This is a genomic window from Geminisphaera colitermitum TAV2, assembly GCF_000171235.2.
Classification (GTDB): domain Bacteria; phylum Verrucomicrobiota; class Verrucomicrobiia; order Opitutales; family Opitutaceae; genus Geminisphaera; species Geminisphaera colitermitum.
Map to the genome: position 1 here is coordinate 1 of NZ_ABEA03000203.1, position 55,886 is coordinate 55,886.

A 55,886-nucleotide genomic window follows, 5' to 3' on the forward strand; every position below is an offset into this window, starting at 1 on the left:
AATGGGCCGGCTCCTGCTGGTATTACCTGCGCTTCCTCGACCCGCAAAACGACACCGCCTTTGCCAGCCGCAAAGCCCTCGCTTACTGGGGCGTGCCCGACCTCTACGTCGGCGGCGCGGAACACGCCGTCCTGCACCTCCTCTACGCCCGCTTCTGGCACAAAGTCCTCTTCGACATCGGAGCCGTGCCCCAAGCGGAACCCTTCACCAAACTCTTCCACCAAGGCATCATCCTCGGCGAAGACGGCGAAAAAATGTCCAAAAGCCGCGGCAACACCGTCAACCCCGACGACATCATTCGTAGCCACGGAACGGATACACTCCGCCTCTACCTCATGTTCCTCGGCCCCCTGGAGGCGATGAAACCTTGGAACCCCAACGGCATCGAAGGCGTGCACCGTTTCCTGCGCAAAATCTGGAGCCAGGTCATCGACAAAGAAGGCAACGTCAGCGCCGGCCTCACCATTGACATCGACGCCATTGAGAGTCCCGAACTCGACAGACTCCTGCACGAGACGATCAAGAAAGTCGGCGAAGACATCGAGAACATGCGGTTCAACACTGCGATCTCGCAAATGATGATCTTTGCCAACGCCCTCCAGAAAGTCCCCACGCAACGCCGCCGCACCGTCCTCGCCTTCCTGCAAATTCTTGCGCCCTTTGCTCCCCACATGTGCGAAGAACTCTGGGCCCGCCTCGGTCAAAAAGGCTCCATCCTAGCCGCGCCTTGGCCCGCCTACGACCCCGCCAAACTCGTAGCGACCGAGCAAAAAGTCATCGTGCAAGTGAACGGCAAAAAACGCGCCGAACTCCTGCTCCCCACCGGAGCCACGCAGGACGCCGCCCTTGCCGCCGCACAAGCCTCCCTCGAGGCCGCGCCGCACCTCGCAGGCAAAGAGATCAAAAAAGTGATCTACGTCCCCGGCCGCATCCTAAACCTCGTCGTCGCCTGACGCCCGCGACGGCGGTTAGAGCAGTTTCATTTAAGCTGAAGCCATTTGATACCTGGTAGGGAGGCCTCTCCGAGGCCTCCGCCGTGCGTAGTGCGAGAATGCGAAATTCATAGGTAGTTGGAGCGTGGTTTCGGAGGCCTCGGACGGAGCGCAGCAGCGCGGAGATGGCATCGCCGAAGGCGATGGCCCGAAGGGCTGCCCTCGGCAGAGGGCACAAAGGCCTCCCTACCGTTAAAACAACGGCTACAACTCAACTGAAAACGCGTCAAAAACCGCCGTTCCTTGTTCCTTGGAACGAACATCCCCCCCCTCCCCCCCCCCCCGCCGCTTATCAAAACAACGACCCCTGCCAGAGACTGTCCCGCTTGTCACCGTCCAGCGTGCTCATGCCGATCAACCACGGCAGCGACTGACCGGCCACGGACGGTTCACTCGCGAGCCGCGCCAGCAAAAGCGCGCCTGCCAGCGCATCGTAAAGCGCCGCGTGGTAGCGCCGCCGGTCCGGCGGGCAGTGCGTCGCCGCCAGCGCGTCAAGCTCCCCCTGCAAACCAAACGCCGCCACCAGATCGCCGAGCTTTGACGAGGTCAGTCCCGGATAGATTTGCGGATAAAGGCGGCCCGTATCGAGCCACGGCCCCCAGTCGGTTGTCATTTCGCCGGCGCGGATGAAATCGGGAGAACTGCGCGGATAGGGCCACACGGATTTGATCAGAGTGTTTTCCGCGTTGGCGAAATGCGCCGCCAGCGGCCCCGTTGCGCGCCAGTTGGCGAACAGGGTAAAGTCGTCATGAAACAGCGCGCAATCCGCCACGCTGTCGGGATCAATCCCATGCAGTTCACGATCCGCCAGCCGCACCCGTCCCGTGGGACGGCAAAGCCGCGTATGCGAACCGAGCACCTGCGTCCCGCGCAACGTGACCACGCCGTATTCAAGAATCCCCGACGCGAGGCTCCCTTCAAAATCGACAAAGTGAATCAGTTGCGCAGTCCAGGCCATGACGTTTTCGGTTCCAGTTCCGGTGAACAGAACCCGCATCGCCGCCTCCTGCGAGCGGTTTTTTTCAAGGAGAGCGACAAGGCGCAGAGGCGCGTAAGATACTTTGAGCGGGAAAGGGTATCAGAATTTATGTCCCCTCTCCGGTTCTATTCTTTGCGCCTCTGTGTCTCTGTGGTGAACTTCCGGATTAGTTACTGATAGTTACGCAGTCGAAGCAAGGAGCGGCGGTCTCCAGGCCGCCGGACGAGGCGCAACGCGCCTCGCCTCATGCAGTTCATCATTCAAACGGGCGACGCTTCGCGTCGTCCGGCGGCCTGGAGACCGCCGCTCCTTGGCAAACGTCCGCGTAACTTCAGTTAGTTATTTGAGCGTTTTCAAATACGCGTGGATGGCCTCGTTCTTGGCCTTGCCGCAGGCCGCGGAACTGCGGTGGCCGTTGGCGATGTCGTTGTAGATTTCCTTTTGGCCGGGGAGGTTGTTGTAGGCGGCATACACGGAGGTCGGCGCGCAGGTGACGTCGATGAAACCAACCGTGAAATACGCGCGCGCCTTCACCCGGGTGGCGAAGTTCATCGCGTCGTAGTAACGCACGGCCTCGATCACCTGGGGCAATTTCTCGGCCTCCTCCTTGGTGCCGGGCAGGAACTTGGGCCAGCCACGCTGACGGTTGACGAGCACGCCGGTGTTGTCGCAAAGCGCGGGAACGCCCGCCGAGATGTAGGTCACGCGCGGATCGAGTCCGCCGGCCACGATGGACTGCGCGCCTCCCTGACTGCCGCCGGAAACAATGACCGTGCGGCCATCCCATTCGGGCTGCGCGGTGAGAAAATCAATCGCACGCACAAGGCGCAGATACATGCCTTGGAAGTAAATCGTGTCGCGCGACTCGCGGCCGCGCGTGCGGTAGTCGCGCAGATCACCCTTGGCGAGATCCTCGTAGTAGGCGGCGGGTTTGCCGTTGGGCAGACCGTGAGCGTTGATGTCGAGCGCGATCAAGCCGCGCGCGGCCCAGCCAGCAGGTCCAGTGAGGCTGGAACTGCGCACGCCGGCGCCGTGGACGGTGAGGATCGCGGGGAGCGTGCCGGGCTGCGCACCGGCGGGACGGGCGTAGTAACCGGAAACAGGCGCGCCGAGGCTATCAACCTGAAGGTCGAAGGTCTCGACCTTGGCGCTGCCAGCGGCGGTTTTCGGAGCGGGAACGGGGGTGAGCCGGGCGTTCATGGGGATGGCGGCGAGTTCCTTTTTCTTCGCGGCCCAGAAGGCGTCAAAATCGTCGGGCACCGGCAGGCTGGGCTTGATATTGAGCGGATCAATGCCCGCGCCGCCGAGTGCTTTCACGGTCGCGGTCTTCGCCTTGGCGTCGCCGGAATCCGGATACGTGTAGGTTGCTTCGCAGAATATGAAGCCGGGCTCGTTGAGCGTGGCTTTCACGGTGGCCTCGCCGTTGACGAGTTTGGCGGTGCCGGTGTTGCGCGGGGGCATGCCGTCCTTGCTCGTGGTCCACTTGACCTCGGCGTCGTCGGGCGCGTTGGCGAGCCGGATCGTGAATGTGACGGTGTCGCCTTGGGCGTAAAGCGCGTCGGCTCGGTCGGCGGTCACCTTCAGCGACGGGGCATTGGCCTCGGCATCCGTTTTCACGGACGCCGGTGAAGGCGCGGCGTTGGTTTGGGCGCTGGCCGGGTGGCCGAGCGTGAAGGAGAGCGCGACTGCGAGGCCGGCTGCGATTGCGTGGAGACCGGCGCTGCTGTTGCGGCGGCGGCGTTGGTGGCAGGACAGGGGGTGGTGCATCAGGGTTGTTTACTGGCGGCTGGCGGCGCGAATCGCAAGCCTGCGGTGCGAGTTGCGCCGCAGGAGAACGGGGCTGCGAGCTGCGCTCTTTTGCAGAAACGATTGGACAATGACAGATGATGCGCCTCATTAGCCCGCCATGTCACGATCTGGAGAAAAACTTGCCACACCCGTCAGCCTGGTAATCGACGGCATTCTTGTCGTCGGCTTTTTCGCCTTCATGTTTTCGATCCTGCGGTCGCATGTGCCGTCCACGGACCCGGCGATGATCGCGCTGTGGGCGGGGCTCGCGGCGGGATGCATGAGCGGGGTGTTCTGGCTGGCGATCCAGATGTTTCGCGTCGTCCTGCGCGCGCAACGCGCCGCCAAGTCCTCCGTCCGCAAGCAGTAATGGGCGCGGCGGCAGTCGGTGGCCGGCTACTGCAGCCCGCCGCCACCACCACCACCGCCCATCGATACGCTGTGGTTGAGCCCGAGTTCGAGCACCTTCGCCAGCGCCCCGGCGACGTTGATCTGAAATGTGATTACCTTCACCGCCTTCCGGTCCGCCGGGTACGCCGTGATGCTGACCAGCGCCGTCCGTGCGCCGTCCTCGCCGTCGGGCATGAAACGCACGTCGAGCGACTCGACTTGCAGCGACAGCCGGCCCAGTTCCACGTTGCGCAACACGCTGTAGGCCGGGTTCTCCACGGTCACGAAGCCGAGCAGTTTGGTGCGCGCCCATACGCCTTGCGTGAAGAATCCGGGGCGGGGGGCGAGGCGGATTTGCGCCGGGGCACCGGGCTCCACGCGCAGGCCTCCTTTGCCCACATGCAGGCCCGCCGCGGTGCTCCATGAGAGCGTGAGTTGTCCGCTCAGTCGCCCCCGCGCTTCGCTCAACGCCTCGGGCACCAGTGGCGCGATTTCGGCCAGCGAGAGTCCTTCGACCTCCGCCGTGGCGGTCACGGCAAGAGAGGCGGGATCGGCCAGCGCAACGTCGAAGGGGGCGAGGCGCAGGCGTCCGTCGAACGCCGTCATTTCGGCGCGCCGCACGCGGACGCGGCGGTCGGCGGTGAGGCCGAATTCGATCTGCGCGTCGCGCGCCTCCAACCCTGCCGCGGCGATGCGCTCAATGGAGAGGCGTTGACCGTCGGCGAGCGAAAATCCGGAGAGGTCTTCACATGTCGCGGTCAGCGTGATGCCTTCGATCTCGATGTCGTCGGTGTAATTAAAAAACGCGCCGTCCTCGATTTGGAGCGTCACGCGGCCCTGGGGTTTGCCGTCGTCCGTGAAGATGCCTTCGCCGGTGAGCGTGGCGCGACCGCGGGCGGACCAGTTGCCAAGCGTCGCATCAAGCCCGGTCTGGGCGCGGAGCGTCGCCCACCAGGCGCCGAGGTCGATGTGTGCGCGTTCGATCCGCCATGTGCCGCTGCGCAGCGAAGCATCGAGCGCGGCGCGGATGAAAACATCCAGCGTGGCAGGGGGGGGAGGGGCGGGCTCACCGGGGGGGGGGGGGGGGGGAGGGAGAGGACGGATGGCGAATGTCACTTCGCATCCGGTGTTTCCGGTGTTGATAGTGGCGTCTGCGGCGGGATGGATCGAGAGCGTCCACGGCAGGACGGTGCCGTCCTTGAGGTTCACAACGCCTTTGACGTCTCCGGTTAACGGCAATCCCCGCACGCCGGGCGTGAGCACGCACAGGCAGGAGAGCGCCACGAAGAGGATCATGTAAAACCGCCGGAACACGTCGTCCACCTTCATGCCAAACCCTTGTCTTTACCAGCCGGAAGACGGAGGCCGGAGGGAATGAGAAGGAGAAGGATTAGGTCTGAGGTTGCCCTCTGTGCCTTTGTGTCTCTGTGGTTCACTCTGTCATTCACCATGATCTGGATATACCGTTTGCTCTTTCTGCCCGTCATGCTGGTCGCAGCACCTTGGTACCTGCTGCGCATGCGGCGGCGGGGCGGGTATCGTCAGGGATTTTTGCAGCGGTTTGGCGTGGTGCCGTCGCTGCCGCCGAAGTCGCCGGGGAAACGGCGCGTCTGGCTGCAAGCGGTCAGCGTGGGCGAGATGCTGGCGATCGGCCCCGTGCTGGAGGCGTGGCGCGGCGACCCGGCAGTGGAGGTTTACCTGACCACGACCACGAGCACCGGCTGCAAACTCGCCCGCGAACGCTACGGCGCGACGGGTCTGGTCATGGCGGTGGGATATTTTCCGCTGGACTGGTGGCTTTTCTCCCGGCGCGCGTGGCGGACGGTGCGCCCCGACCTCGCGGTGGTGACCGAGGGGGAACGCTGGCCGGAACACTTGCAACAGGCACGGACGCGGGGCGTGCCGGCGGTGGCGATCAATGCGCGCCTCTCCGACCGCAGTTTCGGACGCATGAGGCGGGCGGCGGCGCGTCCGTTTGCGGGGTTGATGCTGCGCGGGCTCACGCGCGTGCTGGCCGCGTCCGAGGGCGATGCGGAGCGGTTTCGCGCGCTGGGCGTGCCGGCGGATCGCGTGTCGGTGACGGGCAACATCAAGCTCGACCTCGCCGTGCCGCGCCTCGCGCCCGCCGAGGCTGCGGCGTTGCGGGTCCAACTGGGCTTCGCGGATGATCCCGGCGCTCCAGTGATCGTCGGTGCCTCGACGTGGCCGGGCGAGGAGGCGGTGTTGCTCCGTGTGTTTTCCACGCTGCGCTCGGAGGGCGTGCCGTGCCGTTTGCTGCTGGTGCCGCGTCATGCCGAGCGCCGCGCCGAGATCGAATCATTGCTGGCCGCGGCGTCCGTGGCGACGGGGGGGGGGGGGGGGATTCGTTACTCGGTGCGTTCGCGCGGCGCGGCGACGGAGCCGTGCGACGTGACGCTGGCCGACACGACGGGCGAATTGCGCCGGCTCGTGCAGATGGCGACCGTGGTGTTTGTCGGCAAAAGTCTGCCGCCGCATGGCGAGGGACAGACGCCGGTGGAGGCCGCCGCGCTGGGCAAACCCGTGTTGTTTGGACCGGGCATGGCCAACTTCCGGCAGATCACGCGTGAGTTGCTCGCTTGCGGCTCGGCCCGGCGTGTGTCCGACGCGGCGGAGTTGGAACAGGCCGTGCGCGAATTGCTGGCCGACCCCGGCGCACGAGCCCGGATGGGCGCGGCGGGCGAGGCCTGGCATCAAGCCAACCAGGGCGCGGTGACGCGAACGCTGCGGCTGATTTCTGCTGAATAGAAGGAGATGGGAAATTCACCACCGAGACACAAAGGCACAAAGATCGAACCCTGAAAAATGACCTTCTCTGTCTTTGCCAATTCTTTGTGTCTCCGTGTCTCGGTGGTGAATTCTTCGCCTCCTTCGTTATCTTCGTTTCCTTCTGTTCAAAAATAGATTTTCAGAATTGCTCCTATGCCCTCCGTTGAAATCGCCGTCACCCGGGATCCAGTGAAGCAGTTCTCTGTTTTTGCCGAGAATCGCGTGGGACGCCTCTACGACCTCACCAAGTTGCTAAAGGAAAATAACGTCCACGTCATCGCTGTCACCGTGCTCGACACCACGGACAGCTCCATCCTGCGGCTCATCGTCGATGACCCGGAGAAGGCCCGCGAGTTGATGATCAACAATGATTTTCCCTACACGGAGTGCACCGTGCTGGCGGTCGAGATCGGCGACGAGTCCGACTTGCAAGGCATCCTCGCCGCGCTGCTGGAGGCCGAGATCAACATCCACTACGTTTACAGCTTCATCAAGCGCCCCGAGGGCAAGGCCGCCCTCGTCCTCAACATCGAGGACATGGACGTGGCGGCGCAGGCCCTGTGCACACGGGGCTACAAGACGATTTCGCAGGGCGACATTTCGCGCTGAGACCATTTCCCGCCACGGCGCGACGGTCGCCACGCTGAGAGGCAACAGCAGGCTGATGGCGTTGCATCCGTTGCGCCGTGGCGGGAAACCCTGCCTTTCTCTCAGCGTTGCTCCGCGTGAGTTTCTATGGGCTTGGGGCGAGCGTGCGCTTGAGTGTGTCGAGCTTGGGCTTGATGACCGCGCGACAGTAGCCGGCCTGCGGATTGTTCTTGTAGTAATTCTGATGATACGCCTCGGCGGGATAAAAGACATCCAGCGCCGTGATCTCGGTGACGATTTTGCCGCCCCACTCCGGATTGGCCCGCGCGAGCGAGGCCTCGGCGGCGGTTTTCTGGGCAGGCGTTGCATAAAAGATGACCGAGCGATACTGCGTGCCGACGTCCGCTCCCTGCCGGTTCAGCGTAGTGGGATCGTGGATATGCCAGAACAGATCGAGCACGCGGTCGAGCGTGACGACGGCCGGATCGAACTCGACTTTGACGACCTCGGCATGCCCGGTGGTCCCGCTGCAAACTTGCTCATAGGTGGGGTTTTGCCACCTGGGGTGGCCGCCTGCATAACCGCTGGTCACGGACTTGACGCCGGGCACGAGTTGATAAGCCGCCTCGGTGCACCAGAAACAACCGCCGCCAAGCACGATGGTTTCCGTGGCGGACGCGGAGGCGGGCGAGGTCCCGTCTGCGGCGCCGGAGGGTGTGGCGGCGGAGTGAAGCACGGGAATGAAGGCGAGGGCGGTGGCGATTTTTTGTAGTTTCATGATGTGGAAAACGGAGGAAGGCGCGCCTGGCGGCAGATGCACACCAGACGCGGAATCGCGTCTTTCTCAAGGCACCGGGCAACGAAGACCGGAGAGGCCGGGCCGCTCGCGCCTACAGCGCGCGCATGTAACGTTCCGGGTTTTCCAGAAAACTGCGCGTGAGGGTGACGTGCGGCAGGTCGGCGTAAGCCGTCTCGGCAAGCCGTCCGTGTTCGTCATCAAAACTCCAGATGCTCGCGCCCGGATACGCCAGCAACAGCGGCGAATGCGTGGCGATGATGAACTGCGCGTTGCCCTCTTCGACGAGCGTTTTCATGAGGCTGAGAAACGCGAGCTGGCGTTGCGGAGAGAGGGCGGCTTCCGGTTCGTCGATCAGATAGAGGCCGCCGGGCACGCAGCGGCTCTGGAAGAATTTGAGGAAACTTTCGCCGTGCGACATCGCGTGGAGATCTTCGCCATAGCGCGAGGTGAGGGCCTGTTTCTGGGCGAACATGTAGCCGCGCACGCGAGGGTCGTCTTTGAAACGCTCGGCCATTTCGTCCATCGACTCGGCGCGTTTGCGTGTTTCTCGGGCGAAGTTGAAAAAATCCTCCGCGCGCAGGAAAAATCCGTAGCGTGTGCGCGGTCGCCAGCCGAGCCGGAGCGAGTGAGAGAGGGGTTTTATGGTTTCGAGGGTTTCGTCGTGTTCGAGCGGAGTGCCTGTGGCGGGCGGCAGCTTGGCGGAAAGCGCGAGGGCTTCGAGCAGGGTGGATTTCCCCGACCCGTTTTCCCCAACGAAGAACGTCACGGGGGTTCGAAATTCCAATACATCGAGTCCGCGCAACGCCGGCACGGTGAACGGCCACGCATCGAGATTCGTGTCGGGAGCGGGTTCAAATGCGATGCGGCTGAGGAAAATCATGGGCGTGTAAGAATTGAGGCTGCGTTCGACGATCCTCGTGGAATCAATGGAAAGGCAAGGCTCCGCTGTAATCAACGCAGGCGCGTAGTTGCCACCCGCAGAATCACAATCGCCCCCACGCCAGCAACTGCCAGCATTGTTGATACAGGTCTTTTTTGACGATGTGCCAGATGAGGGAGCGGGGAGTTTTCATGGCATGGGTACGGTTTCAGTGGATGGCGGGTCATGGCAGCCTTGGACGTGCACAGTCGTGCGTCCCAAAGGTTCCAGTTGGACGGCCAGCAAGCGCGCGTCCGCGAGCCATGCGGTCAGTTCGGCACCGGTGAGCGGGTGCCCGGCGCGTGTCAACTGGTAGCTCCGATACACAATAGAAACGGCCAGTGGTGAATTTATGAGAACGTCTCGCGATCTGTTTGTCTTCGGCATCACGGCTTCACGCAGGCGATCATTTACCAGAATGTAAATTGGCAGACTCCGCTCACCATCGCTAAAGTCAAAAGAACGAAGCATTCCAAAGTTCCGGCGGACGCTGGCAGGTCCCCGCTCGATGAGGGTGAATATCACGGTATCATTTTCTGTAGCCAATTCTTTGATACACAGACTCAGGTTGTCGCTTGTTAAACAGGACCGAGGATCGAAACCAGGCGGCCATTACGCACGCGAAGCCCGCGCATCGAGCGGGTGTGGTTCGCCTTGGCACCGTTTCGATTCCCGCCATAATTGCCGTCCATGCCTGGCTCACAACCCTCGCCCGCATCCAACCCCTTCCACCAAAACGCCGCCGGGACCGCCTCACCTTCGCCGGGCCCGGAGAGCGGTTTTCGCAAGTTTGTCCGCCGGCTCAAACCCTCGCGGCGCCAGCTCGTTGTCATGGGGTTGCTCGTGATTGCGACCTTTCTGCTTTGTCTGGATGTGCCACCTCCCGATCTGAGCGACCTGCCGCCTCCGTCCCGTCCTTACGTTGAAGAGGGCAACGTGTTCTCCGTCCTTCTGGATGCAGGGAATCTGGCCAAAAACATCCTTGAGGAGCATCGCAAGCGCGCCCGCGAAACACCAACCGGCACCGACACGGACGAGGGGGCGGGGGCGTCTGCGGGGGCTGTTGTTTCCAACGTCGTTCCCAACATTGATGACATGTTGACAGGCCACGCGCCGTGGGACGCATCACTCGCCCGTTCCCTTTCGCACGCCGCTGAAATCGCCGGCTTCTGGCCGCGCTGGGAGGCCGCTGCCGCTGCGGCCCTTGATGCGGGCGAATCGGGCGGGATTTGCCAGGCACCGCTGGTGACCTTTGGCGAGGATACGACTCCGCCTCTCAGTGTGTTGCGCGACCTTTTCAAGCTCGCGTGCCTGCGCGCCCGTCTGACCGCCGGGGAGGGTGATGCCAGCCTGGCCGTGCGTCAGTTGACGGAGTGCCTGCGCATTTCCCGCCGTCTTACCGAGGCTGAGGGCAGTGCGTTGCCCTATCTCACCGCCACTTCTCTTACTCGAATAACGCTGCGCCACCTTCATCGCGTGGTGATCGAGCACCCTGTGCCACCGAACGTTCTCCGGAGCGCGCTCGAAGTTGTGGCGAACAGCCGTCCTTCCAAGGACAGCCTGTTGATTGCCATGACGGATGAAGTTCGTCAGTGGCACGATAGATTTTCACGCTGGGTCGATGATCCTGCGACGATTTCAGTCTCCGACTCTTCCTCCACGCGCAAGCCTCTGCCCCGGATTCTTTGGTGGCCGTTCCGTATTTTTATGAAGCCCAACGCCACGCTTGCCCTTCAGGCGCGTTACATCCGGGCCGTGGCCCCGCTCATCGACCAGGATTTGGCGACCCTGCAAGCCGCCGATCCCAAGGCCATCGCCGGACGGATTACGCACAGCGACGACTGGCGGCGCTACAATCCTTGGAATTTTGCCGGGCGTCTCATGTCCTCCCTTGTTGCGCACGAAGGCTTTTTCACGGGTCGCCTCGAACTCCAATCGCACATTTCCGCGACCGAGGCGTTGCTTGCGTTGCGCTTGCATGAGCAGGAGGCCAGCGCCGCCAACACTGCCAACGTCAATGCCAGTGCCTCCGCCGCGCTACCGGAGACGCTTGATGCGCTGGTGCCCGATTATCTTGCGACCGTGCCGCGTGATTATTTTGACGGGCAACCGATAAAATATTCCCACAACCTCCGCGTGGTCTGGAGTGTGGGCAAGGACAACTATGATCCCGCCCTCGCCAAAGAAGACGCTGCGGAGAAAAAACGATCCCGTCATGTGTCGCTCACGTTGACCCCATGACATCCCGAGCCACCGCGTCCCCCTCGTTCATCGGAGCCGGTTTCCAGCGTGAACTGATCTGTTGTTTTTAAAACAACAGTGTCAGCCTCTTTCACTCAATGTGTTCGCGCTTCAGTTCTCATTCGCAACTTTTCCTCATGACACTCATCCCCCAACACTCACTCAGCAGCCAGATCGCCGACCGTCTCAAAACCCTCATCGTCCAAAACACCTGGTCCGAGTGGCTGCCCGGTGAACGCTCCCTCAGCCAGACACTGCAAGTCAGCCATACCACCCTTCGCATCGCGCTCAACCAACTCAAACACGAGGGCGTCATCGAAGCCCGCCACGGCATCGGCAACCGCATCGTCGCCCCGCCAGCTCACGTCGCCGTCGCCGCCGCTCCCGGCACCGGTGTAGTTGACGCCGCCGCCATCGGTTCCCTGGCCGCCGCGTCCAGAGCACGCCCCCTGCTCAGCGTCGGCCTCATCATGCCCAACGTCGTCAGCACGCTCCGGCCTTTTTCCCTCTGGATCGACACCTTCCGGGATGTCCTCTTCGAGTCCGGCTGGAGGCTGAAACTCTACGAAGGTGCACACTACTATCGTGCCAACCCCGCATCCACGCTCGAAAAACTCGTGCGCCAGAACACCCACACCTGCTGGGTGCTCGTGCTCTCCTCCGCCGCCATGCAACGCTGGTTTGAGACGCGCGGCATCCCCTGCGTCCTCGCCGGCACCTGTCACGAAGGCATCGACCTGCCCTCCGTCGATTTTGATCACCGCGCCATCAGCCGGCACGCCGCCGGAGTCCTCCTCCGCGCCGGTCACCGCCATCTCGTCCTCCTCAATCCCCAGTCGCGCCTCGCCGGCGATCAGCAGACCGAAATGGGATTCTTCGAAGGCATCCGCCAGTCGCCTCATGCCGAGACCGCTACCGCCAGCGTCGTCTATCACGACATCGACGCCGCCAGCATGGAAAAATGCCTCGTCCGAATTTTCCACGCCCAGCCCCCGCACCGTCCCACCGCACTCATCATCACCAACCCCTACGCCTACCTCGCCACCTTCACGTTTCTCACCGAACGCGGCCTTCGCGTCCCCGACGACGTCTCGCTCATTTCCCGTGAGGACGACCCCTTTTTTGCCTACCTCAAACCCGCCCCCTCCCGCTACCTCAACCAACCCGAAGTGTTCGCCCGCAAACTTGCCACGCAAGTCCTCGACATCCCCACCCGCCGTCGCGTCGGAAAACGTCACCTGTATTTGATTCCCAAATACTATGCAGGCCGTTCCGTCGCCGCGCCTCCCCAAACCCGCACTGTTTCATAAAAAACAACACCGCATTCCATTTGCCCGGGCCATCTCCGCGCGCCCTTTTGTGATTCCATTGACCGCCCTATCCCGATCCCAACACCACTCTCACCCAACGCCTCCGACATGAATATCAGACGCATCCTCCCAATCAGGCACGCTGCATTCACTCTTGTCGAACTACTCACCGTCATCGCGATCATCGGCATCCTCGCAGCCATCATCATCCCGACCGTTGGTGCCGTCCGCGAGAGCGCCCGCGCCGCCCGTTGCACCTCCAACCTTCGCCAGCTTCAACTCGCCAACATTGCCCACGCCAACAACGACCGCAACGGCACCTACGTCCCCTGCTCCATCATCCCGGAGGACGGCACCAGCAGCGACCGCATTGTCTGGTATTCGACCACTGACTACACGCGCCAGCTCGGCATCACCCGTGACTTCGACGCCAACCGCTCCAATACCGCGGTGAAGCAAGGCTGGCCCCGCGCCCTCCTGTGTCCCAATGCCACCATCGACGGCGGATGGATTGCCCGCTCCTACGCCTACAACATCAGCAGCCTGTCAGGGAGCACCATGTCATCGGGTTCCAAGGTCATAGTGACGATGTCCGAAATCCCTCGTCCCTCCCGCGTCATCGCCTTTGTCGATGCGCTTGGCTGGTCCATCAAATTCGAAAGTGGTCTGGGCGAATACACAGGGGAAATTGACAATACTTCCAACACAGTCGCCTTCCGACACCGCAACACCGCCAACGCCGCTTTTTTCGACGGTCACGTTGAGCGCCTCGACAAGACCCGCCTCACCACCGAAAGCACACTCTGGAAATTGAAAGAATAACATCCCCAACGCGTCCACACATTCACGCGTCTCGCCCTCCCTCCCCCCCCCCCCCCCCTCGCTCACAGCGGAATCGTCACCGCTTGATCCTGACAACCTGTATCCATTTTTCACCCACAACAAAAACGCCATGAAAACACACAAGCACATCGTCACCACTGCGACTCTCGCCATTGTCACGGGATTCGCTGCTCTCGCCACCACGCCAGCCAACGCCGCCGCCACCACCGTATTCAGCTTTGGACCTGCAACCGATTACGTGACCGCCGACCAGCCACTGGCGCACAATCCCAACACCACTGCCACCGGTTCCGGCACTGCGGGCAATCCCTACACCTACACGGTTGCCTTTAACAACACCTCCGCCCTCAGCCCGGCGTCGGCCACGGATTACGCCGGCCCTGTATTTTATGGCGGATACACCTTCACCAGTTCCAGCATTGCCAACAAAGCGCCCACCACCCGCCTCATCAACAACTGGGCGAACATGGGCGGCAACGACACCATTCGCATTTATGCCGACGCAGGCACGAGCAACGACTGGAACAACAGCACATTGAGTTTCGCGTCTGTTTACATTTTCAAACAGGCTAATTTCACCGCAGGCAATACCACCGGTGACATGGCCCTCGAAGGCCTCAGCCTGACCTACCGCGCCTATGGAGCCGAAGACGGCGTCACAAGCGCCTTTGCCCCCACCGGTCGCTGGCTCGTGCAAGTCGGCGACACTTACTACCTCTCCAAAACCACCATCACAACCAGCACGAAGGCGGCCGCCACCGTCTCATTGAGCGGCGCGGAACTCTCCGGCACCCAATGGGCCGTTTACGCGCCTGGCACCTCGCTCAACTTTAACCAGACGGCGGCCAGTTTCACCACGCTCGAACTTAACAAAGTGACGGCGGTCGGCATCTACTTCGAGCAAGACAACTACACCGGCACCACTGACAGAAATGCAGCCCTCCTTGCCATTTCCGCCTTCTCCGCCACCGGCACCACAAACACGATCCCCGAACCCACCACGTACGCCATGTGGATTGCGAGCGCACTGGCTCTTGCCGCCCTCGCGCTTCGCCGCCGCTCAAAATCATCCTAAATCGAATTATGACTCCCTAAATCGTTTCCCACCGATTTAAGCCGCAAATCCCTCCTGCCTGCCCTCCCTCCCCCCCCCCCCCCGGATGCCCGCCACCGCTCACCACACGACCGCCACCGAAGACCGCGTGCCATTGCGCGAAAAACTCGGACTCGGCATCGGCAACGCGGCGGCGGGCTGCCCGGCAACACTGCACACGCTGATCAGCCCGATCTTCAACATGACGCTCGGAATGAACCCCGCGCTCATCAGCATCGTGCTCTTTATCCAACGCCTCTGGGATGCCTTCACCGATCCCCTGATCGGACAATTCTCCGACAACTTCCGTTCCCCTCGCGGACGACGCCTGCCACTGATGGCGATCTCCGCCCTTCCCATGACGGTGCTCTTCTTCGCGCTCTGGTGGTTCCCGCGTGGGGCAAGCGAAACGTGGCTCTTCTTTCACCTTCTCATCGTCTCACTCGCCTTCTACTCCGCGCAGACATTTTATTCGATGTCGCTGATGGGCCTGCGCATCGAGGCCACCGACGACTATCACGAACGCACCCGCGTCGCCATGATCGCCATGATCTTCGGCTTCGTCTTTCAGATATCGAGCCAGTGGCTGTTTCCCCTCACGCGCATGGAAATCTTTGGCGACCCCGTCACCGGCCTGCGCACCGTCATGATAATCGTCGCCGCGATCTACCTCCTCATGGCCCTGCTCCCCGTCTGGCTCTGCCGCGAACGCAATTACGAACGCATCGCGGCCCGCCAGCCCCGGCTGAAACTCCGTGAAAGCTTCCGACACGTCTGGCACAATCCGCCACTCAAGCGCGTCGTCGCCTCCCGCCTCATCGAAAGTTTTGGATACAACATCGTCGGCATGTTCGCCGTTTACATGAACAACTACTACGTCTTCGGCGGCGACCTCCAACGCGCCGCCTGGGCCTACGGATTCATGGGCTCGGCCTTCATGATCTCAGCCGTCGCCTGCTCCGCCTTCGTTTACCCGGCCCTCTCAAAACGTATCGGGAAAAAAAATACGTTTCAAATCGCCGTCTTCATCCTCATGGCCGGCTGCCTCGCCAAACTCGTTGTTTACCAACCCGGACTCCCCTGGCTGCAACTCATCGTGCTCATTTCCAACGGTGCCGCCATCTCCGGCATCGCCCTCATGGGCGCCTCGATGCTGGGCGACATCGCCGATTACGAGGAATGGCGCACCGGCCAGCGCAACGAAGCCTTCCTCGCCTCCATGCTCTCTTGGTGCGACAAAGCCGGCAGTTCGCTCGGCGCTCTCATCTGCGGCTTCATTCTCGTCTGGATCGGCTTTGACGCCCAGACCGGAGCACAGGGCGCGCGCACGCTCGGCCTGATGAAGTTCTTCTATTTTCTGATGCCCTTTATCGGAGCCCTCGCCGCCTTCTTCATCATGCGCAATTACGAACTCGACGAAGACAAGGTTTACGAAATCAAAGCCGAACTCACCCGACGCCGCGCCAATGCAGAACCTTCCCAACCAAATCCCTAAGAAGGATTTATTTAACAGAAGACAACAAAGAGAACCAAGGACAAACCAACGAAGAGTTTTTTTTAACATCCTTCGTTTTAGGTCTTCGTTACCTTCGTTTTCTTCTGTTCAAAAATGTTTTTCCAGAACCATCCCAATGCTAACAAAGCCAATTCCCCACCTCTCCCATACACTCTCACTCTGCTTCCTGTTCGTGCTCGCATTTGCAATCGCGACCGTCACCGCGAACACCACGCCGACTGATGTATCCGAAAAAGAATGGCGGCAGTCCGCCGTCAACCGGACCCGTCGCATCATCGTCAACAACGACGGCAACGAACCCGTCTTCATGTTGAAAAGTCCCCCCCCCTCCCCTACTCCCGACGATCTGCTCTCCCGCCGCATCGCACCGCTCGCGGGCACGCAAGTGGACAGCCTTTTTTATTGCACATGGAGTTCCGGTTTCGGGCTTTTCACACACTTCACGAAAATTGGTCAGGTCTTCACCAGCCGGGAAAGCCGTCACGCCAACAACCAGATGCAAGCCCTGCTTGACGCTGGCATTGACCCGCTCCGCGTCGTGCAAAAATTCACACGCGAGCACAACATCGAGCTTTTCTGGTCCATGCGCATGAACGACAACCACGACGGTTACGCCGACAATTACGGCCCCGCGCTCTTCGACGCCACCCGCCTCAAAACCCAACACCCCGAATATCTCCTCGGCACCCGCGGCCAACGCCTGCCCTACGGTTCCTGGTCCGCCGTCAACTACGCCCGCCCCGAAATCCGCGAACTCGCCTTTCGCTATGTCGAAGAAGTGTGCCTCAATTACGATGTGGACGGCGTTGAACTGGATTTCTTCCGCCACCCGGTGTTTTTCCCCTCCACGACTCGCGGCCAGCCCTGCACCGACGACGAACTCAACATGATGACAGGGCTCTTGCGTCGCATCCGAGTCATGGCCGACGCGGAAGGCAGACGCCGCGGACGTCCCCTGCTCATTGCCGTGCGCGTGCCCGACTCTGCGGCTTACGCCAAGACCATCGGCCTTGATCTGGAAACGTGGCTCTCAGGCGACCTCCTTGATCTGCTCATCGTCGGAGGATATTTTCAGCTCAACGAGTGGACGGACAGCGTGGCGCTGGCGCGCAAGCACGGGGCTGGGTTTGGGATAAAAGTGTATCCATCACTTGATGACGCCCGCGTGCCCGACGGCCCGAAGTTCGATGCCACCGTCCCGCGTTCCACGCTGCGCATGACCGACGCCGCCTATCGCGGACGCGCCGCCGTGGCTTGGGCGGCGGGGATGGACGGCCTGTATTTCTTCAACCAGTTCAACCCACGCCGTCCCATCTGGCGCGAGGTTGGAGACCCGGCCACGCTTGCTCCGCTTGAGAAGGATTATTTCGCCTCCGTTCGCGGCGTCGGTGCCACGCCCATGCGGAGCAACCTTCCGCTCGCTCCATGGCAAACCATCGAGACCCTCAACCCCCTCGCTCCACGTGACCTCCTGCCCGGACAACCGGCGCTCGCCCGCATCCAACTCGTTGCCCCCGTCGAACGACCTGCGCGTGTTTTCCATACGCTAGGTATCCGAATAAAAGATACGAAGGCCAACACGCAAATCGAAGCCGATGCCGTGGAAGTCCGGCTCAACGAGATGCTGCTGGATCGAGCTAAGGCGAAGCGTGAGGGCGACTGGCTTTTTTATCCTGTCGAGACCGAGGCGATTCGGAATGGGCTCAACAAAGTAAGTGTGACGCTCAAATCAGAAACTTCCATTCGCGGATCATGGCTCGATTTGATGGTCAGGGAGCGACCTTGCCACTAGAAGTTCGGCCCATTGGCGGTGCCAGGCAATGACTTGGCAGGATGTACCGACTGGCCGGATATTGTCTAATTTTGTGATGTGCGGTGCTGCTCACGGTAGGCGCCGGGAGCGACGCCGCAGAGACGGCGAAACTGAGCGGAAAAATAATACTCGTCACAAAAACCGCAAAGATCGGCCACTTCCTTGAGTGGAAACATCGTGTGCGCAAGCAAGGTGCGGGCACGCGCAATGCGAATCTCATTGAGGTAACGCACCAGACTTCGTCCACGGACTTTGCGAAAAACATGGCGCAGGTGATCGTGACTCAGGCCCACATGCCGCGCCACCTCAGACAGCGATTCGATCTCGTCGTGATGCTGCTGAACATAGCGTTCGGCGGCCTCCACCTGACGCGCAGCCCGCATCGAAAATGACGTGCCGCGCCGCGCCACAGCGGAGTCGGCGGCGACGGCCAGCTCAAGCACGTGCAGCATAATCGCGCTCGTGCGAATATCCAGAAGGACGGAAATCGCGTTGGGCAGGCCGTCGGGTTTCCCCGCGTCCGGGGCACCGTGGCAGGCGTCCGGTCCCGTGGGCAAACTTCGCGCCAACGTTTCTATCTCGGCGCAAAGCGCGGTGTCCGCGATGGCGGGGATGCGAAGACATCCACTCAATCTCAGTCCAGAAGGCGCGACCGCCTGCACGCACCAGTCCTCGCCTCCGTTATCAACCAACTGTTCGTGCGGCAAATCGGGCGCATAAAGAATCGCATCGCCCGCAGAAAAATCCACCCGTTCGGGCTTCCTGTTTTTGGGGAACACCGTGGTGTGCCCGCAACCCGAGGGATGGAACACGATTTCAATGATGTTCGGGTGCGAATGACATCGCGCGCGGTGGCCGTCCGCGAGGCGGTGTCTCATGCCAACCATGTAGGAAAGCAGGTGTCCAGAGGCGAGGTGGCGGTGTAGTTTTTTCCAACCGTTGTCCATGCCTCCCCAAAAGCATAAACAGCCGGAAAACACAAACAAACACCGATAACTCAACTGGCCCCTCCCCCCCCTCCGGTCAACATGAGATGCGTATGACAAACACATCCACGATAACTGGACGAAAACTGATTTTCACAGGGAAAGGACAAGTTGAATGTATCCCCTGCGAAGTCCCTTCCCCTGCCGCCGGCGAGGTGCTGGTGCGAAAGGTGCGGACGTTGATGAGCACCGGAACGGAAAATATCGTCTTCAACCAGAATTTCGATCCGGGCACACACTGGGATCGTTGGGCGAAGTATCCGTTTCATCCCGGTTATTGCGTGGTGGGTGTGGTGCAGGAAATCGGCCCTGCCGCTGATTCATCGAATGGCGCAGGCGGCGGTCATGCGGGACGGCAGTTGAAAGTTGGCGACCGGATTGTTTGTCGCAATCCGCATTCGTCGCACGGGGTGTTGAAGGCGGAGGACTGTTATCCGGTGCCGGACAACGTGAGCGATGATGACGCACCGTGGTTCGCTCTCGCCAAAATCTCAGGACACGGCGTGCGCGCCGCCGACATTCGCCTCGGCGACCCTGTCGCAGTCATCGGTGCAGGCCCCATCGGACAGATGGCATGTCGCTGGGCTTTGATGGGAGGGGCCGGGCGTGTAGCCATGATCGATCTTTCCCCGGAACGCCTGAACATGGCCGCCGCCGCCGGCGCGATCCCCGTTGCGGTTCCCGCTGCGGAGGCAAAAGACGCCGTGCTAAACGCACTTGGAGGCGAAGCGCCCCGCGCGGTCATTGACTCAACGGGCAACGCTGCCGTGCTTCACGCCGCCTTCGCAATGGTGGAGACTTTGGGAACTGTGGTGTTGCTCGGCGACACGGGTTCGCCTGCAAGCCAGACGCTGACGCCCGACGTGATCCGGCGCGGCCTTACCTTGCGCGGTGCGCATGATGGCCGAAATTCACCCGAATGGAATAACCGCATCGCTGCGGACCGTTTTTTTGCCGCGGTCGGGAGCGGACATTTTTCGCTCGCTGGCTTGAATACGCATCGGTTCCGCCCGGAGCAATGCGTGGAAGCCTATCGTCTGGCGAACACGGACCGCGTGCGCACCATGGGCATACTCTTCGACTGGTCGGAGAGTTAGCCATTATGGGAACTCGGAAACACAAGCTTGGCATACTCGGCTGCGGGGGGATCATGCGGGGGACTTACACGCCGATTATCCGCCGCCTTTCCGACCGCGTGGAAGTCGCGGCGGTCTGCGATCCAAACCCGCAAAATCTCTCCATCGCCGCCCAACTTTTCCCCGCAGCCAGACCCTGCGCGGACGCTGTCCAGCTACTGGAAACGCCCGGCCTCAACGCCGTCATGGTCTTGACGGCCGAGCGCGCCAATGCCGCGATGGCCACCCTCGCCATGCAAGCCGGGTTGGCCGTTTACCTTGAAAAACCCCCCGCCATTTCGCTGATGGAATTCGACGCGCTGCTGGACTGCGAAACACGGACGGACGTCCGGCTTTTTGTCGCATTCAATCGCCGCCACACGCCGTTGCTCAATGGTATCGAGTTATCGAATACGACAACCCGCCATGTCCGCGGGCGCATGTCGCGCCTTCGTCGTCGCCTGGATCACTTCCCGACCACGGCCATTCACCTGATCGACTCCGCGCAATTTTTCTTCGGAGATTTTTTTTCCGAAGCCGAAGTCCGCTTTTTTTCTTACCCGACGGATAGTTGGCAGGTGCACGGCACATGGCCCGGTGGAGTCACCTGCGAACTTGAATTTTTTCCCGCGAGCGGCACCAACTGCGAATACCTCGTATTCGAGAGCGGCGACCACATGATCGACATCCAATTCCCCAATTCCGCCAGCGCCTTTCCCTGTGGACGACTCCTGCGCATCACCAGCGACGGACGCGAACAGTCACTCCCCCCTCCGCCCGGTACCGTCACCGCCGTGCCAAACGACGACACCGAACAAATGGGCTACGCACCCGCCTTCCGCGACTTCGTCGCCGCCTTGGACAGCGGAGATCCCCCCGCCCCCATCTGGCAGCTATCCACCTGCCACGCCACAATCGCCATCATGGAAACGATGACGCAACAGCCACACAGCCCTGTCCACCTGTTCCTCAATAAATCGTAGTTTCATGCTCGGACACGAAAACTTCATCGACGTCCAATCCGATGCTTAGCGTGCCGGGAGAATCGTGAGGTGAAGGGTGGCTTGGGTTACCGGTGCGGGCAGGTCGAGACCTAGGCGCGTGCCTTTGCTCCCTTGCGCAGGCGCGATTCCGATCACGGGGCTTTCGTTTTGCGTCAGACTAATGTCGTGACCGTCAGCTTGCGCCTGCCAAGAAACATCAAGCGACGTGCTGCCGGATGGAGCGCGAACGCGAAGACCTTCGCGCCCGGAAGGTTCGGCGGCGGTGAGCGCAGACCAGGTTTGTTTGGGACGAAATACCAGCGCCGTGCCAAAGGGCTGAGGTTGTCCGTCGCGGAATTTCACCCGGTCAATAATCTCAACACGCCCTTGTGGAGCGTCGCTCGTGGAACGGGTGTAAATAAACGTGCGCGTGAGTTTTTCGAGCGAGGGAACATCGGGCGCATAGGCGCTTGTTATGTCGATTTCCCAGAGGTCGCAGGCGTCGGTAAATCCGGTGCGCACGGTTTCGGCATGAGCGTCGGCACCGGTGCGCTGGAGCTTTCCGGCGACCAGGGGAACGGGATGGCCGAAGGAGTTCATCACGGAACTGGTGTAACGTTTGGAACTAAAAGTGTCCTTTACATAGGCATCGACCCCGAGGTCGGAGAGGACGGATTCGCCGTCGCAAACGATGACAAAGGAACCGAGGTCGTTGTGGTTGTGAGGCTGGTTGTTGTGACCGCCTTTGAAGGCGGCGGCCAGGCCGGTGACGGGAGTGGCGCGTCGCACGACCAAGGCGCCGCCATCGGGAAACCAGTCGCGCAAGCCGGGCGCGGGGGGGGGGGGACCGTCGGGACGGGACAGCGAGAGGTCAAAGGGCGTGATGCAGAGATTGGGGCCGATGCCGATGTGGTGAATCATGCCAAGTCCGACGCCGGGGCCGCGAATGCCATAGGGGAGTTTGTAACGGATGGTGGCGAAGTCGTGCATCCACGCGGGAGCGCGAGCGTCGACGGCGGCGTCGCCAAAGGGCGGATAAATGCCGGCGGCAATTTGCCAGCGCGTATCGAAGGTTGCGATACGCTGTTGCTTGGGAGCGTCGAGCAAATCGACGTGTCCGCTGGTGGCAAGGCGGGTCAGTTCGGAGGCGAGGATGTAATTTCCGTATCCGTAATACCAATATCCAATGCCTTCGTGGCAAAAACCGTCGTCGCCGAAACCGGCGATGAAGACAGGCGTGAAGGCTTCAAACGCGGCAGCGAAGGTGGCCCGATCGTCGCCAATGTCCGTGGGACCAAGAAGGAGGGCGGTCATGAGGATGCTGCCATGACACACGGCGTTCCAATTGTTGTTGGTTTTCATCCACCAATATTCCGGACCAAGAGTATTTGATGACCGGATACGTTCCAGATCAGGGGCAAAGACGCGGGCGTGGATTTCCTTGCGAATTTTGACGCGTGTTGAGGAGGAAATTTTTTGGCCGAGCAGGTAATGGGCGAGGGCGAGATTGGCGGCGCGGTTGACGGCGCCGAGTTCCACGAGGTCGTAAGCGGCGTGCCAGTCTGCGCGTCGGCTGGCGTGGGAGGGGATTGCCCAAGTGGGTTCGTCCAGCATGGCGGCGATTTCGCGTTCGATGGCGGGAAGCAGTTTGCCGTCGTTGCGGAGTCCTTCGGCAAAGAGGAACTGGCCGAGGCGTTTCGTGCGCGTCATGTAGGGGGCTTCGTAAGCTTTGCGGTCTCCGGTTTCCTTAAAAATGTTGAAGAGAGCTTCGTCGAGTTTGGGCGTGGGGAGCCGGGCTTGTTTGTCGGCTTCGGCGTAGAGGTCGGCGTCGGCGGCAGGGTTGGCGCGGGCGATGGCATCCCACCAGGCGCGGTCGGCGAAGGGCGGGGTGAAGCAGATGGGAGTGGCGGGGAGCCATTTGGCGATTTCGGCGGTGCGTGTGGCGTCGAGCACGGGTAGCGGGTTGCCGGCGGCGTGCGCGGCGATGCTGCTCGCGAGCAGGGCGGCGAACAGAATTGTTGGGTATCGCATGTGTATGATGTGTGTGTGGGGGGGGGGGGGGGGGAGGGGCGGAGTTTGGGGGAACTAAGAATTACAAATTACGAATGATGGGGGGTGTCGTTTATTCGCGTTCGAGGATTACGTCGTCGAGCAGGATCGAGCCGCTGGCTTGCCATGCGAAGAGATTGAAAATGAGGAAATTCACGCCTTCGGGGATTTCCACGATGGTTCCCAGTTTCGTCCATTCTTGCGGGAGTGCGACGGGGGTTCCGGTTTTAGGTGTCGGCGGCAGGGAGGCGTAAGCGGTGCTGCCGTCGGCAAGGAGATAAAAATAACCGACCGGTGTTGGGTCTTTTCCGTCCTGAAAGGCGAGGCGGGCGAGAAAACCGTGGGTGCCGGGTTTTACCTGCGTGTCGGGGGTGGCTTTTATCCAGAGGGAAAGGCGGTAACGTTCGCCGGGGGCGACGCGCATGCCGCGTGTGCCGATGCCGTAGCGGGCAAATTGGGTGGAGCTGATTTTCGCGGCGATCTGGCCGGTGTGCGCGCCGTTGTCGGCGAGTTCAAATGTGGCTCCGGCGGCTTTGGCGTCGCCGGGAGCGAAGAGGCTCCAGCTTTGTTTCCCTTGTTCAAAGTCGCCGTTGGCAATCAGGTTTTTCGTGATCTGCGCGGCAGCGGGAAATGCGCCTAGCAGGAGCGTGGAAATGAAATACAGGACGAATGTTTTTTTGAGTTTCATGTGATGTGCGTCGGGGGGGGGGGGGGGGAGGGTTCAGGAGGTGCGGCGATGGCGGACAATGGCAACCGCGAATGTTACGAGGGCGGCAAGCGTCACAAGCATTGCTGGTTCGGGTACGGCAGTGGTTGTTATGCTGAGTTCGCCAGTGAGTTGGGAGAACGTGAAGGTGTTGAGCGCGTCGGAGGAAAGTCCGCTCCAGATGTTGCCGTTTTCGGTCAGGGCGATGGTTCCGTAAATGCCGGTCAGGGTGACGGAATCAAAGCCGTCGCCGGTGAGCGTGAGGCCGTCAAAAAAGGTGACGGTGCCAGTGGCAAGTGCGGCGTCGAGTTTGAGCGTAAGGTCGCCGGTGGCAGTGAATGTTGTATCGGCAGTTAAAATACGTCCGGTGTTGCTGCCGTTGTAACCGAGGGTGAGCGCGGTGCTGTTGTAGGCGCGTTCGGTGAGGTCGAGGATGGCCCCGGCTTGCACGGCAACGCTGGTGGCGGCGATGTTGGAGGTGCCGATGAGTTTCAGGGTGCCGCTTTGAACGTCGAGGTTTCCGATGGCACGGTTGGATGTGAGCGTGGAGGCAGCTCCGGCAGTGGCATCGGCATAGATGAAGGTGGAGCTGGCGGAGATCGTGCCGGTGCCACCGAGGTTATTGGTTCCGCCGGCTTGGGTGGCGGTGAGGGTTGTGCTGCCGTTAACATTGACAGCTGTCGCGACAGAGAGATTGAAGGTTTTGGCTTTGAGGGTGCCGTTGCCAGTGATGTTCCAGCTGGCGGTGGCGAGGCTGAGGGTGGCGGTGGTGGCGTCGAGCGTGTGCGCGTTGGTGTCGAGCGTGATGGTGGTGCCGGTGCCGTTGGAGCGTTTGAGGTCGGAGGTGACGGTGAGGTCGTCGTCGAGCTTAAGGGTGAGAGACGAGTCGTTGTCGGCCCAGAAGTTGAGGGTTCCGATTGTGCCGGTGCCGGAGAGCGTCTTGATGGCGTTGTTCGATCCGCGAACGGTGAGCGAGTAAATCGTTTGGTCGTTTTCGAGACTTTGATTCGCCGCGCTTTGGAGGACGACGCCCAGGTTGCCCGTAACGGTGACGGCGGAGGCGATCTTGTTTTCGGAGCCGCCAAGAATGAATTCGTTGGCGTTGTAGTTGACCGTTTGGATGGTGCCGCCATTGGCGGTGAAGTTGCCCGTGATGCGAAGGCGGGTGTCGGCTATTGTTGTGGTATAGGTTGTGTCGATGTTGGTGCTGGCCGAGTTGAGAACGAGAGCGCCGGAGTTCATCGTGACGTCGCCGTCGATGGAATAAAGGAAGCTGGTGAGAGTGTTGTCCGCTGTTTTGGCAACGAGTTGCACGGCGAGTGTGCCACCGTCAATGGTGAGTGGGGCGCGCAGGTAGATAGCTGAACCGGCGGTGGTGGATGCTTTGCGTCCGAATTCGAGGATGCCGCCGTTGCCGAGCGTGACGCCTGCGGTGGCGGTGAACACGGGGATGGTGGCGCTTGTGATGGCAGCGAAGTTGTCCCCGGCAGCCGAGGCGGTGTTGATGAAGAGGCGGGCGTGAGCGTCGGTCGCTGCGGAGATGTCGAGCGCGTTGGTGAGCGTGAGGGTGCGGCGGACTTCGAGCGTGTTGGTGGCGGCGGAGGTCTGCGCATAGGTGAATGCGCCGAGCGTGCCGGCGGCAGCGGCGTTGTAGATGATGGTGCGATTGGCGGCGGCGTCGCCGAGCGCGGCGGTGTCGCTTGCTCCGGGTGCGGTAGTGGAGGGCGACCAGTTGGCGGAGTTGGACCAGAGAGAATCGGTCGGGTCAGCCAGCCCGGTCCATGTGTGCGTGGGCTGGGCAATGGTCGGGAGGGCGGTAAGCAGGGTCGCAACGAGGGTTGCGACGAGGATAGCGCAGAAGTGAGTTTTCACTTGAGCGTTGAGCGTTGGGCGTTGGCTGTTGAGCACGGATTGGGATGATTTATTCATTGGATGTTCGAGGTTGATGGTTGGAGGTTTGTGGTGGAAAATTGGATACTCACGGAATCACGGAGTCGGTGCCGACGTGCCAGTCGAAATAGAGGACGTTGCGATGGCTGCCGTGAACGGGTTTGAGGGGGAGGGCGTCGCGTTTGGTGTCGTTGACGCCGTTTTCGTAATCAACATCGAGGAGCACTTTGGTTTGGGAGGGAACGTTGTAACTGGTGACAAAACCGTAAGTGCGGACGGGTTGGGTGTCGTCCTTCGGATACCCCATGGGGTAGGTTCTGTCGTTTTCACCCGGGCCGGTTTTAACTTTGCCCGCCAACTTATAGACAGCGATGTTGGGTTCTTTGGGATTCACCGCCTGTTTTAAGAGGAGGGAACAGAGGTAATTGTCAGGAAGTTTTCCTATGGCGCTTCGCAGGCTGATGTAAGGGGCGATGTATCCAAAAAGGTGTTCCTGGGATTCGAGAAGCATGTCGCGTTTGACAAAACCGTAGCAGGGGCCGGGGAGCTTGTCCCTGTTGTCGTTGACATACATCTGGATCGCCACGCCGTAGTTGCGGAGGGCGGTTTTGCACTGGGCGTTGGCAGCAGAGGAACGGACTTTCCCGGTCACGGGAATGATGATCGCTGCAAGGATGCCGATGATGGCGATCACGGTCAGCAATTCGATCAGAGTGAAGGCGGTGTGTTTTGGGTTTTTCATCGGTGTGAGACAGCCAGGGCAGGCGGAGCAAAGCTGGGAGTGAGTGTGAACGTGACAAACGCGGAGATCAGGGTCTGGAGGATGAGTTGGGTTGGCTTACGCTTGGATGGGATGGGTTTGATTTGTGGATTCGTCTGTCTAGGTCGCCTAGGACGGAGTTGGTTCAACGGATAAACAGAATTCGTTTTGCGCGCCGTTGTATATGCAGTCCCGGATGTCTTCTTGGCCAGTGGAGCTATCGGTGTTTATTTGTGTTTTCCGGCTGTTTTTCTGGAGGCCGAGGTGGGCAATCCTCCGGAGCATCTGCCGTTTCATCTCGTGGGATGCGACGCGTTCAATGCCATGCACATTGCATGCAAGTGGCTGTGGGAGTTGGATGGGCCAACTCTGCGTAAACTAAGGGGGGGGGGAGATTGCCCGCAGGGGATTACAACTGGTTCGTTCTGCAAGTGGTTATGGGACAGAATGCCGTTGGCGTTCAAAACAGCGAACAATCCAAGAAAATCTTTCCACCGAAAACGTCGAAGAACCAAAATAAACATCTCACGCGGAGGCGTGGAGCTGTCCTACAAGGCGCGGAGTTTTGTTGTTTGGTGCTTCGATCGAAAAAGGGTATCACTCGGCGAGGCGCTTCTGCATGGCAGCGATGAGTGAATCGAGGCTGGGTTTGCCTGCCTCAAAATCGACCGCCATGCCTGATTCGCGCATCGTGGCGCTGGTGAGGGCACCAATGCTCCCGGCCAGCGGATGGCGGGCGGTGGGGGCAAGTTGCAGGGCGGCGGCGTGTTTTGCGAACGACTGCACAGCAGAGGAACTGGCGAAGAGAATCGCATCGGCTCCGCGCTGGCGGAAGTCGTCGGCCACAGGATCGTTGGTGAGATCGGTGCGCTCGGTTTTGTAGAGCAGGAGGCGGTCAACGATGGCGTTGGCGGCTTCGAGTTTTTTGACGAGAATGTCGCGGTTAAGGTTGCCCGTCACGACGATGACTTTGGCGCTGTCGAGGCTGTCGGTTTCAATGAGAGCGTCGGCCAGCGACTCGCCGGTGGCGGAGGCGGGCATGCACTCGACTTTGATATGGTGCTTTTCGATTTCGCGCGCCGTGGCTCGTCCAACGCAAGCGAAGCGGAGCAGGCCGAGAGCGCGCACGTCGTCAAAGCCTTTGAAAAATTCTTCGAAAAAGAAGCGCACGCCGTTGGCACTCGTGAACACGATCCAGTCGTAGCTGCCGAGTTCGGTGAGAATCTCGACGAGACCGTGTTTGTCCACGTCCTTGCTGATGGTGATGAGCGGGAGTTCGATCACTTCGGCTCCGAGGGATTCGAGTTTTTCGCGCAGTTCGCTGTTTTGGTCGCGCGTGCGGGTGATGGCAACGCGGCGGCCAAAGAGCGGGAGGCGTTCAAACCAGTCGATGGTCTCGTGCTGGCGAACGGTCTCGCCGACAAAGATGATCGCGGGTGAGGCGAGTCCGGCTTCGGTCACGCGGTCGGCGAGCGTTGCGGCGGTGGCGACAACGCTGCGCTGGCGTCCGAGCGAGGCCCATTGCACGACGGCGGCGGGCGTGTCGGGCGCGAGTCCGCCGGCCTGAAGTTCGTCCATGATCTGGCGCAGGCGGCCCATGCCCATGTAGATGGCGAGCGTGGTGTTTTTGAGTGAGCCATACGCGCGCCAGTCGAGCGCGAGTTGATGTTTTTCAACGTCCTCGTGTCCGGTGAGCAGGAGGACGGCGGAGTTGCTGTTGCGGTGCGTGAGCGGGATGCCGACGTAGGCTCCAGCAGCGAGCGCGGCGGTGACGCCGGGCACGACTTCAAAGGGGATGTCGTGTGCGGCAAGCGTGCGGGCTTCTTCGCCGCCGCGTCCGAAAACGAAGGGGTCGCCGCCTTTGAGCCGCACAACGCGGCGTCCGGCGCGAGCGTGTTCGACGAGGATTTTTTCGATCTCGGTTTGGGGGACGGAGTGGAAGCCTGCTTTTTTGCCGACGTAGATGATCTGGCATTCGGGGCGGCACCATTTCACGAGTTCGGGATGGACGAGGTAATCGTAAACGAGGACGTCGGCGGTGGAGATGAGTTCCTTGGCGCGAAAGGTGACTAGGCCGAGATCGCCGGGACCCGCGCCGACAAGATAAACAGTGCCGGTGGCAGAGATGGGTTTGGTGGATTTGGTCGTGGTCGCTTGGTCGGTCATGGAAAAAAAGTTAACCACTAATGCACACTAATGCACACTAATGGGCACTAATGATAAAAAAATGGGTGTGTTGGTTTTTGAAATGATGGGGTTGTGGCATGGGGTTGTCATTTGTTTCCTGATACAGTTCTGGGGATTGGTCATTAGTGCCAATTAGTGTGCATTAGTGGTTTTGTTTAAAAAATCCGAAATGCGTGAGGATGCGTCGGGCGGTGCCGTTGGGATCGGCGAAGTCGGCAGGCGAGAGCGGGAGGCTGCGCAGGCCGATTTCTTCGTGGTAAAACCAGAGGGTGTCGTCGCCTGCATGGACGCCGAGGGCGGTCTGGCAGCCGCCGCCGAGGGCGGTTTGAAAGGCGCGTTCCAAGGTCACGGCGCGGGCAGTGCGGGCGTCGAGGTGCGGAGCGAAGCGGGGGGCGTCGGCGCTGCGGCACTGGAGGGCGATGGCGGCTTGTCCAACGGCGGGCACCATGTGTTCGAAGCCGAGCGGATGAAAGGTGAGTCCCGGCCAGCCAGTGATGCCGAGTCGGCGGAGTCCGGCGGCAGCAAGAAGGGTGGCGTCGGCAACGGGGGGGGGGGGGGGGGGAGGGAGGGATGAGGGATTACTCGTATCGGGATTGGCATGACGTCCGGCGAGTTTGTTGAGGCGGGGGTCCACGTTGCCGCGGATTTCGGTGAATTGCGCGTCGGGGAATAGCATCGCGATTTGCTGGCGGCGGCGGGGGCTGCTGGTGGCAATGGTGCGCGGGATGGCATCAGAGGCGTTAGCGGGGGGGGGGGGGGGGGGGAGGTCTTCGCGCAGGATGAGCACGTCGCGCGGGTCTTCGCGCGGGAGGTAGCCAGCAATGGTGAGGCCATCGGGTTGGTCACCGGGAAGGTCTTTGCAACTGTGCACGGCGAGGTCGGCGTCGCCGTTGAGGAGGGCTTGTTCGAGTTCGCGGGTGAAGAGTCCTTTACCGCCTTGTTTTTCGAGCGACCATGTGGCGCGTTGGTCGCCGGTTGTAGTGATTTTCAGGAGACGGATTTCGATGTCCGTTCCGGGCGCGGCGAATGTGGCACGCAGGTGCGCGGCAACTTGCTCCGCCTGGGCCAGGGCGAGCGGGCTTTTGCGTGTGGCGAGGGTGAGCGTAAGTGCGGGTGCGGGCATGGATTCAGAAGTTAACCACAGAGACACAGAGAGAAAATCACGGAGAAGAAAACTGCGGATGGAAATTGAGCGGCGTAGTGGATCAGAGTGCTTTTGAGAATTTTGTAGTCATCGCCTAACTGGTCTTTGCTTACCTGGTAGGGAGGCCTCTCCGAGGCCTCCGCTGTGCGTGGTGTGAGGATGCGAAACGCGTTGGTGTTTGGAGCGTGGTGGCGTGGTGGCGTGGTGGCTGGGAGGCGGAGAGGCAGGGGGGGGTGGGCGAGAAGCGGAGGCCTCGGAGAGGCCTCCCTACCGGGTAAGACAGCGTGTCTTTGTGGTTAATTCACTCCGTAAAAAAAGCACCGGCAGGCCGGATGCCTGGCGGTGCCTTGAGTGGTTCGCAACAAGCGGCGGCAGCTTAGTTGGCGTAGGATGCCTGCACGCCCTTGATGTTCTTCTTGGCCATCCAGGGCATCATGCCGCGGAGGTAGGCACCAGTCTTCTCGATCTGGTGTTTTTCGCCGTCCTTGAGGAGCTTGTTGTAGTTCTTGAGGCCGCCTTTGTATTCGGCGACCCATTGCTTCACAAACTTGCCGGTCTGGATTTCCTTGAGGATCTTCTTCATCTCGGCCTTGGTCTTGGCGTTCACAACGCGGGGACCGCGGGTGATGTCGCCATACTTGGCGGTCTCGGAGATGGAGAAGCGCATGCCGGCGATGCCGGATTCATACATGAGATCGCAAATGAGCTTCAGCTCGTGGAGGCACTCGAAGTAGGCCATCTCGGGTTGGTAACCAGCCTCGACGAGGGTTTCGAATCCGGCCTGAACGAGGGCGCTGGCTCCGCCGCAAAGAACGGCTTGTTCGCCGAAGAGGTCGGTTTCGGTCTCTTCCTTGAAGGAGGTCTGGAGCACGCCGGCTTTGGTGGAGCCAATGCCTTTGGCCCAAGCGAGGGCGGTCTTCTTGGCTTGCTTGGATTTGTCCTGCGCGACGGCGATGAGGGCGGGCATGCCTTTGCCTTCGACGTAGAGGCGGCGGACCATGTGGCCGGGGCCCTTGGGGGCGACCATGATGCAGTCGATGTCCTTGGGGAGCTTGATGAGGCCGAAGTGGACGGCGAGGCCGTGCGAGAAGACGAGGGTCTTGCCCTTGGTGAGGTTGGGCTCGATGTCGTTTTTGTAAACGTCGGCCTGCTTCATGTCGGGGAGGCCCACCATGATGACGTCGGCGCGGCGGACGGCCTCGGCGGTGTCAACGACTTCGAAGCCGTGTGACTCGGCGACAGGCTTGGACTTGGATCCTTTGTAGAGGCCGATGATGACCTTGACGCCGGAATCCTTGAGGTTGAGGGCGTGTGCGTGGCCCTGGGAACCGTAGCCGAGAACGGCGATGGTCTTGTTTTTGAACACGCCGAGATCGGCGTCTTTTTCGGTGTATACTTTGGCAGGCATGGTGGGTGAAAAGGTGTGTTAACGTTTTTGAGCGAGGACGCCGGTGCGGGCGATTTCGAGAATGCCGAAGGGCTCCAGGATTTTGAGAAACGCGGAGACTTTGCCTTCGTCGCCGGTGATTTCGATGATGAGCGAATCTTGCGAGACGTTGACAATCTTGGTGCGGAAGATGTCGCAAATCTGCATGATTTCGGAGCGGTTTTGGCGGGTGGCAGCAACCTTGGCCAAAACGAGTTCGCGGACCACGGCCTCGCCTTCGGTGAAGTCCACGACATCGACGACGTTGACCAGCTTGCGGAGTTGCTTGGTGGCGAGGTCGAGCGCGGCGTCGTCGCCCTTGAGGACAGCGGTGATGCGCGAGAGCCCGGAGTCGTGCGTCGGGGCAACGTTGAGCGAGTCGATGTTGAAGCCGCGACCGGAGAACATGCCGGCCACGCGGGCCAGGACGCCGAACTTGTTTTCAACGAGGACGGAGATCGTGTGTCGCATCAGTGTAGGTGGTGGTTTGCTGGAAAAAAAGCGGACTGTAATCGGAAGCGAGATGGTGGACGCTGAGGGACTCGAACCCCCGACCCTCTCGGTGTAAACGAGATGCTCTAACCAACTGAGCTAAGCGTCCTGAGAAAAAGTGAAAACGTGGACTAAAACGCGCAGCGCACGGGCGTGACAAGCTTTTAGCTTTTCGCCCCAAGCAGGCCCTCGCGGATCATGAGTTCGGCGTTTTGCACGGCGTTGAGCGCGGCACCCTTCCAGAGATTGTCGCCGCTGACCCAGAAGCTGAGGCCGTTTTCAAACGCCGTGTCGATGCGCAGACGACCCACGCCGCACTTCACCTTTTCGGCAAAATCGAGCGGGGTCGGATACTTTTTGTTCGCAACATCGTCCACAAGCACCGCGCCCGGGAATGCCTCGATGGCGGCACGAGCATCGGCGATGTTAACAGGGCGCTCGAACTCGGCGCTGACCGAGATCGAGTGTGCACGCACCACGGGAACGCGTACCGTGGTGGCGGATACTTTGAGGTCGGGCAGGCCCATGATCTTGCGACTCTCCTGCGCCATCTTGGTCTCCTCGCCGGTGTAGCCGGTCGCGTCGAACGTATCGATTTGAGGAATACAGTTGAACGCGATCTGATACGGATAAACCTTCTTCACCATCTCGCCGCCCTTCACGTGCGCCTGCACTTGGGCTTCGAGTTCGCGCACGGCCTCGGCTCCGGTGCCGGACACGGACTGGTAGGTGGAGATAATGACACGCTTCACGCCAAACTTCTGGTGCAAGGGCCACAGGCCCATGAGCATGATGGCGGTGGAGCAGTTGGGATTGGCAATGATGCCGTCGTGCTTGCGCAGCTTCTCCGGGTTGATTTCCGGGATGACGAGCGGGATGTTGGGTTCCATGCGCAGGGCCGAACTCTTGTCGATGACAAGACAGCCCGCCGCAACGGCGTCCTTGGCAAGCGCGCGCGTCACCGAGCCGCCCGCAGCGAAAAACGCCAGATCAACGCCCGCGAACACGCCGGGCTTGGCTTCTTCCACCGTGTATTTTTTGCCGCCGCACTCGATGGTCTTGCCCGCCGAACGCGCCGAGGCGAAGAGCCGCAGCGACTTCATTGGGAAATTCCGCTCTTGCAAAAGGCGGACCAATTCTTGACCGACTGCGCCCGTGGCGCCGACGATGCCTACTACTTCAACAAAACGATTATTCACGATGGTTAATCCTTGGGAAAAGGTGATGCAAACAGCCGCCCGTCTCGGCATCAAGCCCGCAGAACGGCTCCTCTCCGTATGCATCGAAACCCAGACCATGCAGTTTTTTAACAACTGCTCCCCCCCCCCCCCTGCCCTGCCCACGCTTGTGCGCAGCTATGTGATATCCACGTCTTTGCGTCCGCCGAGCAACATCAAGGACAGCCTCGGCACGCCGCGCGGCCTCCATGAAATCTGCGAACGCATCGGGGCCGGCCAGCCGCCCGGCATGGTGTTCAAGGCGCGCGTCCCCACTGGCCGCCACTTCTCCGAACTGCCCGACGCCGACCAGCGCCCCAACCTCATCACCAGCCGCATCCTTCGCCTGCGCGGACTCGAACCGGGCGTCAATCGTGGTGGCAATGTGGATACGTTTGACCGTTACGTTTACATCCACGGCACCAACCACGAGACCATCCTCGGCACGCCGCAAAGCCACGGTTGCGTGCTCATGGGCAATCTGGATATCGTGATGCTTTACGAAGAAGTGCGCGCCCGCGACTGGGTGTGGATTTACTGAATTTTTTCTGACGAACTGCCGAACCAAACCGAACTGACAACAGACAGGCCCATCTCTCGTTCTCGCCATGCCAGACACACCCGCCACACTCGCCAGCCTCATCGACTCGCTCCAGCACGGCGCGGGCGCGTTGCGCGCGCTGGCCGACGCGGCGGAACGCCCGGTTTATGGCACCACCATCTACCTCGCCACCTGCGCGCTCGACACGCGCTATGGGGCGTTTCGCGCCTACGTCTTTCAGGACATCACGGACAAACACTACATCCTCGCCCTCACGCACGGCGACATCTGCGGAGCCACCACCCTGCACACCCGCCTGCACTCCTCCTGCGTAACCAGCGAGACCCTGCGCGGCTGCGATTGCGACTGCACCCAGCAACTCGAAGGTGCCTTCAAAGTCATCGCGCAAAAAGGTTCCGGCATCCTCTTTTATCTCATGCAGGAAGGCCGCGGCGTCGGCTACTTTGCCAAAGCCCGCGACCGCATGCTCGTGCAAGCCTCGCAAGACCAGCTCAGCACCTTCGACGCCTATGCCGCCATGGGTCTCGCGAAAGACCATCGCAACTACGAAAACATCTCCCACATCTGCCACCTGCTCGGCATCCGCGCCTCGTTTATTCTCCTCACCAACAACCCCGACAAAATCGAAGCCCTGCGCGCCCAAGGCCTGCCCATCGCAGGCAGCGAACCGCTGGAGTTTGAGCCCGGTCCCTTCAACCTCGCCTACCTCACCTCCAAAGCCGCCAACGGGCACCAGTTGCAACGCCCCACCGCCAGCCGCGTCCACCGCGCCTCACCGCCCCAACCCGTTGTCCCCTTCCGTCCCCACGCGCTCGGCGACGCGCGCCGCTTCGTTTACGCCGCCAGTTATTTCCTGCCCATGACGCCCGTGGGTGACGACATCCTGCTCAGTGGCGAACAATTTAAAGAACTCTTCAGCCACCACTCCATCGAGCGCTGGATGAACGATCCCCTCCCCCTCGTCCGCGAATACCGCCGCATCCGCGGCAATCGCTATTTCGTCCGCATTCACGCCGCCAACCTCGCCGCCTTTCAAAAACGCGAACCCGCCCACCCTCTCGCCGCGCTCCTGACAACGCCCTACTGGTTTCGCGTTCATGCGTATTACGACATTGTCACCAACCAGGACTGGGTCGTGCTCACGCACGGCACGCCCACCCCCGACGACGCCCCCGTGGTGCGCCTGCACAGCGATTCGATTTTCAACCGCTTTCCCCTCCGCACCACCGACAACCGCGCCAAACTCAAACAAGCCGTCAAACACATCGTGACCTACGGCTCCGGCGTCATGCTCCTCCTGCACAACGACGGACGCGGCGCGGGCTTTGGTGCGCATGCCACCGACCGCATGATGACTGAAGCCGGCGCCGTCAGCACATCTGACGACGCCTATCGCCTGCTCGCCGTCGGTTACGACAGCCGCGACTACGACGCCGCCATCATGCTCCTGCGCCACCACCTGCCCAGCGAGCGTATCCAAATGGTCATGAACTCCCCCGAAAGCCTCGTCAAAAAACCCGAATACGCCGAGGCGCTCAACCGCCACCACATCGACGTGGAAAAGTGGATATTCCTCGAAGACGCCCCGCCCGCGTGACGCCGGGGGGGGGGGGGGGGCGGGTCTCCTGACCTATACGCGCTAACATGTTTCGTTTTTTTCTTCATTTTTTGATTCAAACCAGCCTTTTAAATCTAAAAATCGCTGTTTTCTGCTGAAATAATCTCAAGAAATGCGTGGCGATTGAAAAGATGTTAGCGCGTATAGGTCTCCTGACCCGCCCTCCTTGGTGAACATCAGTTCCTTAAGTTTCTCACAGCGTCAGGACGACTTTGCCGATGTTTTCCTGATTCTGGAGGATGGCATGGGCTTGCTCCGCTTGTGTGATCGACAGCGTTTTGTAGATGACCGGCTTGATTTTGCCGGAAGCAAATTTCCCCCATAACAAAGCTTCCAACTCGGACAAAATCTGCGCCTTCATCTCCGAAGTGCGGCTGCGCAACGTGCTGCCGATCAAGCGAAGGCCGCGGCGAAAGAACGCGTTCATGTCGATCTCCGTTTTCGCCCCGGCCAGCGTGGCGATCACGATCCAGCGTCCGCCTGGCGCCATCCTGATGACATTCGCCCCCAGTCCGGGACCAGCCACGCAGTCCAAGGCGATGTTGACCGGATGCTTTTCCATGACCGCCGCCAAATCGTCGCTCCGGCGGTTGACGACAATGTCCGCGCCGAGCTTTTGGACAAAGCGGGCTTTTTCCTCCGACCCCACCGTGGTCATCACCGCCGCGCCGAGTTCCTTTGCCAACTGGATGGCCGCAATGCCCAGTCCGCTGGCACCGGCCTGAATGAAAACCGTGTCGCCCGCTGTCATGCCGCCTTCGATACAAAGGTTCAGGTAGGACGTGGCAAATGCCTCCGGCAACGCCGCCGCCTCCGCCATCGACAGGCCCGACGGAACGGGCAGCGCCATGTCCGCAGGCACGGCCACTTTTTCCGCATAACCGCCGCCGCCAAGCAACGCGCACACCTTGTCACCGCGTTTCCAGCGTCCCTGCGCGGGAGCTTCGAGCACGACGCCCGCCACCTCGAGTCCCATCCATTCTGGCCAGCCAGGGGGCGGCGGATAATTTCCCTCGCGTTGCATGAGGTCGGCTCGATTCAGCGCGGCGGCGCGAACTTCGATCACGACTTCATTTTCGCGACGAACAGGGTCGGGAACTTCCGTCCAGACGAGGCGTTTGTTTGAATCAACAAGGATGGCATGCATTGTGTAATAGTTTTTTAGAACATTTTATTCAAAACTGTAGCCGTTATCTTAACGGTAGGGAGGCCTCGGAGAGGCCTCCGAAACCACGCTCCATCTACCTATGAATTTCGCATTCCCACACTACGCACGGCGGAGGCCTCGGAGAGGCCTCCCTACCAGGTATCAAATGGCTACAATTTAAATGAAACTGCTCTAACTACAACCGTGCGCACAGGGGGGGGGGGGGGAGGGGAGGGAGGTTAATGAAGCGGCAGGATGCCGGAGGCGGCGAGGAGAACCTTTTGCGTGATGCAATCGTGTTCGACCGAATACGGATTTTCGGATTTCCGGAGAACGAGCGCGGCAAATTCACGCAGTTGCGTTTCGTAGCGGTCGCGGATCACTCCAAAATTCAACGTGATGTCGCCTGCGGGGAAATTGCCCGCCACATCTTTCAGCGTCATTTGCAGGAGCAGAGGTTTCCCGTCAAAACGCTCAATGGGGACAATTTCAATGGTGCCGTTGGTGCCGCAAATCTTGAGCCGGCGTTTGGGCAGTCCGCCGACTTCCTTGCTGCACGCGTGCAGCGTCACCAGCGCGCGCGGATACTCAAGAATTGCCACGGCGTTGTTGGCCGTTGCCGCGGCGACGTCCGCAGTGGCGTTCAGGAACGGAGTCACGGCAACGGGCTCGTCGAGCATCGCCACGACGAAGTCAATCAGGTGACAGCCCAGATTGAACATGATGCCGCCGCGCAGTTGCGCGAGGTAGCCATTATACGGCTCGCCGCCGTAGTTGTGACTCATGCCGGCCTGCACCTCAAAAACATCGCCAAGCCAGCCCTGCTTCACGGCGTTGATGGCGAAGCGAATCGCCGGGTTTCCGCGAAACATGTAGCCCATTTGCAGGGGCACGTTTTTTTCCGCGCACCGTCGCCGGAAACGGGCAAAACGCTCCAAATCGTCGCCCGGCGGCTTGTCCAGGTGCATGGGCAAACCGCGTTCCAGACAGCGTTCCGCGACCGGCAGCAATTCCATGTTGGGAACCTCGACCGTCACGGCTTGCAGCCCGCGCATGTTCAAAACCCCGGCTTCCGTCAGCCATGTGGAATTGTCAAAAACCGGGTCGAGCCGATGGACGAAGCGCGCGGTTTTTGCGGTTTCGAGATCGTTCACCACACCGGCGATTTCAAAAATTTCCGGCAACAGGCGCAGGGTTTTCATTTTGCCGTTGGCGTGTTCGTGCGTGACGCCGATCTGCGCGATTTTGACACGTTGCATGTGAATTCCCTCCGCGCTCAGCCGAGCCAGTGAAACTGCGGGTTTTGTTGTTTGACGATTTCGGTGACGCGGACGACTTCCAGCGCGTCGGAGTTTTTCACGGGAAACGGAACGCCCTCGCGAAGCGCGGCGAAAAGATGCCGGGCGATTTCGATTTCGACCTGTTCCCACATGTTGCCCTCGGGTTCGACTTTTCGGGTTTCCTCAATCCACGGCAACGGCGGGTCGTTTGTCCACACTCCGCCCTGTCCCGCGCTGGCGGCAGCAGGCGCGAATTGGAATTCCGGGTCGAGATAACGGAGACGGATTTCCTTGTGATCCTGCCCGAAAGTGAGCGCGCCGCGCTTGCCATAAACCGTGCAATACGGCGCGTCGAGCGCGACGGCATTGCTGATTTCGAGTTCGGCGAGCATCCCATTTTCGCCCGTCAGCATGATGCGCGCGTAATCGTCGGCGTCGCCACAGGTCAGGATGCGGCGCAAGCAACTCCACACGTCGCGCACGGGCGAGCCGAGCCATTGCAAGGCCTGATCAATGATGTGCGGCGCCCAAACCATCATTTGCCCTCCGCCGCAATCGAGCCGCATTTGCCAGTCGTTGCGCCGCTGAAACCCGTGCGATTTGAAAATTTTCACCGCATGGATTTCTCCCAAAATGCCCGACGCGACGATGGCGCGCGCGTTTTGAAACGCCGGTTCAAAACGGTGATTATGCCCGAAAAAAAGTTTTTCTGGGTAAGCCTTGTCGAGACGTTTGAGCATCTCGAAATCCGCCGCCGTCACGCCGATTGGTTTTTCCAACAAAACCGTTTTCCCTGCGGCGAGCGCCTGCTGCGCATCGCGGGCGTGGCCGAGCGACGGCGTGGCAATGATGACCAGTTCCATTTCGGGCCGCGCGAGAAATTTCGCGAAATCCGAAAATGGTTTTCCTCCGAATTCTTGCGCGGCGTCGTGAGCGCGTTGGGCGTCAATGTCGCAAAACGCGACGGGCTGATACCGCTTGTGGTCTTTGGAAAAGACGCGGCAGTGCTGCTTGCCGATACGTCCAAGGCCGCAGACGCCAAATGGAACAGGGAGCGTGCTTGTATTCATGATTTTGTGACAGGATGGGGGGAAGGATTATGTGGCGTTGATGTTCCAGTGGAGGTTGTCCAAGACCGCTTTTACCGCGGTGATGGTTGGCTGGGAACCGGCGCCGCTTTCGTAACGTTGCACGGCGAAGAAAATGGATACGCCGAGCGTCGGTCCGAAAAACCGGTGCGGACGGGCAAATTTTCCGTTGCACAGATGGATGAACGGCACCTTCAACTCGCGCCTCAAGGCGAGCGTGGTGCGGATTGCTTCTTCCAGCTCTTGTTCAGTATCGGCGGTTTGGACGAGTTTCACCACGTCGGCTCCGCGCGCTTCCACGGTTTTCAAGTGTTCGATCACCTGCCCGGTGGAACGAAAACAGGCCATGTGAGAGGAAATAACCACATCGGCACCCTTGGCGTGGATGGCGTCAATCAGACGCATCTGTTTTTCGACGGCGGCGGGAGTGCGCGTGAGTTCGAGCGGCGACGGATCATACAAATCGCCCATCACATCGATCATCGCTGCGCCGGCATCGGCGGCGGTGAGCAGGAGTTCCTGACGCGCGTCGTCGTCGCGATTTTCCCATGCGTCCTTGCGGTAAAAACAAAACATGAATGGCAGCTTGACCGCCTCGATGATGCTTTGCAGGGACTCGCGGTTGCGAAATTCCGGCCTGAGTGCGTGCAGTTCGATCGCGACGCCACCCGCGCCGTCAAATTCGGAATTGGCCGCCTTGGCGATCAGTTCCCGCGGTGTCTCGCCACTGAAAAGCGATGTGATGACAGGGCGGCTCTGGTTCAGAAATGTCTTTTTCATTACATGTGTGCGTGAGGGGGGGGGGGGGGGGGAGGGGGGAACTTACAATTTTCTCCAGTCGAACACGGCCCCGACAGGGAAGTCGGCAGGGGTCTTGGCCAGCCGTTCGTAAACCGCCGCCCCCTCGTGCGGCGAATAAACTGCAGACAGAAATTTCGACATGTCCAAGCGTCCGTCAGCCATGAAATCCATCAACGCACGGGCATCATCCTTCCATGTCCAGGCGTGCGGTCGTGACTCCTGTTTCGCACGCGCATCCGTGTGCGCACCGATAAGTTCAATGCCCGGACGATGAACGTCTTGATAAAAATCAATGTCATTTTCCGCGACGCGTGTGCAGCCGAGCAAGGCCACGCGCCCGAATTTTGCGGTGAATCCCAGAGCTTGTTTCAACGCGGCCGACAATCCCGTTACTTCGATGACCGCATTCACACCGCCGCGTGACGCGTCTTTTACATTCTTTATATAATCTTTGTCGGCGGGATTGAACGCATGATGAGCGCCAAGCGAGAGTGCCAATGCGCGACGCTGCTCGCTCAAATCCGCGGCAATCACCGGTGCGCCGCCTGCAATGCGACACAAGGCCAGCGCAAACGCGCCGAGAATGCCCATGCCTACAACCGCGGCACTCTCGCCAATTTCCAGACGTGTCTTGCGCAACCCATTAAGCGAAAAACCGGCTATCACCGCAAAAACCGCGTGTTCGGATGCCAGTCCCTTGTTATCAATCTTCAGCAGATTGGCTTCAGTGACATAATTATAATTTGAATGACAACTCCCCCAATGGGTCAAAACACGGTCGCCAACCTGAATGCTCCCGACCTTTTCGCCGACTTTTTCGACAATCCCGACTCCACTATAGCCCAGCAACCGTGGAAATTTCCCCGTGGGAGTTCTTTGGTCGCCAAGGTTTGGCAGGTCCATCAACCCGGCGCGTTCTGTGCCGGCGCTGATTGCGGAAACTTCATTTTTGACGAGCACCATGTCGTCGTTGAGTTCGCGGTGATCAATGTCGGTTAATTTCGCCGTCCCTATGGATGTGAATAAAACAGCTTTTCGCTTTGTGGGATGCATCGTCTGTACGGGATAAGTTTTTTTACGGCACGCATGATACCAGAAAATCTTTCAAAATGTCGCTGAAAGTGATCTTTCTTTTCCGAAAAAAGGGAAAGTTTTCCAAGAATCAGAAAGAATTTTCAAAAAGATGAAATCAACTCAATCACCTCGGAAGGGCAAAGGACAAGGGAGCCAAAAGAGCGGGCGACTGGAAGGAAAGGACGAGGACACGGGACCAGTGGCGCCCTCAATAAAAATAGAGGAGGTCGCGCGAATCGCCAAGGTCTCCATGTCAAGCGTTTCGCGCGTGTTCAACCATCACCCGAGCATTCGTCCCGAACTCAGGCGGCATGTGCTGGCCGTGGCGCGCGAGCACGGCTACTTCCCGCGACTTTCCCTCAAGCAAAAAAACGTCGTCATCATCACGCCTTACCATCCGGTGTGGCCGGTCCATAGTTGCGTGGACATGATTCTGATGGCGCTCACCCAAGAGATGCCGCGGCGGGGATTTCGTTTGGAAATACTGCCCTCCGACAACTGCGACCGGCTTGACGACATCCAATTCTGCGCAGCGGTGGCCATCGGCGCCGAACCGTCCGAGTTTGCCGGTTGGTCGGATCGTTTTCCGGTGCCGCTGGTGATTTTGGACCGCGAGGGCGATGCCAATCCGCCCCATGTGTTTTGCATCCGTTCGGACGAGAATCAGGGCATGGAGCTTGCGATCGAACATCTCCACGAACGCGGTTGCCGCAAGATCGGTTGCATCATCCACGGCGAACCCGGCACGGGCAACACCGACCAACGTCACGCAGCGGTTGTTCAGGCGTTAAAATCACGGAAACTTCCGTGTGACGACTCGCTGATTCTCTTCTCGGGGGCGGGTTCGGAGAAATACGTGGAGTTGATCGGAAAACTTCTGAAGCGGGGTGTGGATGCCTTGTTTTGTCCGGGAGGCAACGCCGGGATCATCGCGCTTTACGCGTTCTCGCTCTATGATCGCCGGGTGCCGGATGACATCTCGCTTATCGCATCAGAGCAGACTCTTTTTTCGCAATACACCGTGCCGCCGCTCACAACCCTCTCGCCGGATTATCAGGCGATGGCGGCGGCGACTGCGGATGTGATCGAGGCCCGGCTTGAAGGCCGGGACACGCCCGGTCGCACCGTCCTCCCTTATGGATTGATCAAACGCGAAAGCGTCGCCCCTCGCCGGTGAATCTGCCTCTCCCCTCCCCTCCCCCCCCCCCCTCTGTTTTGCAGACATGCTGGCAAGTTGTAAGCGTCCAATCTGGATCTCAGGTGTTCTTCCGGTGCGGTCGGCTGCGCGGGTCTTCGTCCACGCGGGGATCGCCGAAGCGCGGCAGCTTTTTGCGAAATGAAAGGTTGGCCGCAAGATGGCCCGCCACCGGCAGCGTGAGAAATTGGAAAAAAATCGCCGCGGGAATTTTCAGCCCCGCCGCCTCCGTGCCGAGATCCATCCACAGTCCGGTGAGGAGCAGGACCAGCCCGAGCGTCATGCCCTTGCCCAACGCATGCGCGCGGCAAAAAATGTCGGGCAACCGGACCAGTCCGATGATGGCCACGAGGATCACCAGCGCGCCGAGAAGCGTGATGATGGCCGAGAGCGTGTGCAGGATTTGCATCATCATCGCCGGTCCTCCTTTTTATTTTCGTCGCCGCCGGATTCGCCGGCCTCGTCCTCCGTTTCCGGCAGGGTGCGCTGGAGATACGAGACAAAGGCCACCGTCCCGAAGAAGCCGAGGGACGACACGATCAGGATCAGTTCGAGAAAGAGCGGGGTTTCCCAAGAGCGGGAAAGCAGCACGATCAAGCCCACGGCGCACAGCACGACGGCGTCGAAAGCCATGATCCGGTCCACGATGGCCGGGCCTTTGACCAGTCGGAAAAAGCCGATCAGCGTGGCCACGACGAGCACATAAAAAGCGATCTGGAGCAGGAGGGCGTTCATGGGTGTTGTAGCGGCGGGATGGATACGGATGGAGGTTCAGTCGCGGGACGGGTGATGGCGAGGATGCCCCGCCGCAGGGTGTTGTCGATCCGGGCGCGCACGGCGTCGGGATCGCTGGTGTCGAGGATGTGGAGCACGAGTGTTTTCATGTCGTCCGCGAAGGCCAGCACGCTAGAGCCAGGGGTGAGCGTGATGCAGTGGGTGAGGAACAGGGTTTCCAGCCGGGTAAGGCCCGATATGTCGTAGGTGATGACGCGCGGGCGGAGTTTGCGGGCGGGCGTGAACAGCACGATCCGCATGAGTTGGGCGCAGGCCAGAAGAAACTCCGTTTGGAATATCCAGAAAAATTTCGCCGCCGCCGACACCCGCCGCGTGTAGTCGCGGCTGTCGAGCACGCCCCGAAACAGGCGGATCAGCGCGAACCCGATGAGGAAGCCAACCGCAAATCCAGGAAACGACGGGCGCTCCTGCAACAGCAGCCAGACCGAGGCGATGAGAAGATTGAGAACGATGCAGTTCATGCGAGGCGGTTCATGGGATGAGGTTGGAGGTTTCCTCCGCGACGGGTTCGGGCGCGACAGGGGGCGTGGCCGGAGGAGGAGGCGGCGGCGCGTCGGCGGGCGACCTGTCGCCGAGCATGTAATCGACGTAGGCGGCGCGATCAACGATCTGGCGCGCGGCCTCTTTCGAGATTTTCAACACGCCTTCCGCGCCGAGGCCGACGCCGAGCGAGAAAACCGTCATGCCGGCGATCACCGCCGTCATCGGTTTCCAGCGCCGGTCATCCAGCGTCACCGTCGCCCCGCACTCCGAGGCGTCGCGCCAGAACGCGCCTATCCAGATTTTCAGCATGCTGAACAGCGTGAGGATGCCCGCGATCAGGGCCAAGGCGACCAGCACCCATTCGCGCATTCGCAAACCTTCGACGATCACCATGTATTTGCCCCAGAATCCGCTCAGTGGCGGGATGCCCGCGAGCGAGAGGGCCTGTATCAGAAAAACCACTCCAAGCAGCGGAGCCGTTTTCCAGAGTCCGCCGGTATGTTCGAGGTTGTCCGTGCCGTTGAGCACCGCCACCGCGCCGCCAACCATGAATAGCGACGACTTCACGACGATGTGATGGATGATGTAAAAAATCGCGGCGGTGAACGCGTATTCCGTGAAAAATCCGACCGCCAGCGCCATGTATCCGATCTGGCTGAGGATGTGGAAGGAGAGGATGCCGCGGATGAAGTTGCGCGACACCGCCCCAATTACGCCGAAGAGCATGGTGATGCCCGCCAGCCAGGAGAGCATCGTGTGCACCACCGTCAGATCGGTGGGCAGCACCTGCCCGAATATCCGCAGCAGCACGTAGATGCCGACCTTGGTCAACATGCCGGCATAAAGGGCAGCGACCGGCGTGGGCAGGATCGGATAGCTGTTGGGCAACCAGTAGTAGAGCGGGAACAGCCCGGCCTTGAGGCCGAACACCACAAGGAGCAGCAACCCGAGCACCGTCACGCGCGCCTCGCCGGCAAACTCCGGCCCGACCGCCATGATTTGCGCGAAGTTGAGCGAGCCGAAAATCGCGTAGGCCACGCCAGCCGCCACGAGGAACAGCGTGCTCCCGAAAAGGTTCAACGCGAGGTAGGGGAACGTCTGCCGGATGTCCCAGTCGTCCGCCTCAAGCGTGAGCAGTCCGTAGGAGGAGATCAGCATCACCTCGAACCCGACGAAGAGGTTGAACAGGTCGCCCGTGCAGAAGGTGAGGTTGATGCCGAGCATCAGGAACTGCACCAGCGGCAACCGCAACGGATGCGTGCGCCGGGCCGGCATCTCGGCGTATCCAAAAAGTATCGACGTCAGCGCCGTGATTGCCCCCAGCGTCAGCATGATCGCCGTGAGCATGTCGATCACGAGGACGATGCCGAAGGGCGCCATCCAGCCGCCCGCCGCCATCACGCGGGGCGGCATCCCGTAGGCGGTGGCGACCATCGCCAGCGCGACGCCGAGTTGTGCGGTGGCCGACGCCAGCACGAACCATCTCCGCCACACGCCGACGCGTCCCGCCAGAAGCAGGACGATCGCCGTCACCAGCGGCAGCAACAGCGGGACCATCACCAGCGGATCGTTGTGGTGCGACGGTAGTGCCACGGTCATGACACGGCCTCCTTTCCGTTGTCCGCATCCGGCTTCATCGGCACCGGCCCCTCGGGGTCGTCGCCACGCTCGCGGTCGGCCCGGTCGCCCTCGAAGAGGTCAAACAGGTTGGTCGTCTTCTGGTCCAGAAAGATGCGGTAGAGCAGGATCACGAGATACGAGATGACGCCGAATCCGATCACGATGGCCGTGAGGATGAGCGCCTGGGGAAGCGGATCAACGAGCGCCGCGCCGTGCTTCAGCACGACAGGAGGCTCGCGCCCGGTCGGGTTGGAGGACATCGCCAGCACCAGCAGGTTGGCGGCGTGCGAGAGCAGCATGAAACCGAACAGGATGCGCACGAAGCTCGCCCGCAGAATCTGGTAGCAGGCGATGCCGAACAGGAGCCCGACGAGCAGAGCGGTTTCCCAGATCATGAGTCGCCTCCTTTCCGTTCGTCCTCGTCCAACTCTTCCGGGAAGTCCTCGCCATCCCGGCCCTCCTCATCCGCCTCCGGTTCGACGGCGGGCGGGGGAACTGCGTCCACGCGCTCGCCCCGCTCCTCGATCGGCGATTCCAGAAACGCGGCGTAGCGCCGCTGTTCGATTTTTTCCAAGGCCGGCAGCCCGGAAAGCAAACGCATCAACACGAAAATGAGTTTGGTCGTCACACCCACGACGACGAGAAACACGCCGGCGTCGAACACCAGCGGCGTGCCCAGCGGCAATTCGCCGAGCAGCGGCACGTTGTGCAACGTCACGTTGTACTGGCTGAGAAACGGCTCGCCGAACGCCAGCGGCAGGCTCGCCGAGACGAGCGACACGATCAGCCCGGCCAAGGCGATCCGCACGGGGTCCACCCGGAGCACCCGTTGCGCCGCCTCCACCCCGACCGCCAAGCTCAGCAGGATCACCGACAGCGCCGAACCCAGCCCGCCGATGAAACCGCCGCCCGGAAGATTGTGCCCGCGCAGGAACAGGTAGAACGCGAACACGTTGATCAGGTAAAACAGGAACGAGACCACCGCGCGCAGGATCACGTTGTTCTCTCGATCGAACCGCGCGCTCATGGCTGTTCCTCCTTCCGGGTGCGGTGTTTTTCGAACCGCGCGCCGTAGCTGTAGCCGGGCAGCCCCAGCGAGCCGGCGGCATACTCGTCGCGCGTGCGCCGGTAGCGCATCAGCAGGCCGAGCGCACTCAGGCAGGCGATCACCAGCACGGTGATTTCGAACATCGTGTCCAGACCGCGAAAATCCACGAGGATCGTGTTCACCGCGTTGGTCCCGTGGGCGAGCGCCCTCGTGTTTTCGAGATAATAATTGCCGGCGAATTCCGGATGCTTCGGCTGTAGTGCCAGCAAGGTTACAAGCGTGGCGATCAGGCCCATGCCCGTCGCCAGCGCCCCGCGGAAGGCCATGCGCGGCCACCGCTGCCGGGATTTTCGCCATGCGCTCTCGCCCGCCTCCGCCGATTTCGGGAAGCGCGAGAGCAGCACCAGCACCAGCAGCAACGTGGCGGACTCCACCAGAATCTGCGTCATCGCCAGATCGGGTGCTTGGAAGAGCACGAAATAGAATGTGACGAGAAACCCCACGATCGACATCGCGATCAGTTGTCCCGACCAACTCCGCAACGCCAGCACCAGCAGCGCCGCCACCGCGATCAACCCCGCCACGTAAGTCCGCAGCGGATCGAAATCCGCCGTCGATGGGAGCGTCGGCAACAACACATCATGCCTCACTGCCACGAACGTGCCAATCAGCACGACCACGAACATCATGACGATCGGCAGGTAGTCGAACGGCCGGTCGGAGCGCAGCAGCACCGTGAAACGCTTGGCCGCCTGCGAAAGCCCCTCCACGCCCGCCTCGAACGCCAAGTCGAGACGCAGCCAGCGGGGGATTGACAACCGCGCCCAGCGCCCGCGCCCCAGCACCGCGAAGACGCCTCCGCCGATAACCAACGCAGCCAGGCTCAACCCGACTTCCGGCGCCCACTGAGACGGCAGCGCATGCAACGACAGCGTTTCCGCGGCCTGCAATCCCGTCACCCCCAGCCGGTCCAGACCCGCGCCGAGCCATGCCGGCCACACGCCGAACAGCACGCAGGCCACGGCCAGAATCGCCGGCGGCACAAGCATCAGCCGGGCGGGCGCGTGAAAATGCTCCGTCGCTCCCGGCGTCAACGGACCCCAGAAAACATGCGCCACGAGACGCGCTGAAAACGCCACCTTCAACGTCAGCGCCAGCCATGCCAGACCCACCGCATAAATCGCCCATCCCCCCCCCCCCCCCTGAGCGAGAAACGCCATCTGCGCCTTCAGGAAATACTCCTTGCTGACGAACCCCAACGTCCCCGGCACGCCCGCCATCGACGCCGCGCAGATCGTCACGACCACCGCCAGCCACGGCAACCTGCGCCGCAATCCGCCCAACTCCCGCACATCGCGCGTACCCGTCGCGTGGTCGATGATGCCCGCGCACATGAACAACGCGCCTTTGAAAAACACATGGCTGGCGACATGCAGCAAGTCGCCCTGCACGCCGTTCGCTCCGGTGCGCGACCCCATGCCGTAGAACCCGATCAACATGCCCAGCGTCGTCACGGTGGACCAGGCGAGGATCGCCTTCAGGTCGTGCGACAGCAGGGCGAACAGCGAGGCCAGCGCCATCGTGCCGAAGCCGACCGTCACCAGCAGCGGCATCCAGAGATCCGCGTCGCTGAAAATCGGAAAAACCCGCGCCACGAAAAAGACGCCCAGCTTCACCATCGTCGCCGAGTGCAGGTAGGCGCTCACCGGAGTCGGCGCGGCCATGGCGTTGGGCAGCCAGAAGTGAAACGGAAACTGCGCCGACTTGCCCATCGCGCCGACCGCCAGCAGCACGAACGCCACCGACAGCAACCCGCGCGAATCCGGCCCGAAGGCCTCGCCGCCCTTCGCCAGCAACGTAGCCAGATCCCACGTGCCGGCTGCGATCCCCGTGAGCGCCACTCCGGCCAGCATCACGAGCCCGGTCAGCCCTGTAACCAAAAGCGCCATCCGGGCTCCGCTGCGCGACTCCTCCTTGTCATGCAAAAAGCCGATCAGCAAAAACGAGGCGATGCCGGTAAGCTCCCAGAATACAAAAAGCAGCAGCAGATTGCCGGCCAGCACCGTGCCCAGCATCGCGCCCATGAACAGCAGCAAGTACGCATAAAACCGCCCGTGCCATTCGTAGTGATCGTCCAGATAGGCGGCGGCGTAGAGCGCCACGAGCACGCCCATGCCGCTGACCACGAGAGCGAAAAACAGCGAAAGCCCATCGACCAGAAACGTCAGGTTGAGACCGAGCGACGGAATCCAGGGAATCTCGACCACGGTTTGCGCGCCGGCGCGGGCGTCCAGAGCCAGCGCCGCCAGAATCACGGTCGAAACGACGGGCGCGACGAGGGCGAACCATGCCGTGCGCGAACCGAGCCACCGTCCCGCGAAGGCGGTGACCGGCAGCCAGACAAAAGGCGCGAAAATGGCGATGATCAGAAGCGGAAGCATGTACGATTGGCGGACCTACGGCTTTGGGGCAGAATTCACGCCAGGTTGAAGCGTGGTTCTCCGGGCAAAACCGAGGAGTTGCCGTCAGTTCGTTTGGATGTGGAGGCATGTCAACCGCTCAGGATTTATTTTTGGCATATTTTCTCGCCCGGTTTTTCCGAGAAAAACCAAAAATATCCACATGCCCCCCATGGCACATTAACTGCTCTCACGTCATGCAAACATGACTCTCTCACAGGCAGTTCATGGAACAGGCACGGAGAATGAGGCAATGCCGGCCATAACGAAAAACCGCACCTCCTGTTTCCTGAGCATTCCTGACGACGACCGACTCAATGGCATGACCGACATCAAGCAAGAGCTCCTTGACGCGAACGAGTGTCATGCAGGTGCCTGCCGGCACCACGATCCACGCGTGAAAGACTGCCATGCGGGCGTCTGCCGCGGCAAATTCGTGCCCCTGCTCTTCGAGATCAGCAGGGCCATCTCCACGCAGAACGGCCTCACCCACGCCCTCGACACCCTCCTTGAATACATGAGTCACAACATGGGCGTCGAACGCGCCATGATTAACCTGCATCACCGCGAAACCGGTCGCATTTTCATCCACCGCTCGCTCGGACTCAGCGAGGAGGAGCAGGCCCGCGGCGTGTATTTTCCCGGCGAAGGCATCACCGGCCAGGTCGTCGATCTCGCCCGTCCGTTGATCGTACCGCGCGTTGGCGACGAACCCGCGTTTCTCAACCGGACCGGTCTCCTCTCGCAGGAAAAAGACAAGGACAACGCCTTCATCTGCGTGCCCATCCTGCGCGGCAAAAAAGTCCTCGGCAGCATCAGCGCCATCCGCCGCTACGACCACCCCGGGCTCCTGCAAAAACACGTGGATGCCCTCGTCGTCGTGGCCGACATGCTCGCGCAGTCCGTGGAACTCTACCTGATCGAAAACGTGGACAAAGTCCGCTGGGAGCAGCGCCAGCGCGAACTCATCGGCGAACTGCAAGCCCGCTACAAACCCTCCAGCATCATCGGCTCCTCCCGACCCATGATGGAGGTGTTCGCCATGCTCCACAAAGTCGCGCAAACCCGCACCACCGTCCTCCTCCTCGGCGAAAGCGGAGTCGGCAAGGAACTCATCGCCAACGCCATTCACTACGACGGCGCGAATCCGGAGAGCCCGATGGTGAAATTCAACTGCGCCGCGCACCCCGAAAGCGTTCTCGAAAGCGAACTCTTCGGGCACGAAAAAGGTCTCCCCGACACCGCCCAACCCCACAAAGGCCGCTTCGAAGAGGCGAACGGCGGCACCCTCTTTCTCGACGAAGTCGGTGAACTCCCCCCTGGCGTGCAGGCCAGGCTGCTGCGCATTTTGCAGGAACGGTCCTTCGAACGCGTGGGCGGCAGCAAAACCGTGACGGTCAACATCCGCATCATCGCCGCCACCAACAAAAACCTCGCGGAGATGGTCGCCCAGGGAGCTTTCCGGCAGGACCTCTATTTCCGGCTCAACGTATTCCCATTGTCGATACCACCACTGCGTGACCGCGGCAGCGACATCATCACGCTGGCCGAGCATTTTGTGGCCCGGTTTGCCGAAAAAAACGGCAAGAAGATCAACCGCATCAGCACTCCCGTGCTCAACATGCTGATGAATTATCACTGGCCGGGGAACGTCCGTGAACTGGAAAATGTCATCGAGCGCGCCGTGATCCTCACCGAGGACGACGCCATCCACGGTTATCATTTGCCGCTGTCGTTGCAGACGCCGGTGTTTTCCAAGGCCGACATCCCCAACGGCCTCGAAGCCCGGCTTGCCGCCATCGAATATGAAATGCTCGTCGAAGCCCTGCGCCTTCATCACGGCAACAGCAGCAAGGCCGCCCAAGAACTCGGGCTCACGCGCCGCACCATGGGCCTGCGCATGAGCAAGTATAAACTCAGCTATCAGGAATTCCGGCGCGGCGAGACGCCCTCCCCCTCCCGCGCCGCCTGAAAACCGCCCCTCCCCCCCCCCCCCCCTGCCCTGTTCACCCGCCGCAGCATCCGCCGCCACACCGCGAACGATACCTGCGCGGCGCCCGCTCCACCAGCCTGCCCCCCGCCGCTTCCAATGCCGGCTCCGGCGCGGGCGTGATCGTGACTTTCACGCCACCCTCGTCCCACACCGATTCCTCGAAACGCAGGTTGAGCCGGTCGAGTTCATCGTCCATCCAGCGCGGGCAATGATCGCATAAAACCTCCAGCGACCGAAACACCGTCGTCTCCAAAAACGGAAGCAAGACCTGCCGTGAATTCAGGGCCGCGTTGCTCTTCAAAACCTGCCGCAGATTGATCCGCCAGACCCCGTCGTCCGCATCCCCCACCGCGACTGGTCCCGCATCGCCAGCCTCCATCGCACGCATGTCCTCCTGTAGTTTTTCGGCGACTACCTCCAGTTGTTCCCGCACCGGTCCATGTCCTTTCCACAGGCTGAAGCCCATGCTGTCCAAAATCGCGCACGGCACGCCCCGCAACTCGTCCACGATAAAAATCCGACAGCCGCCCAGTTGGCCGGCCATGCGCCTGATCTCGGCATGCAACCCCGCCAGCTCCATGTCCCGAGTCAGCCGAAACGGGATCTCCTTCGTGTCCTTCCACTGCCCGGAAATCCGCCTGTACACGCGGACGCCTCCCTCCTCATAAAAACTGGCGGGTTCGCCCCGCCCGTTCACATAGGCCGCGATTTCCATGTCATCCCCGGATGTTTCGGTTGTCATAAGGCATCAGGGCGGCGGGTTAGAATCCGTGCTTCTTCCCCTTGATCGATTCCAGGTCGATGCGAACCACCATCGTGCGGTCGAGGTTGGACTTGGGGTATTCAAATTTCCGCGACGTGAACTTTGCCACGATCATGTCGAGCGCCCTGATCTTCTCCGCTTCGTCGGTGACGAACGCCGCCTTGCCGAACCCGATCACCGTGCGATGACGCGCCTCGAAATCGCAGGGCATCTCGTCGGGGATGACGCCGTGGTCGATGGAGACCTCGATGCAGACGTTGTTGTTGCGCTTCAGAATCTCGATCTTCGTTCCCTTTTGCGACGAGTGGAAATAGAACGCCTTGCCATCGTAGGCGAAAAACACCGGAACCAAGAACGGTATGTTACCATCCGCCAGCGCGAGGTGCATCATTTTTGCCGCCCCGATGATTTCGTCGATTTCCGCGCGGTCGATGATCTCACGATCCTTCCTGCGCATTGCCCCGTGTGGATGCCCTTCCGGCATGTCGTGCATGGCGTGTTCGTTCATGGTTTTGTTTTTTTGGATTAAATTCTGATGTTACGCAAACGGAGCAGGAACAAGGAGCGGCGGCATCTTGCCGCCGGACGACGCGGAGCGTCGCCGGTTTGGAGACCAAACCCCATGAGGCGAGGCGCATTGCGCCTCGTCCGGCGGCAAGATGCCGCCGCTCCTTCGCAAGCGTCCGCGTAACATCCGTTAAATTGTGTGTGTGTCATAGGGCGCCACTGCATTCGGCGCAGCCGCCAGCCAAAAACGCCCGGCTGAATTTCCCCCGCCGTGGCACGGGAAACTCCGCCGCCTTTGACGCTTTCTGTCGCAATTCGTTCACGTAAGAGGCGGGCAGCCCGCGCTCAACCGCCCCTTGCACGACAAACTCAAGGTAATCCCGGCTCGGCGGCTGCGGGGCGCCGAGCACATCTTTTTTATACAGTAGCACCAGATGCCCCCGCCCATCCTTGTCGATGACCTCCGTCGGGTAATGGAAATACGCCCCGCCTCCATCCTGCCGGGCGTCCTGCCACACATCGAGCACCTCGCCGTCCTGAAAGCTCAACTGGTAAAGCACGCCCCACACATCCGCGCCCGGACTGGTGACAACCGTTTCCATGCCACCGTCCCATGTCCGCGAATAACCAAAAAACTCCACACGATGCCCCGGTAGCCGGGCAATGGATACAACCGCCGGTCTGACGCCCCGGAGGGCAAGCTGCTCTCCGTTCATGTCGGCACCATAGGCGAAATAGAGAAGTTCGCTCAGTTTTCCCGGAAAAACGAATCCGTTGACGATGCCGGAAGCATTCATCGAACCAGAATAGCCCGTCATAATGCGCCTTGGTTAACTTTCATAAAAACAAGAATCATGATAAGGAAAGGCCCCCGCGATAAACCCTCCGCGGAGGCCTTTCCCGGTCTGCACTGCACACAGGGGGACGGCTCCTTCTGTTCCTTGAAAACGCCCCCTGAAAGTGGCGGTGGTTCATTACCACATGTTGAGAATCCATTCCCTGTTCTTCTTGTATTCCATGTCCGTGAACAGGGTGTTGGCCATGGCCTCGGCGAGCCACATCGCCCCGGCGTAGCCAACAACTGGATACCGATACAAACCGGCGCGGTCATAGGTCGGGAATCCGACCCGCAGCATCGGGATGTTGTATTCGATGCTGATGAACCGGCCCTTGGAATGCCCCAGGATCATGTCCAGCTCGATCTTGCCCTCCTTGATCCGGCTCTCCAAGTCCCACAGGTCGGCGTTGGTGACGATCTCCATGTCGAAATCCACGTTTTCCTTCAGAGCCTTGATGCGCGGATCGTCTCCGTAGAACGCGTTGTCGTCACCGAGCAGGAGCAGCACGGGCTTCATCTCCAGATCGAGACAAAACTCGGCCAGCCCGATCACCAGGTCGGGATTCCCGTAAATGGCCACTTTCTTCTCGGCGAGGAACATGTGGGTCACGTCGGTGATCGCGTCCAGCGCCACGCCGCGCTCGCGGACGAGCGACTCGGGGATGGGCTTGCCCGTCAGTTTTTTCAGGTTTTGCAGAAATGTATCCGTATTTCGGATTCCAATCGGCGTCGGACCGATGATCGTGGGAATGCCAAACTCGGACTCCAGATACTGCGCGGCCTTGCTGCATTCGTAGCGGTTGAGGGCGATGGTCCCAAGGGCGTTGGCCGTGCCCTGCATGTCCGCGATGGTCGTGTTGCCGTGCGAGACGAAGTTGCCATACGGCATCAGGGGGGAGTCGAAGCCCTCAATTTCGAAAAGCACGGTCGCGTCGATTTGCATCTCCGCGACGAGGTGCTTGAGCGCCGTCACGTCGCCCGGATTCACCCAGCCGGTCAGCAGGTTGAGCTTGCCGCTGGGCTCCGTTTTCTTGGCGAAATGCGTGACAAAATCCCGCACCGCCACGTCGTAGCCGCTTACCATGCTGCCGACAAAGCTCGGCGTGTGAATGGGGATGAGATGCACTTCGCGCCCGGGGTATTTCTCCGCCAGCAGGCCGCGGTTGAGTTTCGTGACCACGCCGTCGATGTCGTCGCCGATGACCTCCGTGCAACAGGTCGAGATGATCGGCACCACCTTCACGTCCGGATAACGCATCAAGAGCACGTCAACCGCTTCCTCCACCCGGCGGGTCGCGCCGAAAACGGCGCCCTCCTCGTGGACGGACGACGACGCCAGTTCGAAGCTTTCCTTGAAGTGCTGGGAGAAGATGAGGCGCACAAACATCACGCACCCCTGCCCTCCGTGGACGATGCCGATGCAGTCCTTTATCCCGATGCTGGCAAACTGCGCGCCCGCGGGCTGGCAGGTGAAGATCGGATTGATGATGCCGACCCGGTCCTTTGGTTTTAATTCACAAAGCATAAAAAAAATATCCGTGCGTTAGTAGTGTTGATCGGTGAGCTCCAGGTTGAGGGAGCCGGTGATGGTCAGGAAGTCCATGCGTTCGTGGACGGCTTGCATGAGCGATTGGATCTCCTCGTTTTCCAGTGTGTTGATCCACGGGAAACGGACTTTGTAGGCATCCGCCAGACAAACGGCGTCCACCCAGTAGCAGCGGTCCGCCGGGGTGTCGTTCTTGGGAGATTCGCCGCAGAGTATCTGCGTAGTTTTTTCCAGGATACCCGCGTTCTGGTCCTTGCGATCCCAGGCGCGCGAGTGGAACTGCCAGAGGCAGTTTTTCATGATGTAGTCCACCAGTTGGTCCATTCTGGTTTTGGTCAGGTCGTCATCCATAAGATCCCTTTCGCGCGCTCAGGCGGCGCCGGCCTCCAGAAAATCGGGCTTCGGTTTGGGCAGGAAGGTGGGATACGTTTTTTTCCGCAGCGGCGTCACGCAGTCCATCTTGCCCGTGTATTGGCGGAGCGTGGTCGAGGTGCGCACCTCCTCGCTCAGCTTCACGTCGGAAATCATCCGGCGCGTCACGAAACCCTTGTCGGTGGGTATCTCGTCCTTGCTGATGTCGAGGTACGAGAGTTGGTGGATCGGCGAATAGATCGCGTTGTAAATGTCGCGCGCAAACCGCACCCAGCCCTCGAATCCCTTGTAGGGCCCGTTGTGGTAGGCGTGGGCGTTGAGATACGGAACGCGGAGTTTTTTGGCCACCTCGCCCGGACGTTTTCCGGTGAAAATCACGTCGGGCTTCAGCATGTCCATCGCCTCAAGTCCTTCGAGTTCGTTGGGATCGTCGATGGCGAGCGCGCCCTCTTCGCAACGCGAAATGCCTTTTTCCATGTCTCCCTGATGACCGAACTTGGTGTAAACGGAGACGACTTCGACGCCCATCTCCGCGTGGATGACGTGCGCCCAGTGCCAGAGCTTGGAACCACCCGGCCAGAGACAGACTTTTTTGCCCTGCAGGCGTTCTTTGTACCAATCGAGTTCCGGCTTCCACCGGGCCGTTTCCTCGTCGATGATCGCCTGCGCGCGCTCCTCGATGCCAAAAAACAACCCGATTTTTCTCAGCGAAGCGGAAAGCGGCCCGAAGCCGAACCCGTCGATGTCGAGACGCGGGATGCCGTAGCGCTTGCGGAGTTCGTTGCAGATGTATTCCGCCGAACGGGCGCACTCCAGCACGTTGAGGTGCGCACGGTGCATGGACCGCAATTCATCGTAGGAACCGTTGCCGGTAAAGGTGGAGAGCACCTGGATGCCCATGCGCTTGAAATAATCCAGCATCACCTCCTGGTCGCCCTGAATGTTGTATTCGCCGACGTAGTTGATGACGTAGTCGCTGGTGATCTTTGGCTCGATATTGCCGACCTTCTGGTTGATCCAGGCGATGTTGATCTTGTGGTGTCCGCCGGACTGGCTTGGTCCGCCGAAGCCCGGCGAGTTGCAGACGAAAATATCGACATCGGGCATCTCGTCCATGACCTCCTGCGCGACAGCCGCGAGGTCGTCGCCGATCAGCGCCGAGGCGCAGGTCTGGTAGATCGTCATGCGCTTGATGTCCGGGAAGGCCTTGAACGCCTCGATGATGTTCTGTTTGAGCATCTTCTCGGCGCCGAAGATGACGTGCTTCTCCTTCATGTCGGTCGCAAAGGTGTACTCGATCTGGAAGTTCTTGTTGTCGCTGATATAGCGCTTGGTCTGCCAGGTATCATAGGTACAGCCAACAGGACCGTGGCTGAGGTGGATGACGTCTTTCATCGGCGTGCCGATGACGTGTTTCGCTCCGCAGTAGGCGCAGCCGCGCTCCGAGATCGTTCCGGGGATCGTATTGAGATACCCGAGCGGCAGGGCCATCGAGAGGTCCTCGCCCGGCCCTTTTATAACAGCGTGCTTTTTCCGCTCGGGGATGCACTTGCTGCAGTTGAATTCATGATATGGCATGGTTCAAAATCCTTTTTGATTATTGAGTATTATATAAAGATGCGTTCCTCCCCCCTCCCCCCCCCCGCCTCCCGTTTATCCAGCCAAAGGGGGGGGGGGGGGGGGG

The 55,886-nt window shown here is 60.7% G+C and carries 49 protein-coding genes and 1 tRNA gene; 16 read left to right on the top strand and 34 right to left on the bottom strand.

The window, feature by feature from the left end; genetic code table 11:
- Window positions 1-953: class I tRNA ligase family protein (locus tag OBACDRAFT_RS23580; RefSeq protein WP_043589514.1), on the top strand; the 953-nt coding region annotated here is incomplete at its 5' end.
- A 331-nt stretch (window positions 954-1,284) separates the two neighbouring features.
- Here the strand turns inward: OBACDRAFT_RS23580 and OBACDRAFT_RS23585 are convergent.
- Together OBACDRAFT_RS23585 and OBACDRAFT_RS23590 are read right to left on the bottom strand one after the other, a co-directional pair.
- The gene (locus tag OBACDRAFT_RS23585) at window positions 1,285-1,950 is read right to left on the bottom strand and encodes a 3'-5' exonuclease (RefSeq protein WP_043589565.1); all 666 of its coding nucleotides are present in this window, start codon (window positions 1,948-1,950) and stop codon (window positions 1,285-1,287) included.
- Window positions 1,951-2,310: 360 nt separating this feature from the next.
- Complete coding sequence (locus OBACDRAFT_RS23590; RefSeq protein WP_081722313.1) at window positions 2,311-3,738, bottom strand: acetylxylan esterase; 1,428 nt, start codon at window positions 3,736-3,738, stop codon at window positions 2,311-2,313.
- A 139-nt stretch (window positions 3,739-3,877) separates the two neighbouring features.
- Between OBACDRAFT_RS23590 and OBACDRAFT_RS23595 the strand changes: the two genes are divergently transcribed.
- The gene (locus tag OBACDRAFT_RS23595; RefSeq protein WP_043589516.1) at window positions 3,878-4,129 is read left to right on the top strand and encodes a hypothetical protein; all 252 of its coding nucleotides are present in this window, start codon (window positions 3,878-3,880) and stop codon (window positions 4,127-4,129) included.
- 26 nt (window positions 4,130-4,155) lie between these two features.
- Here OBACDRAFT_RS23595 and OBACDRAFT_RS23600 read toward each other — a convergent pair whose 3' ends face one another.
- Entirely contained in the window at window positions 4,156-5,478 is a 1,323-nt protein-coding gene (locus tag OBACDRAFT_RS23600; RefSeq protein WP_052362485.1) for an intermembrane phospholipid transport protein YdbH family protein, read from the bottom strand.
- 120 nt (window positions 5,479-5,598) lie between these two features.
- Between OBACDRAFT_RS23600 and OBACDRAFT_RS23605 the strand changes: the two genes are divergently transcribed.
- Complete coding sequence (locus OBACDRAFT_RS23605) at window positions 5,599-6,915, top strand: 3-deoxy-D-manno-octulosonic acid transferase (RefSeq protein ID WP_043589517.1); 1,317 nt, start codon at window positions 5,599-5,601, stop codon at window positions 6,913-6,915.
- Window positions 6,916-7,089: 174 nt separating this feature from the next.
- Window positions 7,090-7,545, top strand: a complete 456-nt coding sequence (locus OBACDRAFT_RS23610; RefSeq protein ID WP_043589519.1) for an acetolactate synthase — start codon at window positions 7,090-7,092, stop codon at window positions 7,543-7,545.
- A gap of 124 nt (window positions 7,546-7,669) precedes the next feature.
- On the opposite strand, the gene msrA is transcribed toward OBACDRAFT_RS23610, so the two are convergent.
- Both msrA and OBACDRAFT_RS23620 read right to left on the bottom strand, forming a co-directional pair.
- Window positions 7,670-8,302, bottom strand: coding sequence for a peptide-methionine (S)-S-oxide reductase MsrA (gene msrA, locus OBACDRAFT_RS23615; protein WP_043589521.1), 633 nt, complete (start codon window positions 8,300-8,302; stop codon window positions 7,670-7,672).
- Between the two features lie 112 nt (window positions 8,303-8,414).
- Window positions 8,415-9,203, bottom strand: a complete 789-nt coding sequence (locus OBACDRAFT_RS23620) for an AAA family ATPase (RefSeq protein WP_043589522.1) — start codon at window positions 9,201-9,203, stop codon at window positions 8,415-8,417.
- A gap of 729 nt (window positions 9,204-9,932) precedes the next feature.
- Between OBACDRAFT_RS23620 and OBACDRAFT_RS23625 the strand changes: the two genes are divergently transcribed.
- The 6 genes from OBACDRAFT_RS23625 (at window position 9,933) to OBACDRAFT_RS23650 (ending at window position 18,037) form a co-directional block, all read left to right on the top strand.
- Complete coding sequence (locus tag OBACDRAFT_RS23625; protein ID WP_043589524.1) at window positions 9,933-11,483, top strand: hypothetical protein; 1,551 nt, start codon at window positions 9,933-9,935, stop codon at window positions 11,481-11,483.
- A 137-nt stretch (window positions 11,484-11,620) separates the two neighbouring features.
- Entirely contained in the window at window positions 11,621-12,793 is a 1,173-nt protein-coding gene (locus tag OBACDRAFT_RS23630) for a substrate-binding domain-containing protein (protein WP_043589526.1), read from the top strand.
- Between the two features lie 108 nt (window positions 12,794-12,901).
- On the top strand, window positions 12,902-13,615 hold the full coding sequence (locus OBACDRAFT_RS29070; protein ID WP_052362487.1) for a prepilin-type N-terminal cleavage/methylation domain-containing protein: 714 nt from the start codon (window positions 12,902-12,904) through the stop codon (window positions 13,613-13,615).
- Window positions 13,616-13,745: 130 nt separating this feature from the next.
- A complete protein-coding gene (locus OBACDRAFT_RS23640) occupies window positions 13,746-14,711 on the top strand; it encodes a PEP-CTERM domain protein (RefSeq protein WP_043589527.1) in 966 nt (321 codons plus the stop codon).
- An 85-nt stretch (window positions 14,712-14,796) separates the two neighbouring features.
- Window positions 14,797-16,224 carry an MFS transporter gene (locus OBACDRAFT_RS23645; protein ID WP_043589529.1) on the top strand — a complete coding sequence of 476 codons (1,428 nt, stop codon included), beginning with the start codon at window positions 14,797-14,799 and terminating at the stop codon, window positions 16,222-16,224.
- Between the two features lie 136 nt (window positions 16,225-16,360).
- Window positions 16,361-18,037, top strand: a complete 1,677-nt coding sequence (locus OBACDRAFT_RS23650; RefSeq protein WP_052362489.1) for a glycoside hydrolase family protein — start codon at window positions 16,361-16,363, stop codon at window positions 18,035-18,037.
- A gap of 65 nt (window positions 18,038-18,102) precedes the next feature.
- Here the strand turns inward: OBACDRAFT_RS23650 and OBACDRAFT_RS23655 are convergent, their stop codons facing one another.
- Complete coding sequence (locus OBACDRAFT_RS23655) at window positions 18,103-19,005, bottom strand: AraC family transcriptional regulator (RefSeq protein ID WP_043589530.1); 903 nt, start codon at window positions 19,003-19,005, stop codon at window positions 18,103-18,105.
- 92 nt (window positions 19,006-19,097) lie between these two features.
- Here OBACDRAFT_RS23655 and OBACDRAFT_RS23660 point away from each other — a divergent pair, with 92 nt between their 5' ends.
- Together OBACDRAFT_RS23660 and OBACDRAFT_RS23665 are read left to right on the top strand one after the other, a co-directional pair.
- Window positions 19,098-20,141, top strand: a complete 1,044-nt coding sequence (locus tag OBACDRAFT_RS23660) for a zinc-dependent alcohol dehydrogenase (RefSeq protein ID WP_198529974.1) — start codon at window positions 19,098-19,100, stop codon at window positions 20,139-20,141.
- Between the two features lie 5 nt (window positions 20,142-20,146).
- Window positions 20,147-21,142, top strand: coding sequence for a Gfo/Idh/MocA family protein (locus OBACDRAFT_RS23665; protein WP_081722315.1), 996 nt, complete (start codon window positions 20,147-20,149; stop codon window positions 21,140-21,142).
- 45 nt (window positions 21,143-21,187) lie between these two features.
- Here the strand turns inward: OBACDRAFT_RS23665 and OBACDRAFT_RS31005 are convergent, their stop codons facing one another.
- The 10 genes from OBACDRAFT_RS31005 to OBACDRAFT_RS23715 form a co-directional block, all read right to left on the bottom strand.
- Window positions 21,188-23,173 (bottom strand): heparinase II/III family protein, encoded by a 1,986-nt coding sequence (locus OBACDRAFT_RS31005; RefSeq protein WP_043589534.1) that lies wholly within the window; start codon window positions 23,171-23,173, stop codon window positions 21,188-21,190.
- Window positions 23,174-23,264: 91 nt separating this feature from the next.
- On the bottom strand, window positions 23,265-23,879 hold the full coding sequence (locus OBACDRAFT_RS23675; RefSeq protein ID WP_043589536.1) for a carbohydrate binding domain-containing protein: 615 nt from the start codon (window positions 23,877-23,879) through the stop codon (window positions 23,265-23,267).
- Between the two features lie 33 nt (window positions 23,880-23,912).
- Window positions 23,913-25,826, bottom strand: coding sequence for a beta strand repeat-containing protein (locus tag OBACDRAFT_RS23680; RefSeq protein ID WP_043589537.1), 1,914 nt, complete (start codon window positions 25,824-25,826; stop codon window positions 23,913-23,915).
- A 49-nt stretch (window positions 25,827-25,875) separates the two neighbouring features.
- The gene (locus OBACDRAFT_RS23685; RefSeq protein ID WP_043589539.1) at window positions 25,876-26,529 is read right to left on the bottom strand and encodes a type II secretion system protein; all 654 of its coding nucleotides are present in this window, start codon (window positions 26,527-26,529) and stop codon (window positions 25,876-25,878) included.
- Window positions 26,530-27,144: 615 nt separating this feature from the next.
- Window positions 27,145-28,713 (bottom strand): uroporphyrinogen-III C-methyltransferase, encoded by a 1,569-nt coding sequence (gene cobA / locus OBACDRAFT_RS23690; protein ID WP_052362492.1) that lies wholly within the window; start codon window positions 28,711-28,713, stop codon window positions 27,145-27,147.
- A 163-nt stretch (window positions 28,714-28,876) separates the two neighbouring features.
- Window positions 28,877-29,857 (bottom strand): hydroxymethylbilane synthase, encoded by a 981-nt coding sequence (locus tag OBACDRAFT_RS23695; protein WP_043589541.1) that lies wholly within the window; start codon window positions 29,855-29,857, stop codon window positions 28,877-28,879.
- A 397-nt stretch (window positions 29,858-30,254) separates the two neighbouring features.
- Window positions 30,255-31,286, bottom strand: coding sequence for a ketol-acid reductoisomerase (gene ilvC, locus OBACDRAFT_RS23700; protein ID WP_043589543.1), 1,032 nt, complete (start codon window positions 31,284-31,286; stop codon window positions 30,255-30,257).
- An 18-nt stretch (window positions 31,287-31,304) separates the two neighbouring features.
- A complete protein-coding gene (gene ilvN, locus OBACDRAFT_RS23705) occupies window positions 31,305-31,775 on the bottom strand; it encodes an acetolactate synthase small subunit (RefSeq protein WP_043589544.1) in 471 nt (156 codons plus the stop codon).
- A gap of 53 nt (window positions 31,776-31,828) precedes the next feature.
- Window positions 31,829-31,905 (bottom strand) — tRNA-Val (locus OBACDRAFT_RS23710).
- Between the two features lie 55 nt (window positions 31,906-31,960).
- Window positions 31,961-32,995: an aspartate-semialdehyde dehydrogenase gene (locus OBACDRAFT_RS23715; RefSeq protein WP_043589546.1), complete on the bottom strand. Its 1,035-nt coding sequence runs from the start codon at window positions 32,993-32,995 to the stop codon at window positions 31,961-31,963.
- A 25-nt stretch (window positions 32,996-33,020) separates the two neighbouring features.
- On the opposite strand from OBACDRAFT_RS23715, the gene OBACDRAFT_RS23720 reads away from it, so the two are divergent.
- Together OBACDRAFT_RS23720 and OBACDRAFT_RS23725 are read left to right on the top strand one after the other, a co-directional pair.
- Window positions 33,021-33,554, top strand: coding sequence for a L,D-transpeptidase (locus tag OBACDRAFT_RS23720; RefSeq protein ID WP_043589574.1), 534 nt, complete (start codon window positions 33,021-33,023; stop codon window positions 33,552-33,554).
- A gap of 67 nt (window positions 33,555-33,621) precedes the next feature.
- Window positions 33,622-35,172, top strand: coding sequence for a GTP cyclohydrolase II (locus tag OBACDRAFT_RS23725; protein ID WP_043589547.1), 1,551 nt, complete (start codon window positions 33,622-33,624; stop codon window positions 35,170-35,172).
- Between the two features lie 214 nt (window positions 35,173-35,386).
- On the opposite strand, the gene OBACDRAFT_RS23730 is transcribed toward OBACDRAFT_RS23725, so the two are convergent.
- From OBACDRAFT_RS23730 to OBACDRAFT_RS23750, 5 genes are all read right to left on the bottom strand, one after another.
- Window positions 35,387-36,340: an NAD(P)H-quinone oxidoreductase gene (locus tag OBACDRAFT_RS23730; RefSeq protein ID WP_043589549.1), complete on the bottom strand. Its 954-nt coding sequence runs from the start codon at window positions 36,338-36,340 to the stop codon at window positions 35,387-35,389.
- Window positions 36,341-36,579: 239 nt separating this feature from the next.
- Complete coding sequence (locus OBACDRAFT_RS23735; RefSeq protein WP_043589551.1) at window positions 36,580-37,599, bottom strand: Gfo/Idh/MocA family protein; 1,020 nt, start codon at window positions 37,597-37,599, stop codon at window positions 36,580-36,582.
- Between the two features lie 17 nt (window positions 37,600-37,616).
- The gene (locus tag OBACDRAFT_RS23740; protein WP_043589553.1) at window positions 37,617-38,690 is read right to left on the bottom strand and encodes a Gfo/Idh/MocA family protein; all 1,074 of its coding nucleotides are present in this window, start codon (window positions 38,688-38,690) and stop codon (window positions 37,617-37,619) included.
- 27 nt (window positions 38,691-38,717) lie between these two features.
- Window positions 38,718-39,488 (bottom strand): type I 3-dehydroquinate dehydratase, encoded by a 771-nt coding sequence (locus tag OBACDRAFT_RS23745; RefSeq protein WP_043589554.1) that lies wholly within the window; start codon window positions 39,486-39,488, stop codon window positions 38,718-38,720.
- A gap of 42 nt (window positions 39,489-39,530) precedes the next feature.
- Window positions 39,531-40,562 (bottom strand): zinc-dependent alcohol dehydrogenase, encoded by a 1,032-nt coding sequence (locus OBACDRAFT_RS23750; protein ID WP_043589555.1) that lies wholly within the window; start codon window positions 40,560-40,562, stop codon window positions 39,531-39,533.
- Between the two features lie 130 nt (window positions 40,563-40,692).
- Between OBACDRAFT_RS23750 and OBACDRAFT_RS23755 the strand changes: the two genes are divergently transcribed.
- Window positions 40,693-41,760, top strand: coding sequence for a LacI family DNA-binding transcriptional regulator (locus OBACDRAFT_RS23755; protein WP_081722317.1), 1,068 nt, complete (start codon window positions 40,693-40,695; stop codon window positions 41,758-41,760).
- A gap of 79 nt (window positions 41,761-41,839) precedes the next feature.
- Here OBACDRAFT_RS23755 and OBACDRAFT_RS23760 read toward each other — a convergent pair whose 3' ends face one another.
- From OBACDRAFT_RS23760 to mbhE, 7 genes are read right to left on the bottom strand one after another with little or no spacing between them, the layout of a single operon-like run.
- Window positions 41,840-42,193 (bottom strand): cation:proton antiporter, encoded by a 354-nt coding sequence (locus OBACDRAFT_RS23760; protein WP_043589557.1) that lies wholly within the window; start codon window positions 42,191-42,193, stop codon window positions 41,840-41,842.
- Window positions 42,190-42,513, bottom strand: coding sequence for an MrpF/PhaF family protein (locus OBACDRAFT_RS23765; protein ID WP_052362494.1), 324 nt, complete (start codon window positions 42,511-42,513; stop codon window positions 42,190-42,192). The genes OBACDRAFT_RS23760 and OBACDRAFT_RS23765 overlap by 4 nt, the downstream gene beginning before the upstream one ends.
- Window positions 42,510-43,034, bottom strand: coding sequence for a Na+/H+ antiporter subunit E (locus OBACDRAFT_RS23770; protein ID WP_052362496.1), 525 nt, complete (start codon window positions 43,032-43,034; stop codon window positions 42,510-42,512). Before OBACDRAFT_RS23770 ends, OBACDRAFT_RS23765 begins: the two co-directional genes overlap by 4 nt.
- 10 nt (window positions 43,035-43,044) lie before the next feature.
- Window positions 43,045-44,655 carry a proton-conducting transporter transmembrane domain-containing protein gene (locus OBACDRAFT_RS23775; protein WP_232767715.1) on the bottom strand — a complete coding sequence of 537 codons (1,611 nt, stop codon included), beginning with the start codon at window positions 44,653-44,655 and terminating at the stop codon, window positions 43,045-43,047.
- A complete protein-coding gene (locus OBACDRAFT_RS23780) occupies window positions 44,652-45,071 on the bottom strand; it encodes a sodium:proton antiporter (RefSeq protein WP_052362498.1) in 420 nt (139 codons plus the stop codon). The genes OBACDRAFT_RS23775 and OBACDRAFT_RS23780 overlap by 4 nt, the downstream gene beginning before the upstream one ends.
- Window positions 45,068-45,703 (bottom strand): MnhB domain-containing protein, encoded by a 636-nt coding sequence (locus tag OBACDRAFT_RS25995; RefSeq protein ID WP_052362500.1) that lies wholly within the window; start codon window positions 45,701-45,703, stop codon window positions 45,068-45,070. Before OBACDRAFT_RS25995 ends, OBACDRAFT_RS23780 begins: the two co-directional genes overlap by 4 nt.
- The gene (gene mbhE / locus OBACDRAFT_RS23790; protein WP_043589559.1) at window positions 45,700-48,165 is read right to left on the bottom strand and encodes a hydrogen gas-evolving membrane-bound hydrogenase subunit E; all 2,466 of its coding nucleotides are present in this window, start codon (window positions 48,163-48,165) and stop codon (window positions 45,700-45,702) included. Before mbhE ends, OBACDRAFT_RS25995 begins: the two co-directional genes overlap by 4 nt.
- A gap of 340 nt (window positions 48,166-48,505) precedes the next feature.
- Between mbhE and OBACDRAFT_RS23795 the strand changes: the two genes are divergently transcribed.
- Window positions 48,506-50,155: a sigma-54-dependent Fis family transcriptional regulator gene (locus OBACDRAFT_RS23795; RefSeq protein WP_043589584.1), complete on the top strand. Its 1,650-nt coding sequence runs from the start codon at window positions 48,506-48,508 to the stop codon at window positions 50,153-50,155.
- Window positions 50,156-50,189: 34 nt separating this feature from the next.
- Here the strand turns inward: OBACDRAFT_RS23795 and anfO are convergent, their stop codons facing one another.
- The 6 genes from anfO to anfD form a co-directional block, all read right to left on the bottom strand.
- The gene (gene anfO, locus OBACDRAFT_RS23800; RefSeq protein WP_088179340.1) at window positions 50,190-50,918 is read right to left on the bottom strand and encodes a Fe-only nitrogenase accessory protein AnfO; all 729 of its coding nucleotides are present in this window, start codon (window positions 50,916-50,918) and stop codon (window positions 50,190-50,192) included.
- Window positions 50,919-50,937: 19 nt separating this feature from the next.
- Window positions 50,938-51,447: a pyridoxamine 5'-phosphate oxidase family protein gene (locus OBACDRAFT_RS23805; RefSeq protein WP_232767720.1), complete on the bottom strand. Its 510-nt coding sequence runs from the start codon at window positions 51,445-51,447 to the stop codon at window positions 50,938-50,940.
- Between the two features lie 205 nt (window positions 51,448-51,652).
- Window positions 51,653-52,264, bottom strand: a complete 612-nt coding sequence (locus OBACDRAFT_RS23810) for a gamma-glutamylcyclotransferase family protein (protein ID WP_081722318.1) — start codon at window positions 52,262-52,264, stop codon at window positions 51,653-51,655.
- 156 nt (window positions 52,265-52,420) lie between these two features.
- A complete protein-coding gene (gene anfK / locus OBACDRAFT_RS23815) occupies window positions 52,421-53,809 on the bottom strand; it encodes a Fe-only nitrogenase subunit beta (RefSeq protein WP_043589561.1) in 1,389 nt (462 codons plus the stop codon).
- An 18-nt stretch (window positions 53,810-53,827) separates the two neighbouring features.
- Window positions 53,828-54,181 carry a Fe-only nitrogenase subunit delta gene (gene anfG / locus OBACDRAFT_RS23820; RefSeq protein WP_043589562.1) on the bottom strand — a complete coding sequence of 118 codons (354 nt, stop codon included), beginning with the start codon at window positions 54,179-54,181 and terminating at the stop codon, window positions 53,828-53,830.
- A gap of 18 nt (window positions 54,182-54,199) precedes the next feature.
- Window positions 54,200-55,780, bottom strand: a complete 1,581-nt coding sequence (gene anfD / locus OBACDRAFT_RS23825) for a nitrogenase iron-iron protein, alpha chain (protein ID WP_043589563.1) — start codon at window positions 55,778-55,780, stop codon at window positions 54,200-54,202.
- Window positions 55,781-55,886: the final 106 nt, after the last annotated feature.

What these genes read in the sequence shown, in the direction of transcription:
- anfD (WP_043589563.1), bottom strand. Translation starts at nt 55,780, where the DNA reads ATGCCATATCATGAATTCAACTGCAGCAAGTGCATCCCCGAGCGGAAA.
- OBACDRAFT_RS23605 (WP_043589517.1), top strand. Translation starts at nt 5,599, where the DNA reads ATGATCTGGATATACCGTTTGCTCTTTCTGCCCGTCATGCTGGTCGCA.
- OBACDRAFT_RS23760 (WP_043589557.1), bottom strand. Translation starts at nt 42,193, where the DNA reads ATGATGATGCAAATCCTGCACACGCTCTCGGCCATCATCACGCTTCTC.
- ilvN (WP_043589544.1), bottom strand. Translation starts at nt 31,775, where the DNA reads ATGCGACACACGATCTCCGTCCTCGTTGAAAACAAGTTCGGCGTCCTG.
- OBACDRAFT_RS23750 (WP_043589555.1), bottom strand. Translation starts at nt 40,562, where the DNA reads ATGCATCCCACAAAGCGAAAAGCTGTTTTATTCACATCCATAGGGACG.
- OBACDRAFT_RS23675 (WP_043589536.1), bottom strand. Translation starts at nt 23,879, where the DNA reads ATGAAACTCAAAAAAACATTCGTCCTGTATTTCATTTCCACGCTCCTG.
- OBACDRAFT_RS23655 (WP_043589530.1), bottom strand. Translation starts at nt 19,005, where the DNA reads ATGGACAACGGTTGGAAAAAACTACACCGCCACCTCGCCTCTGGACAC.
- OBACDRAFT_RS23640 (WP_043589527.1), top strand. Translation starts at nt 13,746, where the DNA reads ATGAAAACACACAAGCACATCGTCACCACTGCGACTCTCGCCATTGTC.
- OBACDRAFT_RS23725 (WP_043589547.1), top strand. Translation starts at nt 33,622, where the DNA reads ATGCCAGACACACCCGCCACACTCGCCAGCCTCATCGACTCGCTCCAG.
- OBACDRAFT_RS23720 (WP_043589574.1), top strand. Translation starts at nt 33,021, where the DNA reads ATGCAAACAGCCGCCCGTCTCGGCATCAAGCCCGCAGAACGGCTCCTC.
- OBACDRAFT_RS29070 (WP_052362487.1), top strand. Translation starts at nt 12,902, where the DNA reads ATGAATATCAGACGCATCCTCCCAATCAGGCACGCTGCATTCACTCTT.
- OBACDRAFT_RS23645 (WP_043589529.1), top strand. Translation starts at nt 14,797, where the DNA reads ATGCCCGCCACCGCTCACCACACGACCGCCACCGAAGACCGCGTGCCA.
- OBACDRAFT_RS23630 (WP_043589526.1), top strand. Translation starts at nt 11,621, where the DNA reads ATGACACTCATCCCCCAACACTCACTCAGCAGCCAGATCGCCGACCGT.
- OBACDRAFT_RS25995 (WP_052362500.1), bottom strand. Translation starts at nt 45,703, where the DNA reads ATGAGCGCGCGGTTCGATCGAGAGAACAACGTGATCCTGCGCGCGGTG.
- OBACDRAFT_RS23755 (WP_081722317.1), top strand. Translation starts at nt 40,693, where the DNA reads ATGAAATCAACTCAATCACCTCGGAAGGGCAAAGGACAAGGGAGCCAA.
- OBACDRAFT_RS23600 (WP_052362485.1), bottom strand. Translation starts at nt 5,478, where the DNA reads ATGAAGGTGGACGACGTGTTCCGGCGGTTTTACATGATCCTCTTCGTG.
- OBACDRAFT_RS23610 (WP_043589519.1), top strand. Translation starts at nt 7,090, where the DNA reads ATGCCCTCCGTTGAAATCGCCGTCACCCGGGATCCAGTGAAGCAGTTC.
- OBACDRAFT_RS23770 (WP_052362496.1), bottom strand. Translation starts at nt 43,034, where the DNA reads ATGAACTGCATCGTTCTCAATCTTCTCATCGCCTCGGTCTGGCTGCTG.
- ilvC (WP_043589543.1), bottom strand. Translation starts at nt 31,286, where the DNA reads ATGCCTGCCAAAGTATACACCGAAAAAGACGCCGATCTCGGCGTGTTC.
- cobA (WP_052362492.1), bottom strand. Translation starts at nt 28,713, where the DNA reads ATGACCGACCAAGCGACCACGACCAAATCCACCAAACCCATCTCTGCC.
- OBACDRAFT_RS23805 (WP_232767720.1), bottom strand. Translation starts at nt 51,447, where the DNA reads ATGAACGAACACGCCATGCACGACATGCCGGAAGGGCATCCACACGGG.
- OBACDRAFT_RS23650 (WP_052362489.1), top strand. Translation starts at nt 16,361, where the DNA reads ATGCTAACAAAGCCAATTCCCCACCTCTCCCATACACTCTCACTCTGC.
- OBACDRAFT_RS23680 (WP_043589537.1), bottom strand. Translation starts at nt 25,826, where the DNA reads ATGAATAAATCATCCCAATCCGTGCTCAACAGCCAACGCCCAACGCTC.
- msrA (WP_043589521.1), bottom strand. Translation starts at nt 8,302, where the DNA reads ATGAAACTACAAAAAATCGCCACCGCCCTCGCCTTCATTCCCGTGCTT.
- anfG (WP_043589562.1), bottom strand. Translation starts at nt 54,181, where the DNA reads ATGGATGACGACCTGACCAAAACCAGAATGGACCAACTGGTGGACTAC.
- OBACDRAFT_RS23595 (WP_043589516.1), top strand. Translation starts at nt 3,878, where the DNA reads ATGTCACGATCTGGAGAAAAACTTGCCACACCCGTCAGCCTGGTAATC.
- OBACDRAFT_RS23740 (WP_043589553.1), bottom strand. Translation starts at nt 38,690, where the DNA reads ATGAATACAAGCACGCTCCCTGTTCCATTTGGCGTCTGCGGCCTTGGA.
- anfK (WP_043589561.1), bottom strand. Translation starts at nt 53,809, where the DNA reads ATGCTTTGTGAATTAAAACCAAAGGACCGGGTCGGCATCATCAATCCG.
- OBACDRAFT_RS23665 (WP_081722315.1), top strand. Translation starts at nt 20,147, where the DNA reads ATGGGAACTCGGAAACACAAGCTTGGCATACTCGGCTGCGGGGGGATC.
- OBACDRAFT_RS23660 (WP_198529974.1), top strand. Translation starts at nt 19,098, where the DNA reads ATGACAAACACATCCACGATAACTGGACGAAAACTGATTTTCACAGGG.
- OBACDRAFT_RS23735 (WP_043589551.1), bottom strand. Translation starts at nt 37,599, where the DNA reads ATGCAACGTGTCAAAATCGCGCAGATCGGCGTCACGCACGAACACGCC.
- OBACDRAFT_RS23625 (WP_043589524.1), top strand. Translation starts at nt 9,933, where the DNA reads ATGCCTGGCTCACAACCCTCGCCCGCATCCAACCCCTTCCACCAAAAC.
- OBACDRAFT_RS31005 (WP_043589534.1), bottom strand. Translation starts at nt 23,173, where the DNA reads ATGCGATACCCAACAATTCTGTTCGCCGCCCTGCTCGCGAGCAGCATC.
- OBACDRAFT_RS23685 (WP_043589539.1), bottom strand. Translation starts at nt 26,529, where the DNA reads ATGAAAAACCCAAAACACACCGCCTTCACTCTGATCGAATTGCTGACC.
- OBACDRAFT_RS23695 (WP_043589541.1), bottom strand. Translation starts at nt 29,857, where the DNA reads ATGCCCGCACCCGCACTTACGCTCACCCTCGCCACACGCAAAAGCCCG.
- OBACDRAFT_RS23620 (WP_043589522.1), bottom strand. Translation starts at nt 9,203, where the DNA reads ATGATTTTCCTCAGCCGCATCGCATTTGAACCCGCTCCCGACACGAAT.
- OBACDRAFT_RS23590 (WP_081722313.1), bottom strand. Translation starts at nt 3,738, where the DNA reads ATGCACCACCCCCTGTCCTGCCACCAACGCCGCCGCCGCAACAGCAGC.
- OBACDRAFT_RS23795 (WP_043589584.1), top strand. Translation starts at nt 48,506, where the DNA reads ATGACCGACATCAAGCAAGAGCTCCTTGACGCGAACGAGTGTCATGCA.
- OBACDRAFT_RS23775 (WP_232767715.1), bottom strand. Translation starts at nt 44,655, where the DNA reads ATGACCGTGGCACTACCGTCGCACCACAACGATCCGCTGGTGATGGTC.
- OBACDRAFT_RS23810 (WP_081722318.1), bottom strand. Translation starts at nt 52,264, where the DNA reads ATGACGGGCTATTCTGGTTCGATGAATGCTTCCGGCATCGTCAACGGA.
- OBACDRAFT_RS23585 (WP_043589565.1), bottom strand. Translation starts at nt 1,950, where the DNA reads ATGGCCTGGACTGCGCAACTGATTCACTTTGTCGATTTTGAAGGGAGC.
- OBACDRAFT_RS23730 (WP_043589549.1), bottom strand. Translation starts at nt 36,340, where the DNA reads ATGCATGCCATCCTTGTTGATTCAAACAAACGCCTCGTCTGGACGGAA.
- OBACDRAFT_RS23765 (WP_052362494.1), bottom strand. Translation starts at nt 42,513, where the DNA reads ATGAACGCCCTCCTGCTCCAGATCGCTTTTTATGTGCTCGTCGTGGCC.
- OBACDRAFT_RS23745 (WP_043589554.1), bottom strand. Translation starts at nt 39,488, where the DNA reads ATGAAAAAGACATTTCTGAACCAGAGCCGCCCTGTCATCACATCGCTT.
- OBACDRAFT_RS23780 (WP_052362498.1), bottom strand. Translation starts at nt 45,071, where the DNA reads ATGATCTGGGAAACCGCTCTGCTCGTCGGGCTCCTGTTCGGCATCGCC.
- mbhE (WP_043589559.1), bottom strand. Translation starts at nt 48,165, where the DNA reads ATGCTTCCGCTTCTGATCATCGCCATTTTCGCGCCTTTTGTCTGGCTG.
- anfO (WP_088179340.1), bottom strand. Translation starts at nt 50,918, where the DNA reads ATGACAACCGAAACATCCGGGGATGACATGGAAATCGCGGCCTATGTG.